Source organism: Porphyromonas circumdentaria (assembly GCF_900167105.1).
GTDB classification, from domain to species: Bacteria; Bacteroidota; Bacteroidia; order Bacteroidales; family Porphyromonadaceae; genus Porphyromonas; species Porphyromonas circumdentaria.
The window spans coordinates 1-57671 of sequence record NZ_FUXE01000010.1 but is presented as its reverse complement, the minus strand read 5'-3'; the positions used below and the strand labels follow the sequence as shown (position 1 = coordinate 57671).

The 57671-nt window shown below is 42.0% G+C and carries 44 protein-coding genes and 3 pseudogenes (1 of these 47 running past the window's edge); 28 read left to right on the top strand and 19 right to left on the bottom strand.

Going from position 1 to position 57671, the window contains the following annotated elements; all coding sequences use genetic code 11:
• The 3 genes from B5D06_RS05585 to folP all read right to left on the bottom strand — a co-directional run.
• Positions 1–368: the start of an MATE family efflux transporter gene (locus B5D06_RS05585; RefSeq protein ID WP_078737025.1), read on the bottom strand. Its footprint begins 997 nt before the window's first position; the window shows 368 of its 1365 coding nt (coding positions 1–368); it begins with the start codon at positions 366–368; its stop codon lies off the left edge, out of view.
• Between the two features lie 212 nt (positions 369–580).
• Positions 581–1363, bottom strand: coding sequence for a diadenylate cyclase CdaA (gene cdaA / locus B5D06_RS05580; RefSeq protein ID WP_394364848.1), 783 nt, complete (start codon positions 1361–1363; stop codon positions 581–583).
• Between the two features lie 4 nt (positions 1364–1367).
• Positions 1368–2225 carry a dihydropteroate synthase gene (gene folP / locus B5D06_RS05575; RefSeq protein ID WP_078737024.1) on the bottom strand — a complete coding sequence of 286 codons (858 nt, stop codon included), beginning with the start codon at positions 2223–2225 and terminating at the stop codon, positions 1368–1370.
• A 598-nt stretch (positions 2226–2823) separates the two neighbouring features.
• On the opposite strand from folP, the gene purH reads away from it, so the two are divergent.
• From purH to folK, 12 genes are all read left to right on the top strand, one after another.
• Positions 2824–4350 (top strand): bifunctional phosphoribosylaminoimidazolecarboxamide formyltransferase/IMP cyclohydrolase, encoded by a 1527-nt coding sequence (gene purH / locus B5D06_RS05570; RefSeq protein WP_078737023.1) that lies wholly within the window; start codon positions 2824–2826, stop codon positions 4348–4350.
• Positions 4351–4390: 40 nt separating this feature from the next.
• The gene (locus B5D06_RS05565; RefSeq protein WP_078737022.1) at positions 4391–5413 is read left to right on the top strand and encodes a rod shape-determining protein; all 1023 of its coding nucleotides are present in this window, start codon (positions 4391–4393) and stop codon (positions 5411–5413) included.
• Between the two features lie 39 nt (positions 5414–5452).
• Positions 5453–6322: a rod shape-determining protein MreC gene (mreC, locus tag B5D06_RS05560; protein ID WP_078737021.1), complete on the top strand. Its 870-nt coding sequence runs from the start codon at positions 5453–5455 to the stop codon at positions 6320–6322.
• Positions 6319–6843, top strand: coding sequence for a rod shape-determining protein MreD (mreD, locus tag B5D06_RS05555; protein ID WP_078737020.1), 525 nt, complete (start codon positions 6319–6321; stop codon positions 6841–6843). Before mreC ends, mreD begins: the two co-directional genes overlap by 4 nt.
• Before the next feature lie 30 nt (positions 6844–6873).
• Complete coding sequence (gene mrdA / locus B5D06_RS05550) at positions 6874–8736, top strand: penicillin-binding protein 2 (protein ID WP_078737019.1); 1863 nt, start codon at positions 6874–6876, stop codon at positions 8734–8736.
• Positions 8726–10213, top strand: a complete 1488-nt coding sequence (rodA, locus tag B5D06_RS05545; RefSeq protein ID WP_078737018.1) for a rod shape-determining protein RodA — start codon at positions 8726–8728, stop codon at positions 10211–10213. Before mrdA ends, rodA begins: the two co-directional genes overlap by 11 nt.
• Before the next feature lie 157 nt (positions 10214–10370).
• Positions 10371–11252, top strand: coding sequence for a cell division protein FtsX (locus tag B5D06_RS05540; RefSeq protein ID WP_078737017.1), 882 nt, complete (start codon positions 10371–10373; stop codon positions 11250–11252).
• A gap of 52 nt (positions 11253–11304) precedes the next feature.
• Complete coding sequence (locus B5D06_RS05535) at positions 11305–11535, top strand: DUF3098 domain-containing protein (protein WP_078737016.1); 231 nt, start codon at positions 11305–11307, stop codon at positions 11533–11535.
• Between the two features lie 23 nt (positions 11536–11558).
• A complete protein-coding gene (gene uppP / locus B5D06_RS05530) occupies positions 11559–12410 on the top strand; it encodes an undecaprenyl-diphosphatase UppP (protein ID WP_078737015.1) in 852 nt (283 codons plus the stop codon).
• Positions 12411–12421: 11 nt separating this feature from the next.
• Positions 12422–13189 carry a tRNA pseudouridine(55) synthase TruB gene (gene truB / locus B5D06_RS05525; protein ID WP_078737014.1) on the top strand — a complete coding sequence of 256 codons (768 nt, stop codon included), beginning with the start codon at positions 12422–12424 and terminating at the stop codon, positions 13187–13189.
• Between the two features lie 65 nt (positions 13190–13254).
• Positions 13255–14304 (top strand): tRNA preQ1(34) S-adenosylmethionine ribosyltransferase-isomerase QueA, encoded by a 1050-nt coding sequence (queA, locus tag B5D06_RS05520; protein ID WP_078737013.1) that lies wholly within the window; start codon positions 13255–13257, stop codon positions 14302–14304.
• A gap of 26 nt (positions 14305–14330) precedes the next feature.
• Positions 14331–14825: a 2-amino-4-hydroxy-6-hydroxymethyldihydropteridine diphosphokinase gene (folK, locus tag B5D06_RS05515; RefSeq protein WP_078737012.1), complete on the top strand. Its 495-nt coding sequence runs from the start codon at positions 14331–14333 to the stop codon at positions 14823–14825.
• 830 nt (positions 14826–15655) lie between these two features.
• Here folK and B5D06_RS05510 read toward each other — a convergent pair.
• The 10 genes from B5D06_RS05510 to uvrA (B5D06_RS05465) all read right to left on the bottom strand — a co-directional run bounded on the left by B5D06_RS05510 (position 15656) and on the right by uvrA (B5D06_RS05465) (position 28985).
• The gene (locus B5D06_RS05510; RefSeq protein WP_078737011.1) at positions 15656–16960 is read right to left on the bottom strand and encodes an MFS transporter; all 1305 of its coding nucleotides are present in this window, start codon (positions 16958–16960) and stop codon (positions 15656–15658) included.
• 24 nt (positions 16961–16984) lie between these two features.
• Positions 16985–18568, bottom strand: a complete 1584-nt coding sequence (locus tag B5D06_RS05505; protein WP_078737010.1) for a bifunctional ADP-dependent NAD(P)H-hydrate dehydratase/NAD(P)H-hydrate epimerase — start codon at positions 18566–18568, stop codon at positions 16985–16987.
• A gap of 32 nt (positions 18569–18600) precedes the next feature.
• Positions 18601–19395: an acyl-ACP--UDP-N-acetylglucosamine O-acyltransferase gene (lpxA, locus tag B5D06_RS05500; protein ID WP_078737009.1), complete on the bottom strand. Its 795-nt coding sequence runs from the start codon at positions 19393–19395 to the stop codon at positions 18601–18603.
• A gap of 9 nt (positions 19396–19404) precedes the next feature.
• Positions 19405–20784, bottom strand: a complete 1380-nt coding sequence (locus tag B5D06_RS05495; protein WP_078737008.1) for a bifunctional UDP-3-O-[3-hydroxymyristoyl] N-acetylglucosamine deacetylase/3-hydroxyacyl-ACP dehydratase — start codon at positions 20782–20784, stop codon at positions 19405–19407.
• Complete coding sequence (gene lpxD, locus B5D06_RS05490) at positions 20766–21818, bottom strand: UDP-3-O-(3-hydroxymyristoyl)glucosamine N-acyltransferase (protein WP_078737007.1); 1053 nt, start codon at positions 21816–21818, stop codon at positions 20766–20768. Before lpxD ends, B5D06_RS05495 begins: the two co-directional genes overlap by 19 nt.
• Before the next feature lie 12 nt (positions 21819–21830).
• Complete coding sequence (gene pyrF, locus B5D06_RS05485; protein ID WP_078737006.1) at positions 21831–22661, bottom strand: orotidine-5'-phosphate decarboxylase; 831 nt, start codon at positions 22659–22661, stop codon at positions 21831–21833.
• Between the two features lie 17 nt (positions 22662–22678).
• The gene (gene prfA / locus B5D06_RS05480; RefSeq protein ID WP_078737005.1) at positions 22679–23767 is read right to left on the bottom strand and encodes a peptide chain release factor 1; all 1089 of its coding nucleotides are present in this window, start codon (positions 23765–23767) and stop codon (positions 22679–22681) included.
• On the bottom strand, positions 23767–24936 hold the full coding sequence (locus tag B5D06_RS05475; RefSeq protein ID WP_078737004.1) for an AIR synthase related protein: 1170 nt from the start codon (positions 24934–24936) through the stop codon (positions 23767–23769). The genes prfA and B5D06_RS05475 overlap by 1 nt, the downstream gene beginning before the upstream one ends.
• 25 nt (positions 24937–24961) lie before the next feature.
• Complete coding sequence (locus tag B5D06_RS05470) at positions 24962–25942, bottom strand: glucosaminidase domain-containing protein (protein ID WP_078737003.1); 981 nt, start codon at positions 25940–25942, stop codon at positions 24962–24964.
• A gap of 202 nt (positions 25943–26144) precedes the next feature.
• The gene (gene uvrA / locus B5D06_RS05465) at positions 26145–28985 is read right to left on the bottom strand and encodes an excinuclease ABC subunit UvrA (protein WP_078737002.1); all 2841 of its coding nucleotides are present in this window, start codon (positions 28983–28985) and stop codon (positions 26145–26147) included.
• A gap of 515 nt (positions 28986–29500) precedes the next feature.
• Between uvrA (B5D06_RS05465) and B5D06_RS05460 the strand changes: the two genes are divergently transcribed.
• The gene (locus B5D06_RS05460) at positions 29501–30112 is read left to right on the top strand and encodes an HU family DNA-binding protein (RefSeq protein WP_078737001.1); all 612 of its coding nucleotides are present in this window, start codon (positions 29501–29503) and stop codon (positions 30110–30112) included.
• 119 nt (positions 30113–30231) lie between these two features.
• On the opposite strand, the gene nifJ is transcribed toward B5D06_RS05460, so the two are convergent.
• Together nifJ and B5D06_RS05450 are read right to left on the bottom strand one after the other, a co-directional pair.
• Positions 30232–33798 (bottom strand): pyruvate:ferredoxin (flavodoxin) oxidoreductase, encoded by a 3567-nt coding sequence (gene nifJ / locus B5D06_RS05455; protein WP_078737000.1) that lies wholly within the window; start codon positions 33796–33798, stop codon positions 30232–30234.
• A gap of 59 nt (positions 33799–33857) precedes the next feature.
• Positions 33858–35036, bottom strand: a complete 1179-nt coding sequence (locus tag B5D06_RS05450; RefSeq protein ID WP_234989562.1) for an AAA family ATPase — start codon at positions 35034–35036, stop codon at positions 33858–33860.
• 503 nt (positions 35037–35539) lie between these two features.
• On the opposite strand from B5D06_RS05450, the gene B5D06_RS05440 reads away from it, so the two are divergent.
• The 5 genes from B5D06_RS05440 to B5D06_RS05420 all read left to right on the top strand — a co-directional run bounded on the left by B5D06_RS05440 (position 35540) and on the right by B5D06_RS05420 (position 42152).
• Entirely contained in the window at positions 35540–37096 is a 1557-nt protein-coding gene (locus tag B5D06_RS05440) for a sensor histidine kinase (protein WP_078736998.1), read from the top strand.
• A 105-nt stretch (positions 37097–37201) separates the two neighbouring features.
• Positions 37202–37927, top strand: coding sequence for a response regulator transcription factor RprY (rprY, locus tag B5D06_RS05435; protein ID WP_078736997.1), 726 nt, complete (start codon positions 37202–37204; stop codon positions 37925–37927).
• A 453-nt stretch (positions 37928–38380) separates the two neighbouring features.
• Positions 38381–38815: a ribose 5-phosphate isomerase B gene (gene rpiB / locus B5D06_RS05430; protein WP_143742623.1), complete on the top strand. Its 435-nt coding sequence runs from the start codon at positions 38381–38383 to the stop codon at positions 38813–38815.
• 142 nt (positions 38816–38957) lie between these two features.
• Positions 38958–41783 carry an excinuclease ABC subunit UvrA gene (gene uvrA, locus B5D06_RS05425; protein ID WP_078736996.1) on the top strand — a complete coding sequence of 942 codons (2826 nt, stop codon included), beginning with the start codon at positions 38958–38960 and terminating at the stop codon, positions 41781–41783.
• A 9-nt stretch (positions 41784–41792) separates the two neighbouring features.
• Positions 41793–42152, top strand: coding sequence for a MerR family transcriptional regulator (locus B5D06_RS05420; protein WP_078736995.1), 360 nt, complete (start codon positions 41793–41795; stop codon positions 42150–42152).
• An 82-nt stretch (positions 42153–42234) separates the two neighbouring features.
• Here B5D06_RS05420 and B5D06_RS05415 read toward each other — a convergent pair whose 3' ends face one another.
• A complete protein-coding gene (locus tag B5D06_RS05415; protein ID WP_078736994.1) occupies positions 42235–42738 on the bottom strand; it encodes a regulatory protein RecX in 504 nt (167 codons plus the stop codon).
• Positions 42731–43630 carry a peptide chain release factor N(5)-glutamine methyltransferase gene (gene prmC, locus B5D06_RS05410; RefSeq protein ID WP_078736993.1) on the bottom strand — a complete coding sequence of 300 codons (900 nt, stop codon included), beginning with the start codon at positions 43628–43630 and terminating at the stop codon, positions 42731–42733. The genes B5D06_RS05415 and prmC overlap by 8 nt, the downstream gene beginning before the upstream one ends.
• A gap of 337 nt (positions 43631–43967) precedes the next feature.
• Here prmC and B5D06_RS05405 point away from each other — a divergent pair.
• The 5 genes and pseudogenes from B5D06_RS05405 to B5D06_RS05385 all read left to right on the top strand — a co-directional run bounded on the left by B5D06_RS05405 (position 43968) and on the right by B5D06_RS05385 (position 45876).
• Positions 43968–44189: pseudogene (locus tag B5D06_RS05405) on the top strand (helix-turn-helix domain-containing protein).
• Between the two features lie 90 nt (positions 44190–44279).
• Complete coding sequence (locus B5D06_RS05400; protein WP_078736992.1) at positions 44280–44699, top strand: VOC family protein; 420 nt, start codon at positions 44280–44282, stop codon at positions 44697–44699.
• Positions 44700–44752: 53 nt separating this feature from the next.
• Positions 44753–45097, top strand: coding sequence for a DUF4180 domain-containing protein (locus B5D06_RS05395; protein WP_078736991.1), 345 nt, complete (start codon positions 44753–44755; stop codon positions 45095–45097).
• Positions 45098–45153: 56 nt separating this feature from the next.
• Positions 45154–45240 (top strand): annotated as a pseudogene (locus B5D06_RS09185) (ClbS/DfsB family four-helix bundle protein); the annotation flags it as partial.
• A gap of 96 nt (positions 45241–45336) precedes the next feature.
• Complete coding sequence (locus tag B5D06_RS05385; RefSeq protein WP_078736990.1) at positions 45337–45876, top strand: ClbS/DfsB family four-helix bundle protein; 540 nt, start codon at positions 45337–45339, stop codon at positions 45874–45876.
• A gap of 90 nt (positions 45877–45966) precedes the next feature.
• Here the strand turns inward: B5D06_RS05385 and B5D06_RS05380 are convergent.
• Positions 45967–46207, bottom strand: a pseudogene (locus B5D06_RS05380) (tyrosine-type recombinase/integrase); the annotation flags it as partial.
• Between the two features lie 273 nt (positions 46208–46480).
• Here B5D06_RS05380 and ruvA point away from each other — a divergent pair.
• The 5 genes from ruvA (at position 46481) to B5D06_RS05355 (ending at position 56888) form a co-directional block, all read left to right on the top strand.
• Positions 46481–47083 (top strand): Holliday junction branch migration protein RuvA, encoded by a 603-nt coding sequence (gene ruvA, locus B5D06_RS05375; protein ID WP_078736989.1) that lies wholly within the window; start codon positions 46481–46483, stop codon positions 47081–47083.
• Between the two features lie 36 nt (positions 47084–47119).
• On the top strand, positions 47120–54637 hold the full coding sequence (gene sov / locus B5D06_RS05370; protein WP_234989561.1) for a T9SS outer membrane translocon Sov/SprA: 7518 nt from the start codon (positions 47120–47122) through the stop codon (positions 54635–54637).
• A gap of 148 nt (positions 54638–54785) precedes the next feature.
• The gene (locus B5D06_RS05365) at positions 54786–55442 is read left to right on the top strand and encodes a TetR/AcrR family transcriptional regulator (protein ID WP_159442696.1); all 657 of its coding nucleotides are present in this window, start codon (positions 54786–54788) and stop codon (positions 55440–55442) included.
• Between the two features lie 13 nt (positions 55443–55455).
• The gene (gene fabG / locus B5D06_RS05360) at positions 55456–56202 is read left to right on the top strand and encodes a 3-oxoacyl-[acyl-carrier-protein] reductase (RefSeq protein ID WP_078736987.1); all 747 of its coding nucleotides are present in this window, start codon (positions 55456–55458) and stop codon (positions 56200–56202) included.
• Positions 56202–56888, top strand: a complete 687-nt coding sequence (locus B5D06_RS05355) for an RluA family pseudouridine synthase (protein ID WP_078736986.1) — start codon at positions 56202–56204, stop codon at positions 56886–56888. The genes fabG and B5D06_RS05355 overlap by 1 nt, the downstream gene beginning before the upstream one ends.
• A gap of 402 nt (positions 56889–57290) precedes the next feature.
• Here the strand turns inward: B5D06_RS05355 and B5D06_RS05350 are convergent.
• A partial coding sequence (locus B5D06_RS05350) for a transposase (protein WP_394364847.1) occupies positions 57291–57671 on the bottom strand: 381 nt, incomplete at its 5' end.

Sequence of the window (57671 nt, the reverse complement as noted above, 5' to 3'; positions counted from 1 at the left end):
ATGATTTTGTGGGCAAAAAGCTGACACAAAACCATGATTCCAAGAGAGAAATAGAAAGCCAGTGTGCTATTGTGTTTGGCATAGCTTCTTGCCAACTCCTCGTTATGCGCACCCAATCCTTGTGCCACACAGACTTCAGAGCCGACTTTTACAATAGAACCGATAGAACTGGTAAGCCATACCAAGACAGCTACAACGCCTACTGCGGCAATTTCTCTACTGCCGAGCCGTCCTATCCAAGCCATATCTGTAAAAGAATAAACCACATGGATAAAAGATGTACCTATAATGGGAGCTGCCAAGGTTATGATCTGTTTGCTGATTTTTCCTTGTGTCAGGTCTTTTATCTTGTTCTTTTCTTTTATCATCTTTATAGGGCAAAACTGACTTTGGGTCGATCTATATTAAGGATGGCTCTGTTCTACAACCATATTTCCATTCGTATGGGGGGAGCGAGCTTGTGTCTCTATTCATAGCCTCGTTCTCCCACTCTTAATCAAGGAGATGGCATCGCTTTATTTACCGTAATTATCGCGGAAAATATATTCCTAAGAGCTTTTGAGGGAAGTAACGGAAAGGTTTATTCCTCAAGAGCTTTGCGCAATTCATCTACGGATATATTCTCGTGAATCTCTCCTCTATGAGCATAGGATATAAAACCTCTCTCCTCACTTACGATAACCACTTTTGCATCTGTTTCCTGAGATATCCCCAGTGCAGAGCGGTGTCGTAGACCGAGATCTTTATTTAAGTCTTCCGAAGAGGATACGGGAAGTATACAACCTGCTGCACAGATTTTGCCATCCATTATAATCATAGCACCATCGTGTAGCGGACTATTTTTGAAGAAGATATTTTCGATAAGTCGAGCATTGACCTCAGAGCGGAACATTTCGCCCGTATGGATATAGTTCGATAAGTCCATGGATTGGCTTATTACTATTATCGCTCCTGTTCGTTTTTTTGAGAGGTTCATCGCTGCCAATATAACAGGAGCGATATATTTTCTCTCCTCGATCTCTCCCTTGCGGTTGTCTCTTGAGAACCACTGGCGTACAAATCTCCACTTGCGAGTGGAGCCTAAGCCGACCAAGAACTTGCGGATTTCGTCCTGAAATATAATAATAATGAGCAGGGTACCTACATTGACAAACTTGTCTAATATCGCCCCCATCAGCTTCATTTCGAGTAGTTGAGAGACTAATACCCATAGAATTAAAAAGGTGAATATACCCAAGAAGATGGCTTTAGAGCCAGAACTTTTTAGAATCTGATAGGTATAGAAGAGAAAGAGTGCAACCAATACGATGTCGATTACATCCTTAAACGAGAAAGACATCCAGAGAGGAAACATATTGATCATGGGATTAGCAGTTGTATTGGGCTATTTGTTGGGTTATCAATACTGCCTCTACGGCAGCCCTTACGTCATGCACTCTTAGTATGCTTACCCCTCCCATCATTAGGGCTATTGTGTGCAGTACAGTTGTCCCATTCAACGCCCCTTCGGGAGTAGTATCAACTGTTTTCCAAACCATCCTTTTACGAGATACCCCTACGAGAATGGGTAGCTGCAACGAGGCTAAGGCTTGAGAGGCTTTAGCAAAAAGTCGATAGTTGTCCGACATTGTTTTGGAGAAACCATAACCAGGGTCAAGGATGATATCTTTTACCCCTAAATCTCTTAGTAGTGCTACTTTGTGAATGAAGTAATCGAGTACTTCGGTTTCTACATCTGGAGTGTAGGAATGGGTTGCATGCATGTGCTCTATCCCCCCCCTTAGGTGCATAAGGACATAGGGAACTTCCAATTGGGAGACGGTAGAGAACATCTTTGGGTCTCCCTCGCCACCGCTTATATCATTAATAATGGAGGCTCCATACTCTTCCACGGCCATTTGGGCAATCGAGCTGTGAAAAGTGTCTACCGATACGATAACGTCGGGGTACTCATTGCATAACAATCGAAGGGCTGGCACGATACGCTCTTTTTCTTCCTGCATAGAGGGCTGTATGCTCCCTGGTCGGGTAGAGCAGCCTCCTATATCCACCATCGTTCCTCCCTCGGAGATGATTTGTTCTATACGTTGGCGTATAGCTTGCTCTTCTTGTACTCGGCTACTGGAATAGAAAGAGTCGGGGGTTAGGTTTATAATCCCCATAACTTGAGGTGTAGATAGAGAGCAAATCCTCCCTCTCATGTTGATGGTTTGTTGTTGCCTCATAAGAAGTTATTATCCCTTTTTTGTGAGGTTCTTGCGTACCTACTTTTTTTATTCCCCAAAAGTACTTATTTCGTACGATATTATTTTGATTTCGAGGGCTTGTGTCCAAGCTACTTGGTAAGCCCGTTGTTACTGTAGTAGATGTGGAATACCCTGTTGGCTCTTTTATATCCTTGTTTTATAGGCTATAACAACAGGGAAAGAGGAACAGAATTCAAACGGTTTTGTTAGGACTTGTGCAAACTTTAGTTTATTCCTGTGCAAACTTTAGTTTCCATATATGCAAACTTTCGTTATGACCTGTTATAGCTTCAGAGGCTATATTACCTAAATTTTAAAAGGGGGGTGGAAGTTCCAAAAACAATAGGTTCTCTCCAAAAAGAGGAGCCTCCGATTTTTTTCCTTAAAATAGGGCTAATATATTTTCTCTGTAACTCCTTGCTTTATTACGCAAAGCTCTCAAGAGAGATGGCTCTTTTTCCTTATCCCTCTTTTCGTTCATTCTTTTTGTTTTTCGATTATACAAAACCGTATAAAATCTACTATCTTTGTTCCACTTAAGTATAACGAAAACTACGTTGCGCTTTCTCAGCGATTTATGGAAAAGATAGAAAGAAAAATAGAGCGAGCACTTATCTCGGTGTATCATAAAGAGGGATTGGAAGAGATTATTCGTGCACTCCATGCCCTGAATGTGGAGCTTGTATCTACTGGAGGTACCAAAGATTACATAGAGTCTCTGGGTATTCCAGCGATAGCTGTAGAGGATTTAACGAAATACCCTTCAATGTTGGGGGGGAGGGTAAAGACCCTGCATCCTGGTGTCTTTGGAGGTATTTTGGCTCGCCGAGAGCATGAACAGGATCGCAAAGAGGTCGCAGAGTTTGATATTCGCCTGTTTGACCTCGTAGTGGTAGACCTCTATCCTTTTGCCGATACTGTAGCTTCAGGGGCGAGTGAAGAGGATATTATTGAGAAAATAGACATAGGAGGGATCTCTCTCATTAGAGGGGCTGCGAAAAACTTTCGTGATGTGTTGATAATCTCTTCGGTGCACCAGTATTTTTCTCTCTTGGATATTCTTAAAGAGCAGAAAGGAATTACCTCTTTAGAGGAGCGTAAGCATTTTGCGAAGCTCGCTTTTGCAGTCTCTTCGGGCTATGATACAGCTATTTTCCGCTATTTCGATGGAGAGCATCTCTCTGCATTTCGTGTGGCAGAGGATCATCTCAATGTTTTGCGCTATGGAGAAAATCCGCATCAGAAAGGCTATTTCTTTGGAAACTTAGAGACCTATTTCGATAAATTGCAGGGAAAGGAAATCTCTTACAATAACCTCCAAGATATAGCAGCTGCGTGCGATTTAATAGCAGAGTATAAAGCACCTACTTTCGCTGTTTTGAAGCATAATAACCCTTGTGGTATAGCGACCAGAGAAACGATACAAGAGGCTTGGATGGCAGCTTTAGCTTGTGATCCAGAGTCGGCTTTCGGTGGAATTCTTGTAGCCAATCGCCCTATTGACGTCGCTACAGCAAGAGCTATTGGAGATCTTTTCTTTGAAGTCTTAATTGCTCCCGACTACGATAGTGAAGCGTTGGCTGTTTTAACGCAGAAAACGAAGCGAATACTGCTTTTGCAAAAGACAAAAATACCCTCCAATTTCTCTTTTAGATCGCTTTTAGGGGGTGTGCTGGTACAAGAGAACGACAATTACAGTGATGAGCCTAAAGCTTTTGAAGTGGTAACCCAAAAGGCTCCTTCTGAAGATGAAGTAGACGACTTTGTTTTTGCTCAAAGAGTGGTAAAGCACTGTAAAAGCAATGCAATAGCCTTGGTGAAAGATAGTTGTCTCTTGGCAGTAGGTATAGGTCAGACTTCTCGAGTTTCTGCCCTTAAACAGGCTATAGAAAAAGCGCGCAATTTCGGGTTCGATTTACAAGGAGCTATTTTGGCAAGTGATGCTTTCTTCCCATTCGACGATTGTGTTACGCTTGCGGCAGAGGCGGGTATAACGGCGGTGATACAGCCTGGAGGTTCACTTCGAGACAAGGATAGTATAAAGAAAGCAGACGAACTCGGTATAGCCATGGTTATGACAGGTGTTCGTCATTTTAAGCATTGATTAATTAAGTATAAGCATTGATATAGAACATAATTATCATATGGGACTCTTTTCTTTCAAACAGGAATTGGCTATAGACCTCGGTACTGCCAATACCGTCATTACTAAAGACGGAAAGATTGTGCTCGACGAGCCATCGGTAGTGGCTTTCGACCTCCGAACAAATGAAGTTTTGGCCATAGGGCATGAGGCACGAGAGATGTATGAGAAAGGGCATGCTTATATACGCACAGTACGACCCCTAAGGGATGGCGTTATCGCCGACTTTAGTGCAGCCGAACAGATGATAAGAGGTATGATTAAGAGCCTCAACAAGAAATCTCGTCGACTATTTAATCCTTCTCTTCGCATGGTAGTTTGCATCCCCTCTGGAAGTACGCAGGTAGAGATAAGAGCAGTACATGACTCTTGCGAACATGCTGGCGGTAGGGAAGTGTACATGCTTTTTGAGCCGATGGCTGCCGCGATAGGAATCGGCATAGATGTTTTGGCTCCTCAAGGAAACATGATTGTAGACATAGGTGGAGGGACGACTGAAATAGCTGTTATCTCCTATGGAGGTATTGCCACGAAGCAATCTATTCGCACCGCAGGAGATGAGTTTACCAATGATATTATGAACCATATGCGCCAAAAACACAATGTGCGCATTGGAGAGCGTACGGCCGAACAGATAAAAATAAACGTGGGTGCTGCCATCAAGGAGTTGGAAGAAACCCCTGCAGACTTTGAGGTTTGTGGTGCAGACCAGATGGATACCTTGCCTCGTAAGATATCTGTTTCTTCGGCAGAAATAGCAGCTTGTTTAGATGCTTCTATCGCAAAGATTGAGGCTGCTATACTTAAGACTTTGGAAGAAACTCCACCAGAACTCTATGGAGATATTATCAATAACGGAATTAACCTGACGGGTGGAGGTGCGCTCCTGAGAGGCTTGGATAAACGTCTTACTAATCGCTTTGGTATTAAGTTCATTGTTCCAGAAGAGCCCCTTCATGCAGTGGCTAAAGGTACGGGGATAGCTCTCAAGAATATAGATACATTTAACTTCTTGATTCAGTAACGGCTTTTGAAACTCTTTTTCGAGAGGGCTTGATGCAAAGTGCAGAAAATTATTGAGTTTGTAACGAAAAAAGGGCATTGGCTACTCCTCATATTTTTTGAGGTGGTAGCTTTTGCTTTGTTATTCAATGGCAATATCTATCATCGATTTATTAATCTGACCTATTCCAACTATATAGTAGGTTCTTTCTTACGAGTCTCTGGAGATCTTACAAGCTATATAAAGCTAAGACAGAAAAATGAGGCTTTGTTGGAGCAGAATGCACGTTTGGAGTCGAAATATCTATCGCTCAAACAGCAAGTAGAGTATGTTACGGCAGATACGGTAGTACCTTTTTCGTTTGTAACAGACTCGCTGACTTCTTTCTCTTCTTTGGAGTATATTACGGCTCGAGTCATAAGTTCCTCTATCAATAAAACGAATAACTTGATTGTTATAGACAAGGGAGAGAGAGCTGGTGTTCAAAAAGATATGGGGGTTATGTCTGCGCATGGTGTTGTGGGGATTGTTTCGTCCGTTTCGCAAGATTATTCTGTCATTGTACCCCTGATAAACCCTACCATAAAATTGAGCTGTAAACTCCAAAACACAGGGCACTTTGGTTATTTATCATGGAATGAACCAGGAAAAAGTATTACACGCTTGACAGATTTACCCAACCACGTTGCTTATAAGAGTGGAGATACTATTGTAACGAGTGGATACTCTTCGGTTTTTCCTCCCAATCTTTTTGTCGGTACAGTGGGTCGTATAGGTCAGCCGACCGATGGGGTTCCCTTGAGTACTTCTTTTATACCTGTTGTTTTGGGTACAGACTTTGCCACTTTAGATTTTGTATATGTGATTAGCGGAGGGGTCGGATTGCCCCAAAGAGAGCTAGACTCCTTACTAAGACCGAGAGATTTATGACCCTTAGAGCTATAGCAATCTTTTTTCAGGCTTTAGTTATCCTGTTCTTGCAAGTATGGGTATTTAATCCTCTCTACATATTCAGGCTTGCTACGCCCTTTCCTTATCTTTTATTTCTATTCCTCTTGCCGATAGGTCTCTCTAAGGCTTGGGTTACTTTTTATAGTGCTTTATTCGGTTTGGTGTTAGACATTTTCTCTGGCACTCCTGGATTGCATTTAGCCGCTTTTACGGCTACTGGATTTCTACGTAATTATCTAATCAAGATTTTTATAGATACAGAGACAGATCTATTTCTCTCTCCCGTTAAAGGGATAAGGGGTGGAAGTATGGCTCTACTACTACTCTTATTGGTGTTGGTGCATCATATTATTCTTTTCGGACTGGATGCTTTTTCGGCTTTTCACATAGGTTATTTCTTACGTCGGTTGGGTAGTAGCGTTCTTGCCTCCTATTTGTTGGTTCTGGTTGCCATATTGTTAATGGGGCAGCAGTCCAAAAAGTATTCGTCTAACTTCTAACAAGATGCTCTGTTTACTTTCTTTTCGGTCATGAAAAAGGAGAAGAGTAGCGACTTGCAGCGTATAATGTTTCTGTATCTCATTGCTATACTCATTGTCGTGGGGTATATAGCAAGGCTTTTTTATCTACAGATACTAAGTCCAGAGTACAAGGCAAAGGCTGAGCGGAATGCTTTCTATTACAGAGCTGTTTATCCAGAACGAGGTGTCATGTTCGACAGGGCTGGACGCCTGTTGGTTTATAATGAACCCGCTTACGACATATTGGTTGTCAATAAGGAGGTTAGAGAGTTAGATACGTTAGAGTTCTGTCGTTTTCTCGGCGTAGATATAGATTTGGTGCGTAGCCGATTTGAGATAATTAAGAATAGAAATCTCAATCCAGGCTATTCGCCTTACACGCCCCAAACATTGCTTACCCAGATAAATGTACAGAATGCAGGTCGCTTTCAGGAACACCTCTATAAGTTCCCTGGCTTTCTGGTACAGCATAGATCGGTACGTAAGTACGATACTTCGGTCGCTGCGCACGTACTGGGCTATATGTCGGAGTGTAATCAGAACGAGATTGCCAAGGATAGTACTTTGGCTCTGGGGGATTATATCGGGAAGTCAGGAGTAGAGCGTTTTTATGATCAGCAACTTCGAGGGGAAAAAGGGTATCGGATTATGCTTCGCGATGCTCGTGGTCGTATCAAGGGGCGGTATAACAACGGAATGAGTGATATACAGGAGAAAAGAGGAAGTAATATTACCCTTTCTTTGGATATTGAACTTCAAAAATTGGGTGAGTCCTTAATGCGGGGTAAACGTGGTGCTATCGTTATGATTGAACCGCAAACAGGGGAGGTACTATGCCTTGTAACAAGTCCCAACTTTGAACCCTCTCTTCTTTCGGGACGTGATTTCGGGAAAAACCATATTATTCTTGAGAGAGAAGAGGGAAAGCCTCTTTTTAATAGAGCAATACAGGGGGCTTATCCTCCAGGGTCTACTTTCAAAACTGCGCAGGCTGCTATTTTCTTAAACGAAGGGGTAATCTCCTCTTCCACACAGTTCACTTGCTATCATGGTTATCCTCGTTTGCGAGGGAAACCTGCCTGTCACCCCCATTCCTCTCCTCTTTCGGTAGAATACGCTTTGACCACTTCATGCAACGCTTTCTTCTGCTGGGGTCTTCATTATATGCTTGACGACCGATCTCGTTATCCTTCGGTGCAGGCTGCTTTTACAAAATGGAAAGATTATATGATATCTTTCGGTTGTGGGTATCCAGTCGGAATAGATTTGCCAGGGGAGAAAAGAGGATTTATACCGAATAGTGATTACTACGATAAGTGGTATCAAAAGCGTTGGAGTTCCTCAAGTATTATTTCTAACTCTATCGGTCAGGGAGAAGTGCTAATGACTCCTCTACAGTTGGCTAATATGGCGGCGATTATTGCCAATAGAGGGTATTACTATCTCCCTCACGTGGTGCGCGATATTGCTGGTAAGGAGTTGGATACTACCTATACTCAAAAGCATATTACCGATGTAAAAGAAGAGTATTGGGAGCTTATCGTACGGGGGATGGCTGGGGCTGTGACAGCAGGAACTTGTCGTGCCGCGAACTTTGCTCCTGGAGAGATAGAGGTATGTGGTAAAACAGGAACCGCAGAGAATAGGCATGGAAAAGACCACTCCGCATTTATCGGATTTGCTCCCCGTAATAATCCTCAGGTAGCTATAGCCGTATATGTAGAAAATGGAGGTTTTGGTGCTACCTTTGGAGTGCCTATCGGTAGAGTGATGATGGAATACTATTTAAGAGAGGGTAATCTCTCTGCTACCTCGGCAGCTATTGTAGAACAAATGAAATATCGCTCATTAGTTTACACAAATGATCGCTAACTCGACAGTACCTTTTTTCAGGCGTTTAGATTGGTTTTCTATAATCCTTTACATCCTGTTAGTTATTGCAGGGTGGGCTATGGTCTGTGCCGCAAGTTACAGTTATGATACCGAGCAACTGGTTACTCCTGGTAGCAGACCGATGATGCAATTGGTCTGGATAGGATTAAGTGTTATACTGATCTTACTCCTGCTTACAGTTGATGTGGGGTGGCTTGAGAGTCTCACTCCCGTTTTTTACATAGCTATGTTGGGCCTGCTCTTTGTTACAATATTTGTTGCACCAGAAATAAAAGGCTCTCGCTCTTGGCTGGTTTTGGGTCCCTTAAGATTGCAACCTGCCGAGTTTGCCAAGATAACGACCGCTTTGATGCTTGCTGTAACGATGAATCGTTATGGCTTTAAGCTCTCTTCATGGCGTTCTTATGCCGAGGTATTTGGCATTATCCTTCTCCCCGTATTGCTCATTTTTCTCGAAAAAGAGACTGGTTCAGCCCTCGTTTATACAGCTTTGTTTTTGGCTCTTTATAGAGAGGGGCTTTCGGGTATAATATTGGGCAGTGCTTTTCTTGCAGTTGTACTATTTGTAACCTCTCTCTCTTTGAACGATATTCTTTGGGGGGACACCCGTGCCGAGATTTGGAGTCTCGCAACAATTATAATGATTGCCGTTTTTGTGTTGTTGATGTTGCGCCCTGCAAAAAACAAAAAACTCTTTCACTGGCTAATAGTTACAGAACTTTCCCTCTATGTATTGGCTTGGGTGGCAGATTTTTTTCTGCCCATGGATTATAGTTACGTGGCAATCTTACAACTTCTTTTACTCCTTTCCTACTGTTTCTTTCAGGCCTTTCGTTACTATCTTCGTCGCTATTTTCTGATATTTTTCTTTGCTATTGCCTGTATATTTTATACTCTATCGGTCTCCTTTGTTTTTGAGAAAGTATTACAACCTCATCAACAGGTGCGCATCTCCGTAGCTTTGGGCTTAAAGGAAGATCCAAAGGGAGTTGGGTACAATGTTAATCAAGCTAAGATTGCCGTTGGATCGGGAGGCCTTACAGGTAAGGGTTTTTTGCAGGGAACGCAAACAAAGCTAAACTATGTACCCGAGCAAGATACGGACTTTATTTTCTGTACCGTTGGGGAGGAAATGGGGTTTGTAGGTTCTGCATCGTTGCTTATAGTCTATTTAATGCTCATTTTGCGAGTTTATTATCTGTCTGAGAGGCAGACCACTCCTTTTGGTAGAGTGTATGGTTACTGTGTAGCTTCTATATTCTTGTTTCACTTGGCTATAAATGTCGGGATGGTGATTGGTTTAGTTCCCGTGATTGGTATTCCTCTTCCTTTCTTTAGCTATGGGGGATCTTCACTTTGGGGATTTACCATTCTTTTATTTCTTTTTCTAAGGATAGATGCTTCTCGTAAGATGGAAAGCACGGCTTCTTCGCCTGCTTTAAGGGGGCTTGTCTAATTCTCAAGATAGACTGGAGGCTCTCAAGTTTTTGCTCTTTCTTTAGTTATTCTTCTGCCAGATAGGAGCCTTATTAAGAAAATAGAGGCTATTTCATTGCTCTGGCATAATATTTTCGTACCTTTGTCCAACTCTTTTATACAGTTCTTTATTAAAGATGCGACGACAGGATATTCCCAAGAAGAAAAAAGCGTTTCATACTCGCTTTATTGCCATCATAAGTATAGCTCTTCCTTTGTTTACACTCGCTTGGATTGGTATTGTAGAAGCTTTTCAGAGAGGTGTAGATCAAGAGAGTCGAGAAAACTTAACTTTTTCCATAACTCTCAATAAAGAACTTACCGATGATGAGGGTAGAGAGTTCTTAGAGTCTTTAAAGCAATATCCTTTTTTGAAGGATGCACGCTATATCTCTCCAGAGCAATCGGCAAAGGAATTAGAGGAAGAGTTAGGGGAAAATCCAGAAAAGGTCTTAGGCTATAATCCCTTGTTGCCATTGGTAGAGTTGCATCTTCGCTCTGAATATACACATGCAGACAGTCTCCCTAAGATAGATGCTATAGTAACGCAGTTGAAGGGGGTGGAGAAGTTTACCTATCGCTCCGATATGTTTGATATTGTCTATGATAGAATGCAAAAGTCTTCATATATTCTTTGGGCTCTTTCTGTGCTACTTCTTATCATGGCAATCATTCAAATAAATAATACTACCCACTTAATGATCTATTCCAAAAGATTTTTGATTCGTTCGATGACTCTTTTAGGGGCAGATAGAGGATTTGTATGCCGCCCTTTTATTATTTATAGTATGGGGAATGGTTTTTGGGGAGGTTTTCTTTCTGTTATTCTTTTTGCCGCTTCTGTGGCGGGTTTGAATTATTACTTGCACTTGCCTGTTTTCAAATACATATCTTTTGTAGAATTGGGGATAATTGCAGGTATTATGATTGTTTTAGGTGTTTTGCTTTCTACAGTATTCTCTTTCTTTTCAACCTACCATTATATTCGCATGGATAGGGGGCGTATTACCCTTAGTTGATTAGAGTTGTTATCACTAAAAGAGAGTAGAACTAATCTCAATATTGAATACTATGATTTTTGGAAAGAAGAATTACATCCTTATAATAGCTTCGTTACTGTTGATAATATTCGGTATTATCCTTATGTCTGGAGGAGGATCGGTAGATGGGGTTTCTTTTAATCCCGATATCTTTAGCGTAAGAAGAATTGTTATTGCTCCTATAATTTCTCTGTTGGGTTTTTTGCTGATGATTGTGGCAATTATGCTTCCTGATAAGAATAGAAAAGGCGATCAAGAATAACTTAAGAACTGATTGCCAGGAAAATGACGTTATTAGAAACGATAATACTCGCTATTGTAGAGGGATTAACCGAGTTTTTGCCTATCTCCTCTACGGGACATCTTATGCTTACTCAGGCGGTTCTGGGTATTGAATCAACAGAGTATGTAAGATCTTTTATTGTATTCATCCAGTTGGGAGCAATTCTTTCGGTAGTAACACTCTATTGGAAAAAATTTTTTCGTTTGCCTAAAGATGAAATCTCTCTTGGAAGGGATTTAAACTCGCGAAAGAGCCGTTGGCAGGGGCTATTGTTCTTTTATCTAAAGCTTGTTGTAGCTTGTCTGCCTGCGGCTGTGGCAGGATTTTTTTTGGAAGAGTACATAGACTCTCTACTCTCAAATGTTTATGTCTTCGCAGCAATGCTACTTTTAGGCGGTGTATTAATGCTTTTTGTGGACAAGCTATTTGCCTCCTCAAATAAGAAGAATGTTTCTTTCTCAAATGCTTTTATCATAGGATTGTATCAGTGTATAGCGATGATTCCTGGGGTTTCTCGCTCCATGGCAACTATTGTAGGCGGACAACAGCAGGGACTGTCTCGTAAAATGGCTGCGGAGTTTTCTTTTTTTTTGGCGGTTCCCATTATGTTTGGGGCTACTCTCCTCAAAGCTTATAAACTCTACCAGTCTAATGGAGTAGAAGTTTTTGTAAGTAATGCCACATCTTTAATCGTTGGCAATATTGTAGCTTTCGTCGTAGCTATTTTTGCCATGCGGTTTTTCATCAATTTTTTGACCAAATTTGGTTTTAAGTACTTTGGTTACTATCGTATTGTAGTGGGAGTTTTAATCTTGCTTCTTCTTTCTTGTGGAGTTCCCTTAGAGCTTAAATAACTTTGGGAGATATGATACAATCTAAGAAAGAAGGGGGAATTCCCCTTTTATTGCGGACGGGGGCTATTATTCCCATTGATAAACCTTTGGATTGGACATCTTTTGATGCCGTAAATCGTTTCCGTATTCTTGTAAAACACACGATAGGCCTTAAAAAATTAAAGGTTGGACATACGGGAACCTTGGATCCGAAGGCAACAGGGTTATTATTACTCTGTACAGGACGTGCCACGAAGCGAATAGAAGAGCTCATGCTCGATACAAAAGAGTATGTTGCAACGATAAAATTGGGTGCAACTACTCCTTCTTTTGACACAGAGCATCCCGAAGATGCTACTTATCCTTATGAGCACATAACCCGAGAACAAATTGAGACTATCTTGTCGAATTTTCGGGGAGAGATACAGCAAGTGCCTCCTATTTTCTCTGCCGTATCCATTAATGGTAAGAGAGCGTACGATTTGGCACGCAAGGGAAAGGAGGCAGATTTGCCTGCAAAGACGATAACTATCCACGAACTTGAAATAGAAGATTTCAGTTTGCCTTATGTGAAGTTGCGTATTGTTTGTGGCAAGGGTACTTATATCCGTTCATTGGCAAGGGATTTAGGAGAGGCCTTAGATAGCGGAGCTTATTTAACAGCCTTAAAGCGTACTCGTTTGGGTAGTGTCTCGGTAGAAGATGCTTATACCTTAGAAGAGCTTCCAACCCTGCTCGCTACAGCAGCTTTACAAGAGGAAGGATTTCCTGATATTATACTCCCAGAGAAGAGAAAGTGAACGTTCTTCTCTTTTGGTTTGTTTTTTATACACGTGCATATTTATAAATAAGAAGAAACTGCTTAATGAAACTTTCTGAGTTCGATTTCAATTTGCCAGAGCATCTGATAGCTTCGCATCCGACACAGCATCGAGATGAATCGCGTTTAATGGTCCTTAATCGAAAAGATGGCTCTATTGAGCATCGGATTTTTAAGGATATTCTTAATTACTTTGGAAAAGGGGATACATTCGTCTTTAATAATACCAAAGTTATTCCTGCCCGTCTTTACGGAAAGAAGGAGAAGACCATGGCTCGTATTGAAGTTTTTTTGCTTCGAGAATTAAACAAAGATATTAAGCTGTGGGATGTGTTGGTAGATCCAGCTCGTAAGATTAGAATCGGAAATAAACTCTATTTCGGTCCCGACGATGCGCTTGTTGCAGAGGTAATAGATAACACCATAAATGGTGGTCGCACATTGCGTTTTCTTTATGATGGCACGCATGAGGAGTTCAAATCTTATCTCTATGCTCTGGGGGCTGCTCCTCTTCCTAAGTATATGAACCGAGAGGCAGAACCAGAAGATTTAGAGCGATTTCAGACGATTTATGCTTCGGAAGAAGGAGCTGTTATTGCTCCCGCTGCAGGGCTTCACTTTAGCAGAGAGTTGCTCAAAAGATTGCAGATAGCAGATTGTAACTTTGCTTATCTTACGCTTCATAATGGATTAGGGAATTTTGAAAATCAGGATATAGAAGACCTATCCAAGCATCGTAAGAATAATGAGCAGATGATTATCACCAAGGAGTGTTGTGATATAACGAACAAGGGAAAGGAAGAGGGCGGACAGATTGTAGCCGTAGGAACTTCCGTGCTAAGAGCTTTAGAAACAGCTGTAAGTACTGATGGCCGCATAAAAGAGTTCGATGGATGGACCAATAAGTATATTTATCCTCCTTACAACATTGCTTTTGCAACCTCTTTGATTACTAATTTTCATATGCCTTTGTCGCTACTTTTGATGATGGCAGCTTCAATGGGAGGCTACGAACATGTAATGAATGCCTACGAGGTAGCCATAAAGGAGGAATATCGTTTTGGTGCCTATGGAGACGCGATGCTAATTATCTAAGTCATGAAAACAGCTTAGATGTAGCAATGAAAGAAAAAAAACATTCTACTGTTGTATACCTTGCTTTGGGAAGTAATCTCGGGGCAAGGTATATTTTATTGTCCCAAGCTATAACACGGCTTGACGAGGAGGTGGGGAGTATAATGGACATTGCTCCCTACTATGAAACGGCTCCTTGGGGGTTTACTTCTGAACACCATTTTCTCAATACTGTTGTCGCCCTACGCACACATCTATCGGCAGAAGAGCTATTGACAGAGACGCAGAGGATAGAGCGTTCTTTGGGGCGTACTTCTAAACATCTCAGGGATGAGAATTATACCGATAGAACGATAGATATAGATATCCTTTTTTATGGGGAGGAGGTTATTTGCTCAAATCACCTTGTTGTTCCTCATCCTCTCTTACACGAACGCCTTTTTGTGTTAGAGCCCTTAGCACAAATTGCTCCTAACTTGATGCACCCCGAAAAGCGGCAAACTATTCTTGCTCTTCTCGAGGCCAAAAAAGCTAAGGAATAGAAGCATAGCTTATTTCTTCTTCTAAGTAAAATCAACCTGTAATACTTCTTCCCTAAGGGAGAGAGTCAATGGGTAGGTTCTTATTTTAGAGTTAGAAAAGCAGAAAATAGGAACTTACTACGCTGTACTTTTCTGGATATATAGGTACTCTTTGATACTTTTACAACGCTAACTTTTTCCTTTTATTCTGAGAATTTCTCTATATCTAGACTTAATATACATATATGCAATCTTAATATACATATATGCAACTTGCAAATATATAAATGTAATCTACGAATAGAGAATTCTTCTTGAAGCAGACAACTTTTGCTCTTATGGATTTCACTTTCTAAAAGGATCAATAGGGCCATTTTTTTCTATTCAAAGAGATAAAGAGGCAAAAGTAGAGATATTAAAGAAGGTGATTTTTTGCCGAGAACAACTCTCTTTGATAGTGATGAGATGGTAGTGTCTGAAATAAATGCCGACTTTTGTGATGCTGTAAGCTCCATTGTTCTTAATTTGTTTTTTTGTTGTTACCACAAAGTTAAGAGCTACGGGGCTTACACACTTTTGTAGGACAGTATCATACAAGGCTTCGATAGAAGTTCCGAGTGTATATGTTTTTAAGTCGAGCCTCAAAAGAGATGCAGCGGTGAGGTATAATACAAAGATCTTAGTGATGGCAAACTCTAAAAAGAGAAGCTTAGCTTACACGCTTTTTCAGACACTACCTTAAGAAAGTACTCTGCATAAAAAGAACCCTAAAAGTTTTTATCCAACCTTTAGGGTTCAATTTGATATTTAGAAGAAGGATATACTCTTTTTAATAGGAATCCTTTTCCCTTTTATTGACGGATAGGTTGAGGCTTATAGCCCTCGAGGGCGTAGTACAGCATATAAACTTCGCCAATGATAACCAAAGTCCAAGTCCAATTCCAGTTGCCACCAAAATCGGCCAATGCTCCTTGTAAGAAAGGCATAATAGCTCCGCCGATTACCCCCATGAGAAGAGCTCCTGAAGCTTGTGCCGTATATTTGCCCAACTTATCAATAGCCAAAGAGAAAATGGCTCCCCACATGAGCGAGTGTAGTAGTCCTACTGCAATTAAAATTCTTGGTTCTTTCAGCAACATAGAAAGAGCAACCAATACAGCAGCACATAAAGAAGTTACGAGTAACTGCACATTAGCTCTAATCATTGTTAAGAAACTACTTAGAAAACGCCCTATAAGCATGGAGAGCCAATACAAACTACTCCAAGTAACCACTTGTGTGTAGGATAATCCAAGATCTTGTTGAGCATAGTGAATAATATTGCTCCCGATAGAAACTTCGCAGCCAACGTACATAAATATGGCAATTACTCCCAAACGAAGATGTCTAAATTTGTAGACAGAGTGTTCTAAAGAACTTGTTGTACTGTCTGAATCTGGTGCCAATTCGGGAAGTCGAACATATTTTATACCTACAAACAAAACTCCAACAAATAGAATGAAAAAGAGTAGAGGTAAAAGAATGGAAGTAACCTCTACATCGGCTCCTTCCTTTCCTTTGAATAGTACATACCCCACGAATACAGGGCCTAATGTATTCATTAAAGAATTGGCTGTACCCGCAATATTTTGGCGAGTAACCCCTGTTGTTCTGGGGACTGAGCAGACGATGATGTAAGGATTAACAGAGGCTTGTAGATAGGTTAATCCCGTCCCTGATACAAAGCATCCAATCAAAAATAAAAAGTACCCGATAGGCAGATGTACCTCTTTTCCGCAAGGAATGGTATTCCACCCTTGGAGTGTAGGATGGGTGGCAAACCACTGATGGGAGAATGCAGAGAGTTCGAAAATAACTAAAGAGCAGATTACAATAGCGGTTCCCAGAAGCAAAGTCTTTTTATAGCCATTCTTTTGGAGGAACTTGGCACTCGTAGGTCCCATGACAAGGTAGGCCAGAAAGAATGCAAATGTCAGTAGCGTTGTTAATGTGTTTTCAAAAGAACCAGCTTGGGCTAAAAACGCAGCTTTTAGGGGTGCTTGAAACTGTTGATTGATGCTTGTGATAAGACCTATCAAGGCCATAAACACCACCATAAAGACGAATGCAGGAAGATCGTTTCTTCTTCCCTTAAGAGTTTGATTTTGTGAAGTCATATGATCTTCTAAGTCAATAGAGAATTACTTGATTTGTCTGAAAACCTCTGGAAGCATATTTATAATATCCGACGCAGTCAAGGAAAAATAAGAGTATTTGCCGATATACAAATCACAGGCTAAACCATAGAGATGGGTTGCTATAATAGAGGCTGTTCCTGGGGAGTAATTTTGAGCTAATAGTGATACGACAATACCCATTAAGGTGTAGTTGCCCCCCTGAATAACTTTTTCGCTCGTTCCTCCCGTGTTAAATATTACACTTCCGTTGGGCAGACAGATAGCTGTCTTATAGCCTTGCAGGATAAGGTATATATTCTTTCTTTTTGCAAAAGAACTAGCCTGTTCTATGCGTTGTTCTTCTGTGTTGCTTACTACCTTAAGTAGTTTGTCAAAAGCATTTCTCGATAGGATTAAAATGGACTTTTCTGGAAGGATTTCGAAAAGGTCTTCATCGTTGGCAAGGAGAGCAACAGCATCTTCATCAAAGACAAATTGTTTGTCTGAAAGAGAGAAAAAAAGATGCTCTAGATATTGTTTTACAAAGGACGAGTAAGTTAAACCGCACCCCAAGCCGATTGCCGTGTAGGGCAGAAGAGCAGAGATTCTTGTTGGAATAGAGTTTTTATCTGCAGAAGTAGTCTCCGAGATTCCTAATGTCTCGAGAGGAATAGAATCAATTATAGTAACCTCTGGGACTTTTAATTGTAAAAAAAGCTCTTCTTGTGAGGAGGTTTGTACTGCTACGTGAGAGACCCCGCTATGTAGTGCTCCTTTTGTTGCTAAAATTAATGATCCAATGTTCTTAGGGGTACCTCCGATGAGAAGGACTCCATCTCTTGTTCTCGGAGCAAGGGATTGATGATTTCTTTTTAAGGAGAGTTCTATGTCATGATCTGTAGTCTCAAAGTAGCGCGTCGTTAAAGTCTCTTCGACAGTTTCGCTGAGATTAAACTCTAAAAGCCTTAAGTCTCCATAGAATTTCCTATTTTCTTCAAAAAAAGAGGATAGCTTGGGAAAATCTAAACTAAATGTGTAGGTGGCTTGTATTACACACTCAGGTAGCGTCTCGTGATTGATGTCGGGAGACAAACCCGAGGGAATGTCGACAGAAATGATATTGCTCTCTTGGTTGCCGTTGATATACTTAATAAGTCTACCAAAACCACTATCAGGCCTTAGGGGAACTTGTAAATCTGTTCCAAAAAGAGCATCAATGACTATATGCCTATAATCTATCTGAGGAGGAGTAAATTGATTGTCTATCTCATGTAAAAGAACATTTCTAACAGTAAGAAGCTGTTCTTTAAGAAGGGTAGACTCCTCTCTCAGACCCAAAGGAGGCTTAAATAGAAATATCTCTATTTGACGGCTAGGGTCAATTTTTTCCGATAGTATGAGGGCTATGTTTAGACCTACAGAGCCATTATGCCCTGGACCACAGAAGATGATGAAAGGGCGAGAAAGGTGATCTTCATAACACATTTTCAACTCGGTTACGAATTGAGAAGCGTGAAGATGTATAAGCTCTCGAGAGGAGCATACCCCCTCTTCTAAAGACTGCGAATATATGTTTTTTATGTTCGCTTCTGTGAAAATCTTTCTCATCTTTCAACAAAAACTATGATCCTGTACTCATTCTACTCGAGATTACTGCGCACAATACCTCTCTGAGAGTTTTTTATGAAATTCAATATTAAATCTCTTTCGTCAGAGGAGGGGTATTCCAGTGCTATTGTATTTAAAGCATCTGTGTTATTAAGCCCTTTTAGGTAGAGGGTGCGGTAAATATCTCCAATCAAGAATATCTGTTTGTCCGTAAAGCCCCTGCGTCGAAGTCCTACAATGTTGATACCGCAGTAGGCAATAGGATCTCTTCCGATAATTATATAGGGGGGGATGTCTTTTGTAACCTTAGATCCTCCCTGTATCATTACGTGTTGAGAAATATTGACGAATTGATGCACTAAAACTCCGCCACTTAAGATTGCAAAATCGTCAATCAGTACTTCGCCTGCTATTTGGGTAGCATTTCCTATTATTATATTATTGTTGAGTACACAGTCGTGTGCCACGTGGCTGTATGCCATAAGTAGACACTCATCTCCAACCTTGGTAAAGCCCCTCGAAGCGGTACCTCGGTTTACTGTAGCATACTCTCGTACCGTCGTTTTATCGCCGATAATGGCGAGAGTCTCCTCGTTCTTAAATTTCAGATCTTGAGGTATTCCACCTATTACGGCTCCAGGGTGTATATTACAGTGGTTACCAATGCGACTACCACTACGTACAATAGAGTGAGGGTGTAATATTGTATTGTCTCCTATTTCTGTATTTTCTTCTACTATAGAGAAAGCATCAATATATGCCCCCTGTCCTATTTGGGCTTTAGAGTGGACTAAAGCCTGAGGATGGATAAATGTTTCCTGTGTCATGTAAGTGTGTTATTTAGGATTGTTTTTTATGATTTGTGCCATGAATTCAGCCTCGCAGACAAGTTTATTGCCGACGAAAGCCAATCCTCTCATATTGGCAACACCCCTGCTAATCTCAGATGTCATGCGTAATTTGAAGAGCAAGGTATCTCCAGGTACTACCTTTTGTCTGAACTTCACATTGTTTATTTTGAGGAAGTAGGTAGAGCACTTCTCATTGCCCATGGAGTTCAATACTAATAATCCTCCAGTTTGTGCCATAGCCTCTACAATTAAAACCCCTGGCATAACGGGTTCTTCGGGGAAGTGTCCTGGGAAAAAAGGTTCGTTACAAGAGACACTCTTCACTCCTACGATAGAGTCCTTTTTAATATCAATTACTTTATCTACCAATAGGAATGGGAATCGATGGGGAAGAAGCTCCTTGATACGATTTATATCCAACAAAGGTGGTAGATTTGGGTTGTATTGCGGTGCTTGCTCTTCCATTTGTTTGAGGTCTTTTCTAATCAAACGAGCCATTTGATTGTTTATGCCGTGTCCAGGACAGTAAGCAATTATATGACCTTTGATAAAGCGACCTGATAAAGCCAAATCTCCTATAACATCCAATAATTTATGGCGTGCAGGTTCATTGACCATCAGAGGATTGGGGTTGATACTCCCCAAATGCTCTGGGATGGAGTATCCCTCGCCTAAGTGAGTTTGTAGAGCTTTTTTGCGCTCCTCATCGAGCACTTGATCATAAATAACATGAGCATTGCTTAGATCGCCTCCTTTTATTAGTCCTTTCTCTAAGAGGGGAAGAATTTCTCTAACAAAAACAAAGCTACGTGCGGGTGCTATTTCTGTTGCAAAATCTGTATTAGCATCGAAAGTTGCAAACTGATTAGAAAGGGCAGGAGAGGGGTAAGCGATGTGAACATCAATAGAGAACTGATCGTCTGGTAAAGCTATAAGTTTGGAGCCTGTCTCTGGGTCAGTTACTTCCATGCGTTGTTTTACATAGTAATACTCTCGTTCTGCCTCCTGCTCGGTTAAGCCTGTCCTTTGTATTGCTTGAATGTAGGGGAGAGCACTCCCGTCCAAAATAGGACATTCGGGGGCGTCAACTTCTATAACACAGTTGTCTACACCCATAGCATACAGAGCACTTAACACATGCTCTACGGTACTAATACTGAGTTCCCCTTTTTTTATAACTGTACTACGCTCTGTAGAGTTTACCAAATCTGCCAGTAAAGAAAAGGTTTGTCCCTCTTTGTCAGTTCTACGCACTACATACCCCGTGTTAATAGGAGCTGGTAGCAGAGACATCGATATATCTAATCCAGTATGTAACCCTTTTCCACTAAAATGTAATGGAGAACTTAATGTTTGTTGTTGCATAACTTCGATTCTATTTGATTGAGTTTTTTTTCTAAATCGCTAAGACGAGAGCTTAACTCGGGTAGCTTGGGGATGATTGTATAGGCACGTAGAGCTTTTGAGAGATCCATAGCTGGAGAACCTAATAGCGTTCTGTCAGATTTTATATTGCCGAGTACCCCTGTTTGTCCTCCCATATTTACTCTGTCTCCAACGGTAATGTGGCCAGCAATGCCTGCTTGCCCTCCAATCTTGCACCAAGAGCCTAGGTGAGATGAGCCTGCCATACCTGATTGAGAGGCCACTACCGTATGCTCTCCGATAGTACAATTATGGGCAACCTGAATCAGGTTGTCAAGTTTGGTCCCTTTTCCTATAACCGTAGCTCCCATAACGGCGCGGTCTATACAGGTGTTGGCTCCAATCTCAACATCGTCTTCTATCTTAACGGTGCCCAACTGGGGGATTTTGTCGTACCCATCCTCTGTGGGCGCAAAGCCGAATCCATCAGATCCAATAACAGAACCCGCATGGACTATGCAGCGAGACCCTATCGTACAATTATAATAAATCGAAACATGAGGGTAAATGATGGTATTAGCCCCGATTGTTACATCCTTTCCAATATAGGAGTGGGGATATATGGAACAACCCTCTCCTAAAACAACCCCCTCTTCGATGTAAGCAAATGGAGCGATATAACAGTTTGCGGGAATCTGTACAGATGGGTGTATAAAAGCTTCCTGTGCTATACCGTTGCGCTCGGGATTTAATTCTTTCGCAACAAATTGCATAAGTTTTGCCAAAGAGGCATAGGGATTTTCTACCCTTATGAGAGCAGGCTTATAGGCGTGTGTAGGGCAAAAGTCTTTGCTTACTAACACTGCTGTTGCTTCGGAGGTATAGAGAAAGGATGCGTACTTGGAATTGGCAATAAAGGAGAGCTCTCCCTCTTTTGCCTCTTCTATCTTTCCGAAAGCAGACACCGTTGCATCTGCATCCCCTTCTACCGTACCTTCTATTAGAGAGGCAATTTCTTTTAAAGTGTACCTCATGCGTTATACGTTTTAAATAATCCCTTTGTTAATAAGGGCTATTTCCATTTTTCTTTTCAAATTTTCTGCTTCGTGAGCGGCTGCAGAGGCAAAATGTTCTGACGAGTCTGCGTATATAATACCACGAGACGAATTTACCAGTAGACCGCACTGATTATTCATAGCATCATGTACCAACTGATCAAAATCTCCTCCCTGTGCTCCAATACCAGGAACGAGAAGGAAGTGGTTGGGAACAATAGAGCGTACGCATTTGAGATACTCTGTTTGTGTTGCTCCAACTACATACATTAATTGCTCGTCATCTGCCCAATTTGTACTTTCCAAGAGTACCTTTTCAAAGAGATACTTGCCATCTTCCATTCTTTGTAATTGAAAGTCTTTGGCTCCAGCGTTGGAGGTTAAGGCGAGTAGTACTACCCACTTGTCGGAGTACTCTAAGAATGGTTTTACACTGTCGACTCCCATGTAGGGGGCCAGCGTAATGGCATCTGCTTTGAAATAATCAAAAAACGCTCGCGCATACTGGGTGCCAGTGTTGCCAATGTCTCCACGTTTGGCATCTGCAATGATGAGTTGGTCTGGATATTTTTCTTTAATGTACGTAATGGTACTACTAAGAGCCTGAATGCCAAAAGCTCCCATTGATTCATAAAAAGCAACATTGGGCTTGTAGGCAACGCAATACTCTGCTGTAGCATCTATTATGGCTTGGTTAAAGGCAAGAATAGGATTTTCCTCTTGCATCAGACACTCGGGTATTTTTCGAACGTCTGTGTCAAGACCAATACATAAAAATGAACGCTTACGTTTAATATTATCAATGAGTTCTTGTTTTGTCATATTGTTTCTTATTTGCTTTAAAGCAGTGATGCTTCACTTAATCTTTCACTATTTTCCGCCATAGCAAGAGCCTCTAATACGGGTTCTATATCTCCATCCATAATGGAACTTAAATTGTATAGGGTAAGCCCGATCCTATGGTCTGTCAATCTTCCTTGGGGAAAGTTGTAGGTACGTATTTTAGCCGATCGGTCTCCCGTAGAGACCATCGTTTTACGACGAGAGGCCACTTCGTCGATGTATTTTTGGTGCTCTTGATTGTATATTCTACTGCGGAGTTCTACAAGGGCTTTGGCTTTGTTCTTTAATTGTGATTTTTGATCTTGACATTGCACCATGATACCTGTAGGAATGTGCACCAAGCGAACGGCTGAGTAGGTGGTATTAACCGACTGTCCTCCCGCTCCACTTGAGCAGTAGGTATCTACTCTTATGTCAGATTCTTTAATCTCCACGTCAAATTCGTCTGCTTCGGGCAAAACCGCCACGGTAGCGGCAGAAGTATGCACGCGTCCCTGTGTTTCTGTTTCTGGTACTCTTTGTACTCGGTGTACACCAGACTCATATTTCAGTGTGCCATATACAGCCTCTCCCGAAACGGTAAAAATAATTTCTTTGTACCCTCCTAAACTTCCCTCGGTAAAGGAACTGATTTCTACTCGCCACTTGCGGCGTTCACAATAACGAGAGTACATTTTGAATAAATCTCTGGCAAAAAGAGCGGCCTCATCACCTCCCGTTCCTGCGCGGATTTCGACGATTGCATTCTTTGCATCTTCGGGGTCGTCGGGAAGTAACAAAAGCGCGATGCTGCGCTGTGTATCGGGCAATATCTCTTCGATATGCGTTAGTTCCTCTTTTGCCAAGGCCTTCAGCTCATCGTCTTCCGAAGCGTGTAGTACTTCCATCGCTTCCTTTCTGTTTTCACATAGAGCATTATATTTTTTGTGAGCTTCGTGAAGTTCTTCCAATCTGCGATATTCCTTGCTGAGGCGGATAAACCTCTTATCATCGGCTATGACAGAAGGGTCCGTTATTAATAAACGCACCTCTTCGAAGCGATCTTCTAAACTATTTAAATGTTGTAATAGTTTCTCTTCGTTCATTAGTAGTAAAGTTGTCCGTAAGGAGTATCCAACATAAGGCTGTTTTTCCCTTTTCCCTCTTCTACATGACCTATCACTTGGGCTTCTACGTCGAAACTTTTACTTATCTCTATAATACGAGAGGCACTTTCTTCGGGTACGTAGAATTCTATCCGATGTCCCATATTGAAGACCTTATAAAGCTCTTTGGGATCGGCTCCACTTTCAGAGGCAATCATCTTGAATAGGGGAGGAATCGGCAAGAAATTATCCTTTACGATATGTTTATTTTCTACAAAATGGAGCACTTTGGTCTGAGCTCCTCCTGTACAGTGTACCATACCATGTATAGAGGGGCGCATCTCTCTGAGTATACTTGCAACGATAGGCGCATAGGTGCGAGTAGGAGAGAGAATCAACTCTCCCGTATTAAGAGGAGTACCCTCCACGGGTTCTAACAGTCTGCGAGAACCACTGTATACTAAATCGGATGGGATGGCATGGTCAAAGCTCTCGGGATATAGTTGAGCAAGATAGTTATTCAAAACATCATGCCTTGCAGAGGTTAAACCGTTGCTGCCCATACCTCCATTATAACGATTTTCATAGGAGGCTTGACCATAAGAGGCAAGGCCAACGATAACGTCTCCAGCTTGGATGCGAGCATTGTCAATTATGTCGCTTCGTTTCATACGGCAAGCCACTGTACTATCTACAACAATGGTGCGTACGAGATCTCCTAAGTCGGCTGTTTCTCCGCCTGTGGATGTAATGCCAACCCCTAAGCTACGTAACTCTTCGAGCAATTCTTCTGTTCCATTGATGATGGCTGCAATAACTTCGCCAGGGATTAAAGCTTTATTGCGCCCAATGGTAGAGGAAACCAAGATATTGTCGGTTGCTCCTACACAGAGCAAATCGTCTAAGTTCATCACGAGGGCATCTTGAGCAATGCCTTTCCACACGGAAATATCACCCGTCTCTCTCCAATATATATAAGCCAGCGAAGACTTGGTACCCGCCCCATCGGCATGCATCAGGTTGCAATAGTCTTCATCTCCCCCTAACAGGTCGGGTAGTACTTTGCAGAAAGCCTTAGGGTATAATCCCTTATCTACATGCTTGATTGCATTATGTACATCTTCTTTAGCAGCCGAAACACCTCGCTGCATATAACGCTCTTGGGTCATATTATATATACGTGTCTTTTGTTTTTTATTGAGAGTTGCGTAGCATGAGCACATCTCCCTCCTCTGGCACATAGGTCTCGGGGTCTAATTGGTTAAGTCTATACAAATACTCTACTCGTATGCCATACCGTTGAGAGATACTGTGCATGGACTCTCCTATACTTACCACGTGGTCGGGATATTGCTCTGTAGCCTGTTTATTTTTCTTTTGTAGGTAAACTATGTCTCCTTCGCGCAAAGGGAAGTCTAAGGGGACATCGTTGTACTCTGCTAAAGTGTTGGGCTTGATATTCATCTCATAAGCTATGGAGGAGTAAGAGTCTCCCTCTTGAGCAATCACATACAGAAGTCCATAGCTAATAAAACCTTCGTGTTTAAGAGTAGAGGCAAGGTCTCTCCCTCTGTTTTGGCTCTTTTCGGGTCTGTATTTAGGGCTACTTTCACTCATCCAGTAGGGGTATCTACCTTTATCCAACTCATATAGACCGTATAGTTCTATAAGAGAGATAAGTTTGTTGGCATACCCTTTGTCGGTAGCATAACCTGCTGTTTGCAATCCCTTTGCCCATCCTATATAGTCTGTCTTTTTCAACTTGTATAACCTCTGATAGCGAGGTTGCTTGAGAAAGAAGGAATGATCTCTGAAAGAATCTAAATCTTCATCGTAACTGCGAAAGCATTCGTCGGCAAGGTCGTCGTCTTTGTAGGTGCGAGCACCTTGCCACGTGCGATGGCATTTTATACCGAAGTGATTGTTGTGATCCGAGGCCAAAGAACTTCTTCCCGCATTGGATTCCAGTAGACCTTGTGCCATGGTAATACTAGCGGGAATGTCGTGCGACTGCATTTGTTGGATACACTCAAGAGCATACTTGCGAATGTACTCCTGATAGGCTACGTTCATCTTCTGAGCGTGAGCGGAAACTGCGATAAAAAGCAGGGCGACTATGCTGACCCACTGCTTGGGTATGGAGATGCTCCGTTTTCTGTTGTTTATCTCTTTCATCGCCTTTTTACTTTATTCAAAAAGAAGGATTCCCTAAGTTAAGGTAAAACTGCCCCCTCATTGTACAGTGTATATTCTTTGCAAATATACAACTATTATTGTGCTTAATTTCGAAGTCTTTGATTTCTCCGAGCCTTTGAGACCTCATTAGCTGTGAGTAAAAGGGTGGTATTTCTGATACTTTTTGTGTGCTTTTTTATTTTTATTTCATTCTTTTCTTGAGAAATAGACCTGTGCTACCCAGTTCTTGCTGTTGGATCATCTTTTCGGGAGTACCTGCAAAAAGGATTCTCCCCCCATTGCGTCCTCCCTCGGGTCCCATGTCTATAAGATAATCAGCACTTTTAATTACATCCAAATCGTGCTCTATGATAAGCACAGTGTTCCCTTTATTGACCAATTGCTGTACCAGAGAAAGGAGTACCCTTATATCCTCAAAGTGTAGTCCTGTTGTAGGTTCGTCCAGAACATAAAGAGTACGCCCCGTATCTTTTTTAGATAACTCTTCTGCCAACTTTACACGCTGACTTTCCCCGCCCGATAGAGTTGTAGATGGTTGTCCCAATTTGATATAGCCTAAGCCTACCTTGCGTATCATCTCCAGGCGGTTGTGAAGCTTAGGCATATTCTCAAAGAATTCGGCGGCTTGATTGAAGGTCATATCCAGTACATCGGCAATAGATTTACCTCGATAGCGCACCTCGAGAGTTTCTCGAGAGTAACGTTTCCCGTGGCAGATGTCACAAGGGATTGTAACGTCGGGTAGAAAGTTCATAGCCAAAGTCTTATATCCATTGCCCTTGCACTCTTCGCATCTTCCTCCTGCTACGTTGAAAGAGAAACGCCCAGGTTTGTAACCTCTTGCTTTGCTTTCTGGCAACGAAACGAAAAGCTGACGAATTTCTGTAAAAAGCCCCGTATAAGTTGCTGGATTGCTACGTGGAGTACGTCCCAAGGGTGATTGGTCTACCACGGCAAGTTTGTCGATATGCTCCAGCCCTTCGAGTTTTTTGTAAGGTAGCGGGGTGTCTAATGACCTGTATAAAGACTGTGCTATGGCAGGTACGAGCGTACTATTGATTAGGGAAGATTTGCCACTCCCAGAGACGCCTGTAACACAAATGAACGTACCTAAAGGAAGAGAGAGCTTAACGTTTTTGAGGTTGTTACCTGTTGCTCCCGACAGAGTGAGAAAATTGCCATTGCCTTTACGTCTTTCATTGGGTACGACAATGCTTCTTATACCATTGAGATAATCTGCCGTTATGGTGTGAGCAGATGGTAATTCTTTGGGAGTACCCGAAAAGACTACTTTTCCACCCAGACGACCTGCCCCAGGCCCCATATCTATTATATAGTCGGCCGATAGCATCATATCTTGGTCATGCTCTACAACGACTACGGTATTCTCTCCGTCTCTCAATGTTTGTAGGGAGGCGATTAATTTGTTATTGTCACTCGGGTGAAGCCCTATACCTGGTTCGTCGAGCAGGTAGAGTACTTCTACGAGCCCCGTTCCTATTTGAGTTGCTAAACGTATTCTTTGACTTTCTCCACCCGAAAGCGTTGCAGAGGCTCGCGAGAGACTTAGATAATAGAGTCCTACATCGAGAAGAAACTTAAGACGAGTTCTGATCTCTTTGATAATCTCGGCTCCCACTGGGCGAAGATGTTGCGAAAGAGCCGATTCTATTTGGGGCAGGGTAGCATAAAGCTCCTCTAAATCAAGGGCTGCTAACTCGTGGATACGCCACTTGTCAATGAGATAGTTCTGTGCTATTTTGTTCAGTCTTATGCCCTTACATTCGGGACAGGTTTGTTCGGAGTGAAGATCTTGTAGCCACTCTTTGGTCTCTTCATCCAGAAAACTCATTGTCTCTTCGATGTTTAGATAAAACATCAATCCTTTGAAATCGTTGTCTCCATCACCATTGGTAGAGCCATAAAGGATAGCATTCAAGACCTCGGGAGGAAGTGACCCTACGGGAGTCTCTGGAGTGTAGTTATACTCTTGGAGTAGCTCTTCTATTTGGTCGTATATGTCTCCTTTTCTCCATTTGCCCAAAAGTTTCAGTCCCCCCTTTTTTAGGGACAGTGTGGGTTGTGTAATCAGTTTATCCAAATCAATTCTATTCACAAACCCCATTCCACGGCATACGGGGCAATATCCCTGCGGAGAGTTGAAAGAGAAAGTAGAGGGCGAGACTTCTGGGTAAGCAAGACCGTTCTCGGCATCCATAATCTTGGAGGAGAGGTGGCGTAGTGTCGATTCGTTACGTTTGCGTACATCCAGCATACCGTCTCCGTGCCTTAACGCCAGCGTGATACTCTTTTGGAGGCGTTCTTGCATTTCCTCCTTGACTATTAACTTGTCTATTACGACGGCAATATAGTGTTTGACATACCTATCTACCATTAACCCAGGGCGAAGCTCCTCGATAGTGCCATCAATATAGACGGAGGTAAATCCCTTTTTTCGTAATGTCTCAAACAGCTCTCGATAGTGTCCTTTTCGGTCGCGAACTACTGGAGCCAAGAGCTCAATCCCTTGATTACTATAATCCCTTTCTATCAGTTCGTATAGTTCTTGCTCGGTGTACTTACGCATCTCTTTTCCCGTGATATAGGAGTGCGGTACTCCTACTCGGGCATAAAGTAGGCGGAGAAAGTCGTAAATCTCGGTAACGGTTCCTACGGTAGAGCGGGTGTTGTTAGAGGCAGTTTTCTGTTCGATGGCGACTACGGGGCTAAGTCCCTCTATCGACTCTACATCGGGACGGGTATTATTGCCTATAAAGCTTCTTGCATAAGCAGAGAAAGTTTCTATGTATCGTCTCTGCCCCTCGGCTAAGAGGACGTCGAATACCAAGGAAGATTTGCCGCTACCACTCAATCCTGTGACAACGGTCAGCTTGTGTCTCGGGATAGATACGTCGATATTTTTGAGGTTATGTACCTTGGCTCCGCGGATTTCTATCGCTCCCGAAGCGAATACCTCCTCCTCTTCCTTACCCTTTTCTTGTGCTATTTCTTTCTTTCTCATGAGCTGTATGGACCATTCAAAGCTGAGTAAAAGTACTACATTTTATCCTCTTCTTTTTAATACGGAGAGGAACTTCCAAGAAATATTCTACGAACGAAGATAGAGCAGGTCGTGTGTACTTCCTAAAGTAGTAGTCTGAGCCTCCAAATGTACGTAACAGAGGGGGGAGGGGATTATAAGAGTAAGTTGTCGCTTTTGTAAGAATAAATTCAAAAGTCCATAGTAATAAATTGAATAGTTCCTGACAAAGAATATTTTTATTATATGTTTTTCTTTATTTGTAGGTTATGTATGTCCATACATAGGTTGCGTATGCCCATACATAGGTTGCGTATGCCCATACATAGGTTGCGTATGTCCATACATAGGCTATGTATGAAACTTTTTGCGTAAATATTAGATTCTTTAGAAATTAATAAACTACTTTTGATACAAGTATAAAGGAGTTTATTCTCATTCTCCATAACTCCTTAACCTAAGAAGAGTAGAATGATTATTATCTGAAAAGAGAGATTATGGCAAAGTATGTTATGCAAGAATTGCCCGATATGAGTGGGGCGGGTGAGCGTCTCAAATACCCCCGTATGCTTATAGAACGTCAAACCGATTTGGAAGCAATTGCTGCGACCTTGTCTTCCAATACAACCTTTGGGCGCGAGGAGATTACCGCCGTTGTGCAGATGGTGGCAGAAGAGGTCGGGCGGCTTATTGCGCAGGGAACCTCCGTTCGAGTAGATGGATTAGGAATTTTCTCCGCTAAATTGGGATTGAAAAAGGGGGTAGAACCCGAGCGAGAAGGAGGCACAAAACGCATTGCCAACAGTATAGAGATAGCCAACGTACACTTTCGCCCCGATAAGAATTTGCTCTGGGTAGCCAATAAAAACTGCCATTTGAAGCGTGCCCACGCCAAGAAGTATAATAAACCAAATACCAATTTAGAGCAACGAATGAAGCTCGTTCAGGAGTTTTTGAGAGAACATTTCGTACTGACACTACAAGATTATGTAGCGTTGATTGGTGTTTCGCGTACGACGGCTTCTTCGGAGTTACGCAAATTTGCCTCTCAAGGCTTGTTACGTGTACAAGGTAGAGGTTCACATCTCATTTACAAGCTTCCCGAATAATAGAATTTATATAGCGAGACAACGCAATGATCGAATAAATCGCCTCCCCCTTTCTATTGGGAAAGGCATAAAAAAAGAGTCCCAAGATGATATTGGGACTCTTTTTGCAAGTGAGTATATTATTTCGTTTCTTCTGCAACAACTTCTTCTTCAGACCAAGCTGTGCGAACAAGACGTTGATACGATTGATAACGATACTGTGCCGCATCTAAAGAAGCATTTGCCAATTCTTCTGCCTCTTCGGGGAACTGCTTGTACAGTGATGAGTAACGAACCTCATTCTTCAAGAAGTCTTTGAACTTATCCCACTCGGGCTCTTTACTGTCGAAGACGAAAGGATTCTTACCCTCTTCTGCTAATGTCGGATCGTAGTGCCACAAGTGCCAGTAACCGCATTCAACAGCTCTCTTCTCTTCCATTTGAGAGTTACCCATACCTCCCTTAAGTCCGTGAGAAATACAAGGTGAGTAGGCAATTACCAAAGATGGTCCATCGTAAGCTTCTGCCTCTCTCAACACTTTGAGCGTTTGAGCTTGGTTAGCTCCCATTGCGATTTGGGCTACATATACGTAACCGTAAGTTGTTGCTATAAGACCAAGATCTTTTTTGCGTACACGCTTACCGCCAGCAGCAAACTTTGCAATAGCCCCTACAGGAGTACTCTTAGAAGATTGACCGCCCGTATTGGAGTAAACTTCGGTATCGAGGACAAGGATATTGACATTCTTACCCGATGCCAACACGTGATCAAGACCGCCGAAGCCGATATCGTATGCCCAACCGTCACCCCCGATAATCCATTGTGAGTGCTTGAGGAAGTAATCCTTAAGTTCACGAAGAGGTGCCAAAACATCAGACGAATCTTTTTCCAAAACAGGAACGATAGCATCGGTCAGACGACGAGTTTCTACGCCGTCGTGGAATTTTTCAATCCACTCCTCAAGTAGAGGACGAAGTTCTGCATTGGCATTATTGGAGTCAAGCACTCGCTCTACTTCGTGTAACAAGCGTTCGCGAAGTGTGGTTGCTGCTATCTGCATTCCAAGACCAAACTCTGCATTGTCTTCGAATAGAGAGTTTGCCCAAGCAGGTCCATGGCCTTTGGCGTTTGTAGTATAAGGTGTAGATGGTGCAGAACCAGAGTAAATAGAAGAACATCCTGTTGCGTTAGCAACCATCTGACGATCTCCAAAGAGCTGGGTAATGAGTTTTACGTAAGGAGTTTCTCCACATCCTGCACATGCTCCAGAGAATTCAAAGAGAGGTTGTGCAAACTGAGAGTTCTTTACGTTTGCCAAAATATCTACGAGATGCGCCTTATTGGTTACTTGTTTTACCATTTTATCCCAATTCTTCTGTTCGTCGTATTGGGTTTCGAGAGGTAACATCTCGAGAGCTTTTCCATTCTTGTTGCCAGGACATACGTTAGCGCAGTTGCCACAACCCAAACAGTCAAGAACATCTACTTGAATGCGGAAGGTAATACCTGCTTCCTTCATGCCCTTACCGATAGCTGGGAGAGAGTGTACACCTGTTGTGTTACGTTCTGCTTCGTCAAGAAGGAATGGACGGATAGTTGCGTGAGGGCATACATAAGCACATTGGTTACACTGGATACAGTTGTCTGCCTTCCATTGAGGAACAAATGTTGCCACACCTCGTTTTTCGCTTGCCGCTGTTCCATTATCCCAAGTACCATCTTCGCGTCCGATGAAAGCAGAAACGGGCAGATCGTCTCCAGCTTGAGCATTGACTTTACGTACTACATTGTAGATAAAGTCCGTGTCATCTTCATGGCGAACTACAGGTTCATCTCCAAGTGAAGCCCACTCTGGCTTGACAGGGATTTCAATAACGTCTGCTCCACGATCCACAGCAGCGTAGTTCATATTTACGATGCTATCTCCTTTCTTTGCATAGCTCTTAACGATGAACTTCTTCATCTGCTCAACAGCAAGTTCGTAAGGAATTACGTTGGCAATCTTGAAGAAAGCCGACTGCAAGATGGTGTTAGTTCTATTACCCAATCCTATTTCTTGTGCGATGCTTGTTGCATTGATTGTGAAGAAACGGATGTTGTTTTTGGCGAGGTATCTCTTAATCTTGTTAGGGAGATGACGTTCGATATCTTCGGGTTCCCAGATGGAGTTCAGAAGAAATGTACCATTCTTTTTAAGACCTTTAAGCACATCGTACATATGCAGGTAAGCAGGTACGTGGCATGCCACAAAGTCTGGAGTTACCACAAGGTAAGTAGAACGAATTGGTTTATCCCCAAAACGAAGGTGAGAAGCTGTAAAACCACCAGACTTCTTAGAGTCGTAGGCAAAGTAGGCTTGACAATACTTATCTGTATTATCTCCGATAATCTTAACAGAGTTTTTGTTGGCTCCTACTGTTCCATCTGCTCCAAGTCCGTAGAATTTAGCTTCAAAAGTTCCGTCATTGAAAATCAAGTCTTCGTGTTGTGGCAGAGAAGTGAAGGTCACGTCGTCCACAATACCTATGGTGAAGTGATTCTTGGGTAAGGCTTGGCTAAGGTTGTCGTACACAGAAGCAATTTGAGCTGGAGTTGTGTCTTTAGAAGAGAGACCGTAGCGACCTCCTACAATGAGAGGTGCGTTTTCTACTCCAAAGAAGGCTGTACGAACATCCATATATAGAGGCTCTCCAGCAGAACCAGGCTCCTTGGTACGATCCAAAACAGCAATTCTTTTTACGGTCTTAGGTAGAGCACCGAGGAAATGCTTAACACTGAAAGGACGGTAGAGGTGTACCGATAGAAGACCTACCTTCTCCCCTTGTGCTTGTTTGTAGTCAATTACCTCACGGATAGCTTCTGTAACAGAACCCATTGCGATGATAACGTGCTCGGCATCGGGAGCTCCGTAGTAATCAAAGAGATGATATTGGCGTCCCGTTAGTTGGGCCATCTTATCCATATACTCTTGAACCATATCTGGAACTGCCAGATAGAATGGGTTTGCAGCTTCGCGGCTTTGGAAGTAGATATCTCCATTTTGTGCTGTACCACGGGTTACAGGAGCATTAGGTGTAAGTGCTCTCTTGCGGAACTCTAAAAGAGCTTGTTGGTCAATTAAAGGCAGAAGGTCTTCTGTCTCCAATGATTCGATTTTTTGAATTTCGTGAGATGTACGGAATCCATCGAAGAAATGGATAAAAGGAACACGTGTCTTTAGTGCTGTTAAGTGAGCTACAGCAGCCAAATCCATAACTTCCTGTACAGACCCTGTACACAACTGAGCAAAACCAGTCATACGGGCTGCCATTACATCTTGGTGGTCTCCGAAGATAGAGAGAGCTTGGGCTGCGATAGCACGAGCTGAAACATGGAATACACCAGGAAGCAATTCCCCAGCTATCTTATACATATTAGGAAGCATCAAAAGAAGTCCCTGAGAAGCGGTAAAGGTTGTTGCCAACGCCCCTGCCTGAAGTGCTCCGTGCATTGCCGCTACTGCACCTCCTTCACTTTGCATTTCTTCTACTTTGACAATCTCTCCAAATATGTTTTTACGCTTCTGAGCAGCCCACTCATCCACGAACTCTGCCATAGTTGAAGATGGAGTGATGGGGTAGATTGCAGCAACCTCGCTAAACATATAAGCGATATGAGCAGCAGCCTGATTACCATCACAAGTCATCATTTTCTTCTGTTTTGCCATAATGATATATTCTTTAATCTTTCAATTTTTATAAGTCGTTCTTGTTCCTGTAGTCTGGATTAATATAGAAATCCAAATAACCACAAGGGAATTATATTCTTTGCCCCTGTATTAATATTGTTTACTGCATACAATCTATCCAAACGATAGCGGGCATTTGTTTCCTTATCGATTCTAAACTGATGTTTTGAGTCAACGATGAAGTTCACATGGGCTCGTACCGTAGCCTCTACTTTCAAGCATTTACTCACTTGATTTAAGAAGAATGTACGACAGATCTCTGTTTCGGAAAGAGATTCTGGAGCCAATACATAGCCTAAGTTCGTATTATCTAAGTAACTGATGAGAGAGGACTTTGCCTCTGTCGCTTCGGAGCGATGAACCAAGGCTATCAATTCGGCCTCTTTAAGGAAGTTCACATAGTTTGTAACCGTTGCTCGAGAAGTTGATATCCCTTTTGCCAATTGAGATACATTTAATAAGGTAGGAGAGGATAGGGAAATCAAATACAAAAGAGTACGTAGTTTGGGTAATAACCGTTGGTCTATATTCCTAATGTACATGACATCTACTTCGAGAGTCATATTTATATTTTTCAGCAGACTTTCCGAATAAGTGCTTTCTGCTAAAAAAAAGGGGTAGTAACCATGGTGGATGTAATCATTAAACCAACTATTAGGATTGGTTTGTTCCAAAATAGTCTTGCTAATCTTCACATGATTATTAATAATATCCTCCCATTTAAATACGGGTAAATCAAGTCCCGTTTGGGAATTGATGTACTCGCGAAGAGAAAATCCTGGAAGTCTGTAAATCTTGCCTTTATAGGTTTCCCAATCCAAGGTCTCCTCTATCAGAGGGGAGCCTGTATACATAATACTTAAGGTGGGGTATTTTGAGTGGCACTCATTTAACTCTGACTGCCAATTAGGATATTTGAATATCTGATCCAAGAGCAGCATTTCTCCTCCTTGAGCAACAAAAGAGCTGGCAAAATCTACCAATTTTATTGTTGAGAAGAGAAAATGATTGAGATTCACATACAAACACTTCCTGTTCAGAACGCCATACTTTTCGACAGCCCAGTCCAGTAGAAATGTTGTTTTTCCTATGCCACGCGAACCAATGATACCGATCAAACGTTCTTGAGAATCTATTTCATCCATCAAAAATCTTCTCACAGAACTGGGACGATGCCTAAGTAAATGGTCGTGTGTCCTAAAAAGACTTTCTATCATAATTTACCAACTATTTGCGAGCAAAGGTAATATTTCTTTTCGTTTTTGCAAACAGCTTGTGGCAAAAATGGGAGGTATTTGTTCAAATATAAAAAGAGTTTCATCATTTATTGCTACTTGTCTCTGTTGGAATATCAATATCTGTCCAAGAGAGGAGCATATTATTTCGTTCGTAGAAGTCATGCCTTTTGCAACGGTCGAATTAAACTTTTCTTTTGATTAATTATATCTCAAGAGTAAATGTGCTTTTACAAAATCATAAAAATACTATCTTTGCAGAATGATGTGTACAGTGGTATCATAAGGAGATGGACAGATGGATAAGAATATGGATTTTAGAGAAACGAATACTTCGGCAAAATCTTTAAAAATGTAGATTCTTATAAGATTCTTTCTCCTGATCCTTTACGGGATTTTGGTGTTTAACTGTTTAACGAAAAGTAGAGTTAGTGTAAAAGCCTTGTCCTTATCTTAAGGAGTAGTGAGTTAAATCGGGTAATACAATGAAGAAAAAGAGATTATATAACTTCTTGATTGTTTTGGCTTCGTTTGCCTTATCATCAGCCTTGTTATTACAGATCAAGTACATGCTTGAGATGAAGGATAGCTATAATGATCAGTTTTTTAAGTTGGCTCAGTCGGCAATATCTAAGGCAAAGGACATCGTTGAAAAGGAGGCAATTTCTTCCTTCGTTCTAGAGAATTTGGAAGGACACTCTCCTCTGTTGCAAAAAAGTCAATATGCATCTCCCTACTTAAATGATCCTAAATTAGACGAGATTGAAAAGTTTACCAAGTGGGGAGCTCTAATAAGTTCTTCTCCTTTCTCTTCTTGCCCTCCTTGGATGCAAAACTATACGTCTGAGAGTTATGCACATACGTCTATTTCTCTGGATGTACAGAAAAGACTTACAGAGGCTTATTTTTTCCAGCATGAGGCCATTAGTGACATTATACTATCGTCCATAATTAATTTGGATAATGACATGCGTCCAATGTGTGATAAAATTTCACATATGACGCTTTTGCAGTCTTTGAAGCGCAATCTCGCTTCTGTAGGAATAGAAGAGCCTTTTGTATATAAAATTTATGATCGTAAGGAGAAGATAATATATGAGATGGGACCTCCTTATGGAATTTCGGGATCCGATAAAAATTCTATTTGTTTACCTCTTTTTGATAAGATTACTATCGGGAGCGTTTCTTCTGGTTTTATTCAGGTGATTTTTTATGATCACAATAATTATCAAAACATATATACTTATGCAATTCCTTCGGTTGTATCTATACTTACAGTTTTTCTTTTGTTTGTGATAGCAGTAGTACTTTATTCTCGTCAGCAGAGATTTGAGAAGGATAGACACAACTTTGTGCATAACATGACTCACGAGCTTAAAACACCTGTGACTTCTATAAAGTTGGCTTCGAGCATGCTGAGCCAAGATTCAATAATCAGTAATAAGGAAAGAAGCAAAAAGATTTTAGAAGCAATGCAAAGTGAAGCTGAACGGCTTTTCTTTTTGGCAGATAAGATTCTACAGTTTACTTTGATTAATGAGGGTAAGGTGTGCTATCACTTTTCTTGGTTTGATTGTACCAGCTTGATTGAGCATGCTCTTACATTGTATCGTTTGCAGTGTGAGCGTTTGGGCGGTTCTATGGAGGGGCATTTTTCTGCAACAGAGACCTATGTTCATGTAGACAAGATACACTTGCAGAATGTTATATTCAATCTTTTGGAGAATGCTATTAAGTATAGAAAGACCGATGTTCCTCCTATTCTTTCTATCTCAATGACCAATCCTGCACCGAATATTTTACGCATTGCTATAAAGGATAATGGTATAGGTATTGCCAAAGCGGACCAAAAAAGTATCTTTCGCCAATACTTTCGAGTAGACACTGGAAATGTGCACGACACAAAAGGTTTTGGATTAGGACTTGCTTATGTAGCAAAGACCGTAAAAGATATGGGCGGGAAAGTCGGTGTTGAAAGTAAATTGAATGCGGGAACCACCATGATAGTTGATTTACCCGCAGAAGAACGCGTACAAAGATAGGGAAAACGAAAATAAACCTTTTACACTTTTATTTGTTATAATATATATATCAACGGGAGGATATAGTGATAAAAAGAACGAGATAAAACATTATTATAGATAGCTATGGACGAAAAATTGAAAATCTTTTTCTGTGAAGACGACGAAAATTTGGGGATGCTTCTCAAGGAATTCTTAGATACTAAAGGGTTCGACACAGATCTTTTCCGTGATGGGGAAGAGGGGATACGTAACTTTGAAAAAACGCAATATGATCTCTGTATTTTGGATGTGATGATGCCTCTTAAGGATGGTTTTTCTGTGGCACAGGAGATACGCTCTGTAAATAGTACAGTGCCTATTATCTTCTTGACAGCAAAAACGATGAAAGAGGATGTTCTTCACGGGTTTACAGTAGGAGGCGACGACTATGTTACTAAGCCCTTTAGCTTGGATGAGCTTTTGGCTCGTATCGAGGCTATAATGCGTCGGGTTAGAGGAGTAGACTCTCGCATTAGACCCTACTATCAGTTAGGAAAGTTTGTTTTCGATACACAAAAACAAACACTGACTCTCGGCACACAAGTTACTAAGTTAACGACTAAAGAGAGCCAGCTTTTGGCCTTGTTATGCAGCTTTGCTAATGAAACTTTGGAGCGTAATTATGCCCTCAAAACTATTTGGGAAAATGATAACTACTTCAACGCCCGCAGTATGGATGTTTACATCACAAAGTTGCGTAAGATATTGAAGGCAGATCCTTCTCTTGAAATAAAGAACGTACATGGACGAGGCTATCGTTTGAATACAACAGGGGTGAACATCCCTGAAGATAAGATTACGATAATCTAAAGCCTTGGTCCTATAACCTAACTATAGGAGGGATACCTAAGATTTCCTTATTCTTAAGGATTTTCTTGGTATCCTTTTTTTATGCCTCCCTTTGTGTCTAAAGGGAGGCTTCTGTATGGGGGCTTCTGTATATTTTCTAAGATTGCAACTTTATCTCAAAAATCTTCTCAACCTAATTCAAGATACTTTCAGATACCCTTCGATATTGTAAGAGCTCTTGAGAGGGAGAGAGTGGTTTGACGTAGAGGTATAATCGGATCAAATATCAACAAAGATGTTGTAAGAATTTTGGGGAGCAGCTCCATAAGCAGAAGAATAATGTAGTTTCAACCCGTATTTATATATAGTTTTGTAGCTACTTAACTAATAGGATATAAAATAGAAAAGTATACTCCTATGGAATTTTTGCGTTGAAAGATAGAGAAAAGGGGTGTGCTTAAAGAAAAAGAGAAAATTATGAAGTGTGGATTGTGTTGTGATCATGCAGGCTACCTGTTGAAAGAGGAGATTAAAAGGCTATTAACAGCGAAAGGGTATGAATGTGTAGATTTTGGAACTCATTCGGAAGAGAGAGCTGATTACCCTGATTTTGCTCATTTGCTTGGTCGTGCAATTGATGCGGGAGAGTTATCTATGGGCATTGCTGTGTGTGGTTCGGGCAATGGAATCTCTATGGCACTGAATAAACATCAAAAAGTGCGTGCGGCTTTGTGTTGGAGTGAAGAGTTAGCTGCATTGGCAAAAGCCCATAATAATGCGAATGTATTATCCCTTCCTGCTCGTTTTATTTCGTTTGAGGAAGCAGAGAGAATAGTAAATACTTTTTTATCGACTCCTTTTGAAGGTGGACGTCATGAGGCGAGAGTAAAAAAGATTGCTCTCGATTGATTTTGTCTTTTGTCGCGTTAAGTGTGGAGATGCTTTTGGGCTTACAATTGATGCTTGATAAACCATACAGATAGACATCTTGTGCACCTGTGTAAGAGCCTGTCAAAACCTTTTGAAAACTGAATAAAAGTAGTATAAGAAGATGTCAAAAACAAGAAAAGGAATAGACATTGGGGACATAGAAATTCGGGGAAACAGGGTCAATAACCTGAAGAATATAGATGTTTCTATTCCCCGTGGTAAACTTACCGTGGTTACAGGGGTTAGTGGCTCGGGCAAGAGTTCCTTGGCTTTTGATACCCTTTATGCAGAGGGGCAACGCCGGTATGTAGAGAGTTTGTCGAGTTATGCTCGGCAGTTTTTGAATCGTATGCCCAAGCCCGATTGTGATTTTATACGCTATATTCCTCCAGCTGTGGCTATACAGCAACGTGTTATAAGTCGTAATCCTCGCAGTACGGTGGGCACAATTACCGAGATTTACGATTATCTCAAAATGCTCTTTGCCCGCTTCGGGCGTACTTACTCGCCTATTTCTGGGGATGAAGTTAAAAAGCACACGGTGCACGACGTTGTTGCTTTTTCAAAAACATTGGAAGAGGGGACACGCTTTTTACTTTTGGCTCCAGTGCATCTGTCAGGAACAAATACTTTACAGACACAATTACAGCTTTATCAGAGCTCGGGTTTTAGCCGAATAGCGATAGGTAACAAGGTCTACTATATTGATGAAGTCGATAACACGCTATTAGAGTCTGGAGATTTCTATCTATTGGTCGATCGCCTGAGTGTTCGTAGGGAAGATGCCACCTATGACTCCCGCTTGGCAGACTCTGCTGAGATTGCTTTCTACGAGGGGCACGGAGAGTGTTACATAGCGATAGCCACCAAAGAGGGGTATGGAGAGACTTTTGCTTTTAGTAATAGGTTTGAAGCGGATAGGCGGTTGTTTGTAGAGCCTACACCCGAACTTTTTGATTTCAATAGCCCTACAGGTGCTTGCCCCAGATGCGAGGGGTATGGAAAAACTATAGGAATTGCTCCAGAGTTGGTGATTCCTCAGGAGGGGCTTTCTGTTTATGAAGGAGCTGTTGCCTGTTGGAGTGGTCCTAAAAGTTCTGGATGGAGAGACGATTTCTTTCGGGCGGCTAAAGCCTACGGTTTCCCCATACACACCCCCTATAATCAATTGACCGAGGCCGAAAAAAGCATCTTGTGGAAAGGGATAACGGACCCCGAGGAGGGAATGCCTGCAGTGTATGGTATTGATGCCTTTTTTGCAATGCTTCATAAGGATCGTTATAAGGTACAAAATCGGGTGCGTATAGCTCATTTCAGTGGTAAAACAACCTGTCCTTTGTGTCAGGGTAGACGGCTGAAAGAAGATGCTTTTTTCGTGCTTTTTGAGGGAAAAAAACTGTACGAGATAACCTCTATGTCAATAGCCGATGCAAGAGTTTTTTTTGAAAAGGTAGATTTACCTACACCAATTGCCGAGGCTGCACAGCGACTGTTGTTTGAGATTCGTTCTCGCCTCTCGGTACTCTGTGACGTGGGTTTAGAGTATCTCACTTTAGATAGACCCTCAAATACTTTGTCGGGTGGAGAGAGCCAGCGCGTTACACTGGCTACACGTTTGGGAAGTAATCTCTATGGGGCTATGTATGTATTGGATGAACCGAGTATTGGCCTCCATGAAAGGGATACAAAGCGTTTGATTTCCGTAATAGAGCGATTAAGGGACGCTGGGAATACTCTCGTTGTTGTTGAGCATGATGAAAATATGATGCAGGCGGCAGATTATCTCATTGATATTGGTCCAGATGCGGGCAGTTTGGGCGGAGAAATAGTTTTTGCGGGTGCTCCTTCTGAAATTACTGCGCAAACACCTGGCTATACAGCGGCTTTCCTTTCACAGAAGGCAACAATACCTTTGCCTCTTCAACGTCGAAGGTGGCATAAGTATATAGAGGTGCGCAATGCGGCGAAGAATAACCTGAAGAACTTAACGGTACGAATCCCCTTGGAGGTTATGACTGTCGTTACTGGGGTGAGTGGTTCAGGTAAGAGTACTTTGGTCCGAGATACCCTTTTTGAGGAGTTGTCGCGTCTATTAGACGAACCTACCGCATTACATGGGCAAATAATATCGGGAGATATATCGTGTATTAAAGATGTAGAGTATGTAGATCAAAATAGTGCTGGTAGAAATGCTCGTTCCAATCCTGTCACTTACATTGGGGCTTATGATGCTATTCGTTCGCTTTACAGTGAGCTACCCCTATCTAAACAGATGGGATATGCAGCCTCTATGTTTAGTTTTAACCGAGAGGGGGGCCGATGTGAAGAGTGTAAGGGCGAGGGGGTAGTTACTATCGAGATGCAGTTCATGGCAGATCTTACCCTTACTTGCGAAGCGTGCGAAGGCAAGAGGTTTCGTCGAGAGATTTTAGATGTTTGCTACCATGATAAGAATATTTATGATCTGCTCAATATGACAATAAACGAAGCGGTTGCTTTCTTTCAGGAGTTTCCCTCAAAAGGGCATACGGAGAGCATAATTTCTTTACTTTCCGTTCTTCAAAAGGTAGGGCTTGGATACTTGAAAATGGGGCAGAACAGCTCTTCTCTATCGGGTGGAGAGAATCAACGCCTTAAGTTGGCTTACTATCTAAGCAAGACCAAGAAGGAACCCTCTCTGTTTATTTTCGACGAGCCTACCACAGGGTTGCACTTTCAGGATATATCTGTTTTGATGAAAGCCCTTAATGCGCTTATAGATCAAGGGCACTCGGTTTTGGTGATAGAGCATAATTTGGACGTTGTTAAGTGCGCAGATTATGTAATCGATATGGGACCAGAGGGAGGCGTTAACGGGGGAACCATCGTCGCACAGGGTACACCTGAAGAGATTGCAGAGGTTGAGGCATCCTATACGGGAGCCTATTTAAGAAAAAAACTAAAATGACAGGAGAAGATGGCTAAGTCTCTGAAAAAGTACTATTCCTCATCGGAGGTGGCAACGCTCTTAGGTATCGATATAGGTACCTTGTATTATTGGGAGAGGAGTTACAATATACTTCCCGAGCGTTCCTCTACACAAAGGCGGCGTTATACCCCTCGTCAAGTAGAGCAGTTGCGCACGGTATATTATTTGGTTAAGGAGAAAGGACTTAAGGGAGAAGCTGTAAAAAGAGTTCTCTCCGACAATGCTGTAGTTCCTGCCGAAGAGCGTAAGGCTGAGGTACTTGCAGCGTTGAAAAGAGCCGACAAAACCGTGGGAGAATTGATGCAGCAGCTGAAAAGATTCTACCGTGCTAAGATGGTCAAGGAATAGTATATCAGTAGACCGATTGATACAACGCGTCGCGCTCTTCTCTGCCTAATGCTTTTCTTTTTATCTGTAAAGAAGGTTTTATCTATTTCCCCCTTAGCTCTCCTTCGATTTCCTTAAGGATAGACTTTCCAAGCTCTATAACCCTTCTTTTTCGGAAGCCTTTGTTGGCAAAATAGTCAAATACTTTCCAAATTTCTTCTTCGAAGTCTTTCTCTGTTTTCTCTAATTCTTGAAGTCTAAGGCGGATTTTCTTTTCTAAGAGTTGTCGTAGTATCTCCTCTTCGCCCTCGTCTTCCATTACTTGTTGGGTTATTTGTTCTACCCTATGTTCTGGAAGGTTGCGCATCAAGAGTTCCATTCTTATTTTGTAGTAGCCCCAATGGGAGAAGCGTAACTTGTCGGAAGCAAAGGCGCGAATAAAACGATTTTCATCGATTAGACCCTCCTCCTGCAATTTTTCTATAAAAGGAGTGGCATCACTCCCCTCAATCTCCTTTTTTCGCAACCACTGAATAACATCCATGGGACACCTTTCGGCACGATTGCAGTAGCTACAGAGTTGTTTGTATATTTTGTCTTTATCCATTTTGGGGTATCATTGTTGCGGTGATAAAGCGATCTCTTCCGCTTAAGTCCTTTAGTAGTTTTACCTCCCGAAATAGGGGATTCATCTCGAATAGCTGTTGTGTTTTCCCTCCTAACAGAGCATTGATTTCTACATACAATCGGGCTTTTGGTGCCAAAGGAAGTGCATGACAGAGGTGAATGATGCCTTCGTAGTAGTACAATGGATTATCCTCTGGAGCGAATAAAGCTTGTGAAGGCTCACTTTTGAGTACGTGCGGAGCCATATCTTTGGCTTCCTGCACCTGTACATAAGGGGGATTGCTCACTACCAAGTCGATGGGAATCTCTATTCTATGCAACCATTCCTCGGGGGCGAATAGGTCTCCCGCTATCAGTTGTAAGGGGGCGATTTTGTTTTCTTGTTGGTAGTATTGGATATTCTTATCGGCTATCTCTCTTGCTTCGGGTGATTTTTCCAAGGCAAAGCCTCTACTTCCCCTTAAACCATAAGCCAGAGATAGGGCTATACATCCGCTGCCAGTTCCTATATCGAGGTAGCGGATGCCTGTTTTATTTCTCATCTCTTGGAGGATAAGAGCTACCATCTCTTCTGTTTCGGGACGGGGAATCAGTACGCCTCTACCTACCGAAAGGCGGAGGGCTCCGAATTCAACGCTCCCTTGTATGTACTGTATTGGCTCGCCCGATTGTAGGCGATGTACCATAGCTTTAAGCTGTTGTTCCTTTTCGTCAGAGAGGGTAAAGTGCGCCTCGGCCAGTAAAACTTGACTTCTTGACCATGAGCATAGTACCCCCAATAGGTCTAAGGCGATAAAACGACACTCTTCGGGAGGGTAAAGGTGCTCGATGGAGTTTTGTATATAGGTGCGTGCCTGCTCGATACTTAACATATGTGCAAAAGTAAATCTTTTGTCTCCAAGAAATTGTCTCTCGAGGTGCTACACGAGGGCGATAGAGGAGTTTCTTCTACTCCTATTATTGGTAATATCAAAGAGTATCAGAGAGGAACAGTTAGGATATAGTGCAAGAGGTGCAAAGGAAACCTTCAAAAGTTATAGATATAAATAGCAAAGCGTATGGGACAAAAGTCAAAAACGTATAGGATTTTCTTTATATGCAATCTACGTATATATATATTTAAGTTGAAAATATGTATATTCAATCTGAATATAAAGAAAAAGGCAGGTGTTTTTGACTTTTATCCTGTAGGTTTATGACTTTTATCTTATACGATTTTTTTGCTTGCAAACTATCGCCCAAACGCTCCGTCCGCACTTCGGGGAGAATCTTCCTCACGGGGCGAGAGGTTTGCAAACGCCTTTTCATCAGCCCTCGCACCTTGCAAGACCATCGGGACAAGGGAGTTATTCCCTACCCCAAATAGCAGGGAAAATCCTCTACAAGCTCTCCCACATCGGCCGACTACTGCAAAAGAATTACCGAAGATAAAATATTTGCAAGAAGCGTTTTCTTGTCATTTTATTCTTCTTCCTCGCTATGAATAAGTAAATTTGTGGCAAATCCTACAATGTATAATTTATGAGACAAAAATTCACTTTAATCACATTAGGAGTAAAAGACTTTCAAAAAGCATTGGCTTTCTATGAGGGATTGGGTTGGAAGAAGTCGGAACAAAGTCAGGACCAATACGCATTGTTTCCTTTGGGAGGGATAGTCTTGGGATTATACCCATTGCAAGAATTGGAAAAAGACAGTACGTTATGTTATCAGCAGTCAGCCTTTTCAGGCATGACAATCAGTTATAATGCCACATCGAAGGAAGAAGTCGATGCCGTAATGCAGGAAGCCAAACGGCTTGGAGCAACCCTCGTGAAACCCGCTCAGAAAGTATTTTGGGGCGGTTACAGCGGCTATTTTAAGGATTTGGACGGTTATGTATTTGAGGTAGCTTACAATCCATTTTGGAAGATTGACAGAGAAGGAAATCTTGTTTTATAGTTCGTCAACAATAACCAAAGACAGACAATTAAAGAGCTAACAATAAGTACTGCATGAAAATTAAAACTCACAATATAGACAATAGAAAAGTGGCTGAAGTTATAACTGACAAAATAATCTTAAGATCTACTGAGGATGGATTAGATTTGTTGGGGAACTTATATTATCAGGGCTTCGATAAGATTATTATTCACAAAAAGAATATTACACCTGATTTTTTTGACTTAAAAACTAAAATAGCAGGAGATATACTTCAAAAATTCGTACAATATCAAATGCCTTTGATTATTGTTGGCGATTTTTCCGAATGTAACAGCAAGAGTCTTAGTGACTTCATTTTTGAATGTAACAAAGGTAAACAAATCAACTTTATCAGTGACCTAAGTGACATCGTGTAGTCTTATTCTATTTTCTCCCAATAAGTAATGGTATCGGATGGCAAAAGAAGCACATTTGGAGTCTGGATAAAAAACTGCGTGATGTTTTTGTACATCTGTATGAATGGCATCAGTTGTTACTAAATTGGGTAAAAAACAACAGCTACGATGGACTTTAATCAAACTTGTGGAGCGATTGCCCACAAAAGGTGTTTATTCCACTTTCTTTTATAATCGAATAACAACTAAAATAAAAAGATATGGCACGAGCAACAACAAAAATTGATTTACTTGCATCCGCCAATGGACAATTTGACAAGATGTGGAAACTCATTGAAAGTATGAGTGAGGGACAGCAGACGGCAACTTTTGCCGATGAAATGGCTACAGCGGGTAAGGAAGCTCATTGGGGTCGAGACAAGAACTTGCGAGATGTGCTTGTACATTTATACGAGTGGCATCAACTGCTATTGGATTGGGTACGAGCCAATACTAACGGTGAGCATAAACCCTTTCTTCCCGAACCATATAATTGGAAAACCTACCCGACAATGAATGTTGAGTTTTGGAAGAAGCACCAAAATACGCCATTAGAGGAAGCTAAAGCAAAGTTAAGAGAGAGCCACAAAGAGGTAATGGCACTGATAGAGCAATTCTCCAACGATGAACTCTTTGCCAAAGGAGTACTCGCTTGGACTGGAACTTCCCCACTCGGAGCTTACTGCGTTTCGGCAACTGCCAGCCATTACGACTGGGCTATGAAGAAAATAAAATTGCATATCAAAACATCTAAGAAATAATGCAAAAGAAATCATTATAGATTATTTGCTATAAAAAGAGCTTGTTTCAGTTAATAAAGCAAGCTCTTTTTATATTTAGGTTATCTACTCTCATTGTTGTATCAACCTGTCCATATCCTTTGCAATCTTTTGGTCAGTGATTTGAGCATAGATTGGCGTGCTGGAGATGGAGGCGTGTCCCATCATCTTAGCAATGCTCTCCATCGGAATACCTGCCTCTAACAGTTAGCGTACCGAAACTATGCCTCTTAACGTGGTAGGTCATCCGAGTACGAAAACCACATGCCAAGCCCACGGCTTTGAGATGGGTAAGCAGTTTGCCCTTGCTCAGCTTTAATCCTCACCCTAATACCCTTTCTTCTAATTGTTCCTTGTGCCTCACGGGATTTATCCCTAATACGTTTCAGGTTGGTTCTCTAAGTAATCGTTTTGCTCTCTCAAGAGGAAGATTTATGAGGCTTTGATGCATCTGCATTTTCCCTCCTGTTTGCAAATAGAAACCCTTATTGCAACGCTCTTCTTTGGAATATTTACCTTTGCAGAGAGCTTTTGTGCAATATGTCGAGCTTATTAGCGTTGTTATAAGTAACTATTAAGAATCATTATGATTGCTTACCTCGAGGGAAAAATAGACAGACTAACACCCACCAACGCCCTAATAGATTGTTTAGGGGTGGGATATGATGTGCAGATAACTTTGACAGACTATACTTTTTTGCAGGGACGGGAGAAAGTACGCCTCTGGATAACAGAAATTATCCGAGAGGATGCACATATACTCTTCGGTTTCGTGCGTGAGGAGGCTCGCTCTTTCTTTGAAAAATTGTGCTCTGTATCGGGGGTAGGTCCCTCTACGGCAAGGCTTATTCTGTCGGCCTATACCCCCTTAGATTTGGCAACCATTATTCAAAATGGCTCTGTAGATTTATTGAAGAACGTAAAAGGAATAGGTCTCAAAACGGCACAGCGTATTGTGGTAGATCTGAAAGGTAAAATAGATCTTTCCTCTTTAGGAGAGGAGGCTACTAGCACCCTCCCTCAAAAGGAAAGTCGTGTCAATGCTCAAGTGGTAGATGAGGCACAAAGAGCCTTGAAAATGCTCGGTTTTCAGGATGTGTCGGTACGTAAGGTGGTAAAGACATTGATAGATGCAGAGCCGACTCTTTCGGTAGAGGAGATTGTTAAACGGGCGTTGAAAATGCTCTAAAAGGCTTAAGCACAGTATAGAAAGCCCCGTTATAGTATGTCGTATCGTACCCATTTCCGCTTTTTCTATTTATTACTCCTCTTGCTTATCTGTTCCATAGGGGTGGCCATGGCAAGTCGCCTGCTATTTGGTGCTCCTTATCGACCTTCTACTTTTTTTCCTAAGGAAAAAATCAAATCGCAACCCGTAGTACAAGATTCTTTGCGCTATCCTGTTCGTAAGACAATACCTGCAAGTTATCTCGATTTAGAGCAAAAACATCCTGCCGACTTGCGTAATCCCTCGTTGCTCAAAGAGGAGTTTATATATGATGTCGCTACGGGCAATTACCTCTATATAACTACGTTCAACGGTCAGCGTATAGGTACCCCTATCGCCTACACTCCACAGCAGTATTGGGAGTATGTGAGACGAAAAAAAGGGAATAATTATTTTATACAAAAGGACGAGAACGAGGCTAAAGAGAGCGGGAAAAAACAGTTTAACCCTTTTGATTTCGGGTTTGAATTAGGGCCTGCAGAGAAGATTTTCGGTCCTGGTGGAGTTAAGTTGCGTACGCAGGGTTCGGCAGAGGTGCTTATGGGGGTTAAGAGTAGTGCCACAGAAAATCCCTCTTTGCCACAGAATGCCCGTCGGCATACTTTCTTTGACTTTGACCAAAAGATACAAGCCAATGTACAAGCTTCTGTCGGGAGCAAACTCAATTTCAATCTGAACTACAACACGGAGACGACTTTTGATTTCGATTCCAAGAAGTTAAAGTTATCCTATGAGGGTGAAGAGGATGACATCATAAAACTCATAGAAGCGGGTAATGTATCGCTACAGCCCAAGAACTCTTTGATACAGGGAGGAGCCTCCCTTTTTGGTCTACACACCAAAATGCAGTTTGGTAAGTTGGATCTTAGCTTGGTAGTAAGTCAGCAGGAAGCAGAGACAAAAAGAATCTCATCGGAGGGAGGGGCGCAGACTACTCCGTTTGAGTTCTCTGCCAATAACTACGATGAAAACCGTCACTTCTTTTTAGGACACTACTTCCGTGAGCATTACGATCAGGCATTGTCGACCTTACCTTTTATTTCCTCTGGTATTGTTATCAATCGTGTCGAGCTTTGGGTAACGAATAAGCGTACTCGTTTTGAAGATGCGCGTAATATAGTAGCCTTTAGTGACTTGGGAGAACCTCATAGGGTCTCTGCCAGTGGGGTAATTCCTTCTGGCTTTGAGGTACCCGACAATAAAGCCAACTCTCTTTATAACACCATACTCGCTTTGGCAGATTTGAGAAAGATAGACCGTGTATCACAGGTTTTGCAGGGAGTGTATGAGGGAGGACGAGATTATGAAAAGTTGGAAAGTGCGCGTAGACTGACCGAGAGCGAGTATACCCTCAATAATAGTTTGGGCTATATCTCTCTTAATGTACGCCTCAGTACTGACGAGGTGCTTGCTATAGCCTATGAATACACTTATAAGGGACAAGTCTATCAGGTCGGAGAGTTCAGTACCGATAGAAGCGACAGTAGTACCGACAACCTCTATGTCAAGCTCCTTAAGGGCTCGGCTATGACCACTTCTTCTCCCTACTGGTACTTTATGATGCGCAACATATATTCCTTAGGAACTAATGTTTCAGATCTGCAGGAAGATCGCTTCCGTTTAGATATTCTCTACAAAGATGATAAACTGGGTACGGCTATACCTTATCTCAATGAAGGACCCACCAAGGGACAGCTTCTGATAAGAACCTTAGATATGGATCGATTGGATAGACGCAACGAAGCGCACCCCGATGGCGTTTTTGACTTTGTGCGTGGCTATACCGTAAATCCCCAGCGTGGTTGGATTATTTTCTCCACGGTTGAGCCCTTCGGTGCGACTTTGCGAAGAAAAATAGGCGACCCCGTGATTGCAGACAAATATGTCTATCAAGAGATCTACGACACCACCGCGGTTGCAGCACGTCAGGTAACAGAGAAAGATAAATTCATCTTGCGTGGAGAGTATAAAGCCTCCTCAAGTGGACAAATCAGTCTCGGGGCAGGCATTGCTAATGTTACCCCTGGGTCGGTACGAGTTACCGCGGGAGGTGTTACCCTCACAGAGAACGTTGATTATACGGTCAACTACGCCATGGGTACGGTAACCATCCTCAACGAATCTATCCTCAACAGCGGAACACGTGTAGATGTATCTCTCGAGAATAGAGGGCTGATGAATATGCAGCGTAAAACAATGGTGGGGTTGGATATGAACTATCACTTTACCAAAGATTTGGTCTTTGGGGGGACTTTTATGCATTTGAGCGAGATGCCTCTGACGACGAAAACTCCTATAGGGAGCGAGTCTATGCGCAACACGCTCTGGGGAATGAATTTGAGCTATAGAACAGATTGGCAAGGTTTAACCAATTGGGTCGATAAGTTGCCTTTTCTCAATCTGACCCAGCCAAGTGAACTGCGATTCAATGCAGAGTTTGCCCACTTAATACCAGGGCACTATGAGGGGCGTTATGCCAAAGGGTATAGTTATATCGATGATTTTGAAACTTCGCAAAACTCAATCGACTTGATGAATCCTTACTCTTGGATGCTTTCTTCTACACCCTATCAAGATGGGGCTAACGTTTTGTTCCCAGAAGCAACCCTTTCTAACGATGTGCGTTACGGAGAGCATAGAGCTCGATTAGCATGGTTTTACATAGATCCGATGTTTAATAGGGCCAATTCCTCCTTAACGCCTTCTTACATTCGTAATAATCTTGACCTGCAGAGCAACCATTTTGTACGGGAGATTAATATACAGGAACTTTTTCCTTACAGAGATTTTTCGCAGTCTCACTACAGTTATCTGCAGACTTTCAACCTATCTTATTACCCTAAAGAGCGAGGTCCTTACAATTTGAATGACCAAGCTTTACTCCCCGATGGCACCTTAGCTAATCCAGAAAAGAACTGGGGGGGGATTATGAGAAAGATAGACCAGAGTGATTTTGAGGCTGCTAATATCGAGTATTTGGAGTTTTGGCTTTTGGATCCCTTTGTATACACTAAGGGTACTACCCAAGGGGGAGATTTTTATATAAATCTTGGGGAAATCAATGAGGAGGTATTAAGAGACGAGAAAAAGTTCTTTGAAAATGGTATGCCTCTCAATGACGACGCACAGGCTACGGTAGAAACCGTTTGGGGTAAGGTGCCCATTCGTCAAGGTACAGGATATGCATTTGATAACTCCCCTGGGGCAAGAGCTAAGCAAGATGTCGGCTTTAATGGATTGACCGATGAGGAAGAACGCGTTTGGGCTTCCTATGTGAGCTATTTGAATGGGGTCAAGAATAAAGTATCTCCAGAGGTCCTCCAGCGTTGGGCTGCGGACGATATGAGCCCTCTTAATGACCCTGCAGGGGATAATTTCTTACACTATCGTAATGGGCGTTTCGACGAAAGGCAAGCCCCCATCTTGGAGCGATACAAATACTACAACGGGGTACAGGGTAATAGTGCCGAAGCTACGGATACAAATGATGTATATAGTATAGCAAGTCGTATTGTACCTGATGTAGAGGATATCAATCAGGACAATACCCTTAATGAGAACGAAAAGTACTTTCAATATAAAATTGCCTTACGTCCCGATCAGATGGTTATAGGCAAAAACTATATTGTAGATGTTCGTCCTGCTACGGTTACCTTGCCCAATGGTAAACAGGAAACAGTCAGTTGGTACCAATTCAAAGTCCCCGTCAGAGATTTCAATCAAAAGGTTGGGGGTATAGCCGATTTTAAGAGTATTCGTTTTATTCGTCTTTTCCTTACAGACTTTAAGGAGGAGGTTTTCTTGCGCTTCGGTACTTTTAAACTTGTGAGAGGAGATTGGAGGCAATACGAGAGAGAGTTGCACGATCCCTTGCTACAGCCTATTTCTAAGGGAGTTTTGGAGGTTAGTGCCGTTAATATTGAAGAAAATGGCGATCGTCAGCCCGTTAACTATGTACTTCCTCCTGGTGTATTACGTAGTTTAGACCCTTCAGCTTCTCAAACTACCCAACAGAATGAACAGTCTTTGAGCCTCAAAATAACGAAGTTGGCACCTGGAGATGCCCGAGCAGTTTACCGTAATACAGGTTTAGACCTCCGTCGCTACAAACGCTTGGAACTTTTTACCCATGCCGAGCGATTGGTAAGTGACGAAACAAATACTTCCAACGGAGATATGTCTGTTTTTATTCGTTTGGGAAGTGATTACAGAAATAACTACTACGAGTATTCTGTTCCTCTGAATATTACTCCTTTTGGTATATATAGTACCGATATAGCCCAAGATAGACGTACCGTTTGGCCAGAAGAGAACAAGATGGATATCATGCTCTCTGTCCTTACTGAACTCAAGAGAGAGCGAAACAGAGCTAAGAGCGAAGGGCAGGCCGAAGCAGACTTTTTCAAACGATACAGTAAACCTGATCCTAAGAACCCGAGAAACAGTATCACAGTAATGGGTAATCCCTCTCTGTCGAGTGTTAAGACCATAATGATTGGAGTACGTAATAATGCTCACGACATTAAAAGCGTAGAGATTTGGGTAAATGAAATGAGGCTTAGTGATTACTTAGAGCAGGGGGGATGGGCTGCCAATGCAGACATGCAACTTAAGGTTAGTGACTGGGGTACTTTGGCTGTGCGTGGACAGATGCAAACAGCAGGTTTTGGTGCTTTGGATCAAACATTGTCACAGCGTAGATTGGAAGATCTGCGTCAAGTGAACCTCTCTGCCAATTTTGAGATGGGTCGATTCTTTTCCGAAAAAGCACAGGTTACTCTTCCTCTCTACTATACTTTCTCCGATGAGGTCATAACGCCACGCTACAATCCGTTAGATCAGGATATACTCCTTTCAGATGCAATTAAAGCTGTGGTTACAAAAGAGGAGCGAGACTCCATAACAAGTCATGCTGTAACGCAGACTCGTTCTCATGCTTTTTCTTTGAGCAATATGCGAGTAGGTATAAAGAGCAAAACGCCCATGCCATACGATCCTATAAACTTCTCGGCAAGCTATTCGTACAGTCAAACAGATCACAATACACCAGACTATGTTTATGATCGTAAAAGGGATTGGCAAGCTGCTCTAACCTATGATTATTCGCCTGTACTACCTCCGTTGAAGCCTTTTGCGGGGTTAAAGAGTCGCAACTCGGCAGTTCAGGTTTTGAAGTCTTATCAGATAAACTATTTGCCCTCTAAGATAAGTTTCTCTACCTCCATGTTGCGCAATTATTCCGAGCAGCAGATACGTAACTTTATCCCTGGAGTAGGAGATGCTACCCCTTTACCTGCCACTTTCCTCCAAAACTTCCTTTGGGATAGGGCTGTCGCACTGAATTGGAACTTGACTACCAACCTGCAATTCTCTTTCAAATCGGGTACAAATGCCCGTATTGAAGAACCTTATTTACAAGTTAATAGAGAGTTGGAACCGGATAAATACAAAGTTTGGAGAGACTCTGTGAATAGGAGTATTGCCGAGTTTGGTACTCCTATGAAGTACGATCAAACGGCCAATTTAACGTGGAAGTTGCCTTTTTCTCTTATTCCTTATATGAACTGGATTAACGGATCAGTCACTTATACTGGTACTTATAATTGGGATCTTGGAGCACGTATGCCGAATGGGGAGTTTATTGGTAATATAATACGCAATGAAAGGCGTATAGAGGGCTCTTTTTCGATGAATTTCACCCAACTCTATAAGTTAATTCCATTCTTGGCCAATATAGAAAAGGCGATGGGAAAGAGTTCTTTTGACTCTTCCCCTCGACAGAGAATGGCGGAACAACGTACCGAGAAAAAATCTCTACAACCCAAGAAGTATACACAGGATATAAAGTTAAAAGGTGATAGTATCACTGTTGTAAAGCATAATTTAGGAACGAAAAAAATAGATCTTAAAGCTACTACGACAGAGGGAAAGACTTATAAACTGAAGACACGTATAATTGATGCTAACTCGGTGGAAATACGCAATCAGGATACTCTTGCTCTTAAGTTGACGATTGTTTCCAGAGATGAGAAATCTTCCAGAAAAGCAAAAGAGGGTAGTGCTTTTGGTAATTATATGCTCTACTCACTTATGATGCTGAAAGATATTAATGTCACTTATAATAGGACGAACAATCTTAACCTCCCAGGATTTATGCCCTCCATTCAGGCAGCAGGAGGGCAGAGCCGTACAGCGGCAGGATTAGCTCCTGGTTGGGACTTTGCTTTTGGTTTTACAGATAATAGTTATGTCGAAAAGGCTGCCAGCTATGGTTGGCTGACCACAGCACAGGAAAATGTAAATCCCTCTGCCTACTCGCAGACAGAGAATTTAGCCATCCGCGTTACCTTGGAGCCTCTCAAAGATTTGCGTATAACTCTTACAGCCAACAGGGTCGATACCAAAAGAGAGGAAACGCAGTTCGTCTTTGATGGAATGCCTCGTACATATGGAGGGAACTTTACCATGACAACAATAGGACTTAAAGGGTTTTTCTTTACTCCTGTTGGTGCAAACGGCTATGCCTCTCCTGCTTTTTCTGACTTTTTAGCCTCACGGGGTATAATTGCAAGTCGCTTTAGAGATCTGTATAAACAGTACCCGTCGGCAGATAATGTGCTCGTAAGAGAAAATAGTACTGATGTACTTATCCCCGCCTTTTTGGCTGCTTACAGTCAGAGAGATGTAAACTCAATCGAATTAAATCCTTTCCCTGCCCCCACAGCTTTATTGCCCAACTGGAATCTGACTTACACGGGACTTTCTAAACTTCCGATTTTCAAAAATCTATTTCGCAATATTGCCCTTTCTCACGGCTATACTTCTACTTATACGGTCGGAGGCTATCAATCTTTGTTAGGGTGGAAAGAACTTTCTAAAGACTCCTCTCTGCCTCTTGGATTCTTGAGGGAGGTACCAGCAAGTAATCTTGCTAATCCTACGGGTGTAGTCGAGTCTTCGGGTCAACGAGTTGCTTCTTTGCCTTTTAATATCCCAGGGGTTACTTTGCAGGAAGGGTTTAATCCGCTCATTGGTTTGGAAGTCACCATAAAGAATGGTATGTCTTTATCTTCTCGATGGAATAAACGTCGTACCCTAAATCTCAACATTACTGCTTTTCAGTTGGTCGAGTCTGCCTCTGATGAGTTTACAGCAGGGATAAGCTATAAGGTAGATAACTTCCTTACGATGATTGGGCTCAAGAAAAAGAGGCGTGCTTCGACAAAGGCCAAAGATGCTCTCTTTACTTCTGGAGGAGCAATGACCTTGCGACTGGATTATTCTTACAATAAGTCTTCTATGTTGATCCGAAAGATTCAGGAAGACTTCACTCAAGCAACTAATGGGAATATAGCACATAGCTTAAAGTTTAGTGCAGATTATGCCCTCAGTAAGATGCTTACCCTTAGAGCTTACTACGATTGGAATATGAACCATCCGTTGGTGAGTACGGCTTCCTTCCCAACTCGTAATAGTAATTTTGGGGTGAGCCTTCGTATCAACCTAACGCAGTAATCCCTCGAAGTATTTTTTTCTGTAAAAGCAATTTTGAGAACCCTTTCATTCGTCTGGGAACGAGCGAATGAGAGGGTTTTTCATATATGCTACTGCTATCTTTACGAATCTTTGCCATACATTGCAAAAATGCACTATTTTTGTGCATATGGAGGAAATAGAGGTTCAAAAAAGAAAAAGTACTACAACGCGAACGAAAGATCTGCTTATAGAAGTGGCTCGTCAGCTCTTTGCCCGTTTTGGAGTCGAAAAGACGACGATGAATGATATTGCAGAGGCTTCTAAGCGTGGTCGCCGTACGGTTTACATGTATTTTAAGAATAAAATGGATGTATTCTACGCTGTGGTAAGCAGGGAACTGGACCATTTGTACGAGCGATTAAAGGCAGTTGCTCTTTCCGATTTGCCTTCAGAAGAGAAACTATTGAAACTTATTGCCACCCATATGAAGAGCATCTACCAATTAGTTATGCGCAATGGGTCTCTCAAAGCAGACTTCTTTAACGATATCCGTCGGGTAGAGCGAGTACGTTATAAGTTTGATGTAGAAGAGCGTAAAATTATAGCACATATATTACAAGAGGGTTGTGCTAAAGGGAACTTCTCCATCGCAGACATTGAGCCGATGGCTCTTTTGATACAAGGCTCTATAAAAGGCTTGGAGGTTCCTTATATTAACCGCCAAACACATCGTATGGAAGAAGAGGAGTTTGAAAGGCTTTTCAAAGCAATCAAACAATTACTTTTCTCTGGTTTACAGAGAGATAGAACTTCTGGACAAAAGAATATATTAGACATAAAATAAACAGGATAGTATTATGAAATTATTGACAGGAAAAACCGCTCTTATTACAGGAGCAGGGCGTGGAATTGGTCGTGCTATTGCTGAAAAGTTTGCTAAAGAAGGGGCAGATGTAGCAATTACCGATATAAAAATAGGTACAGATATAGAGGCTTTTATTGCGGAGCTTACTGCAATGGGTGTAAGAGCCAAAGCCTACGTTTCTAATGCGGCAGATTTTTCCGATGCTCACAAAGTTGTAGAAGAGATTGTGGCAGACTTTGGTTCGATAGATGTATTGGTAAATAATGCTGGAATTACCAGAGACGGCTTATTGCTCCGTATGACGGAAGAGCAGTGGGATATGGTTATTAATGTCAATTTGAAGTCGGCATTTAACTTGACCCATGCCGTAGCTCCTATTATGATGAAGCAACGTTCAGGTAGCATTATCAATATGGCTTCTGTGGTTGGAGTAAGTGGTAATGCAGGACAAGCAAACTATTCAGCTTCTAAAGCAGGTATGATTGGTTTGTCTAAGAGTACAGCTAAAGAGTTAGGTTCTAGGGGTATCCGTGCCAATGCTATCGCTCCTGGATTTATTATTACAGACATGACGGGTGCACTCTCTGAAGAGGTTAAGAAGCAGTGGGCAGCACAAATTCCCCTCCGCAGAGGTGGATTGCCTGAAGATGTAGCAGGAGTAGCCGTTTTCTTGGCGAGTGATTTGTCTGCATACGTTTCGGGTCAAGTAATCCACTGTTGCGGTGGTATGAATTGTTGATGAAGATTCTTTACGAGGATAATCATCTCATCATTGTAAGTAAGTTGCCGGGCGAAATCGTTCATAGCGATAAGACCGGCGACATTTCTTTAGAAGAGATGGTAGGTCAATATATAAAAGAGACCTACCACAAGCCAGGTAATGTATTTGTTGGGGTGGTGCACCGTTTAGATCGCCCCGTAGGAGGGTTGGTGATTTTTGCCAAAACGAGCAAGGCTTTGGCACGTATGAATAAACTCTTTGCCGAGGGTAAAGTGCACAAAACCTACCGAGCCATCGTGCCACAGATAGCCTCAAAAGAGCAGCAAGGGGAGTGTGTAGATTGGCTTTTACGTAACCCCAAACAGAACAAAACCTATCGAGTGGCTCCCAACACCCCGGGGGCTAAACAAGCTCACCTTCGTTGGCGTTTGATAGCTACGGCAGAGCGTTATCAGCTCTTGGAGATAGAGTTGCTTACGGGTAGGCATCACCAAATCAGAGCACAGCTATCGGGTATGAATAGACCCATAAAGGGCGATTTGAAGTATGGTGCTCCTCGGAGCAATCCCGATGGTAGTATCTCTTTGCTCAGCTATTCAGTACGCTTTGAGCATCCTGTGAGTCATCAAGAGATTTATCTTGAAGCCCCAGTGCCGAAAGATAAGCTCTGGCAACTTCTTATGTCTCGAGCCAAAGAGAGTTGAGAAATAAAACTTTATTTGTTTGTAGATTTTACAAGGGTAGTATTGGTTATTACTGTCGATAAGGCTTTACCTTGTGCGGATAGGGGCATTACGATCCATACCGAACAGCTCTCTGTTTTACAAAAGACTGGACAAACTCCACACGAGTCTCAAAAAACTCTCTTTAACGGTAGAAAAGATATAGCCAAAGGCTCTAAAATTACTTTACACACAACTAATTCTCTATATTCAATCTTAGTATACATATATTCAAGCTGAAAATATATATATTCAATCTTAGTATACATATCTTCAGTTTAAATATAGAGAATTGTGTGTGCCTTAATACGTTTATACTTCTGTGAAGAATAGTTTTTTTACACGTGTGATTGAATAAAGGCTCGGCAACTAAATAGTCGCCCCTTAAAAAGCATTGATAAGCGAGAAGTCATCCATCCATGGCTTCTCGCTTATTATTTTGAGCAGGTGTAAAAGAGCTTTCATGGCTCTTTTGAAGTTATAAGCCGCTGCTGCCAGCAGGATGTTTATAGCATCCCCTATCAATCCCTTGTAAAAGTTGCAACCTAAACGATGATCTGATTTCAAGTGTCCAATCGTGGCTTCTATGCCTGCTCGCTTGCAGAATAGTTTGTGTTTCTTGCGCTTCTGATACCTACTATCTGAGGGTTTGGGGGTATCTGGAATTAAAACCTGAGTCCCGTTAATCTCTTTCTTGCCCCGATAACCTCTGTCGCCCGCAAGTATTTTGATCTTTCTTCGTGTAAGACGTTCCACTTGTGCTAA

What these genes read in the sequence shown, in the direction of transcription:
- B5D06_RS05495 (WP_078737008.1), bottom strand. Translation starts at nt 20,784, where the DNA reads ATGCAACAACAAACATTAAGTTCTCCATTACATTTTAGTGGAAAAGGG.
- prfA (WP_078737005.1), bottom strand. Translation starts at nt 23,767, where the DNA reads ATGAACGAAGAGAAACTATTACAACATTTAAATAGTTTAGAAGATCGC.
- mreD (WP_078737020.1), top strand. Translation starts at nt 6,319, where the DNA reads ATGACCCTTAGAGCTATAGCAATCTTTTTTCAGGCTTTAGTTATCCTG.
- rodA (WP_078737018.1), top strand. Translation starts at nt 8,726, where the DNA reads ATGATCGCTAACTCGACAGTACCTTTTTTCAGGCGTTTAGATTGGTTT.
- folK (WP_078737012.1), top strand. Translation starts at nt 14,331, where the DNA reads ATGAAAGAAAAAAAACATTCTACTGTTGTATACCTTGCTTTGGGAAGT.
- B5D06_RS05535 (WP_078737016.1), top strand. Translation starts at nt 11,305, where the DNA reads ATGATTTTTGGAAAGAAGAATTACATCCTTATAATAGCTTCGTTACTG.
- B5D06_RS05470 (WP_078737003.1), bottom strand. Translation starts at nt 25,942, where the DNA reads ATGAAAGAGATAAACAACAGAAAACGGAGCATCTCCATACCCAAGCAG.
- B5D06_RS05540 (WP_078737017.1), top strand. Translation starts at nt 10,371, where the DNA reads ATGCGACGACAGGATATTCCCAAGAAGAAAAAAGCGTTTCATACTCGC.
- folP (WP_078737024.1), bottom strand. Translation starts at nt 2,225, where the DNA reads ATGAGGCAACAACAAACCATCAACATGAGAGGGAGGATTTGCTCTCTA.
- prmC (WP_078736993.1), bottom strand. Translation starts at nt 43,630, where the DNA reads ATGTTAAGTATCGAGCAGGCACGCACCTATATACAAAACTCCATCGAG.
- lpxA (WP_078737009.1), bottom strand. Translation starts at nt 19,395, where the DNA reads ATGACACAGGAAACATTTATCCATCCTCAGGCTTTAGTCCACTCTAAA.
- cdaA (WP_394364848.1), bottom strand. Translation starts at nt 1,363, where the DNA reads ATGATCAATATGTTTCCTCTCTGGATGTCTTTCTCGTTTAAGGATGTA.
- uvrA (WP_078736996.1), top strand. Translation starts at nt 38,958, where the DNA reads ATGTCAAAAACAAGAAAAGGAATAGACATTGGGGACATAGAAATTCGG.
- ruvA (WP_078736989.1), top strand. Translation starts at nt 46,481, where the DNA reads ATGATTGCTTACCTCGAGGGAAAAATAGACAGACTAACACCCACCAAC.
- purH (WP_078737023.1), top strand. Translation starts at nt 2,824, where the DNA reads ATGGAAAAGATAGAAAGAAAAATAGAGCGAGCACTTATCTCGGTGTAT.
- B5D06_RS05460 (WP_078737001.1), top strand. Translation starts at nt 29,501, where the DNA reads ATGGCAAAGTATGTTATGCAAGAATTGCCCGATATGAGTGGGGCGGGT.
- B5D06_RS05400 (WP_078736992.1), top strand. Translation starts at nt 44,280, where the DNA reads ATGAGACAAAAATTCACTTTAATCACATTAGGAGTAAAAGACTTTCAA.
- B5D06_RS05355 (WP_078736986.1), top strand. Translation starts at nt 56,202, where the DNA reads ATGAAGATTCTTTACGAGGATAATCATCTCATCATTGTAAGTAAGTTG.
- B5D06_RS05440 (WP_078736998.1), top strand. Translation starts at nt 35,540, where the DNA reads ATGAAGAAAAAGAGATTATATAACTTCTTGATTGTTTTGGCTTCGTTT.
- rprY (WP_078736997.1), top strand. Translation starts at nt 37,202, where the DNA reads ATGGACGAAAAATTGAAAATCTTTTTCTGTGAAGACGACGAAAATTTG.
- B5D06_RS05565 (WP_078737022.1), top strand. Translation starts at nt 4,391, where the DNA reads ATGGGACTCTTTTCTTTCAAACAGGAATTGGCTATAGACCTCGGTACT.
- B5D06_RS05415 (WP_078736994.1), bottom strand. Translation starts at nt 42,738, where the DNA reads ATGGATAAAGACAAAATATACAAACAACTCTGTAGCTACTGCAATCGT.
- B5D06_RS05385 (WP_078736990.1), top strand. Translation starts at nt 45,337, where the DNA reads ATGGCACGAGCAACAACAAAAATTGATTTACTTGCATCCGCCAATGGA.
- B5D06_RS05475 (WP_078737004.1), bottom strand. Translation starts at nt 24,936, where the DNA reads ATGACCCAAGAGCGTTATATGCAGCGAGGTGTTTCGGCTGCTAAAGAA.
- B5D06_RS05510 (WP_078737011.1), bottom strand. Translation starts at nt 16,960, where the DNA reads ATGACTTCACAAAATCAAACTCTTAAGGGAAGAAGAAACGATCTTCCT.
- nifJ (WP_078737000.1), bottom strand. Translation starts at nt 33,798, where the DNA reads ATGGCAAAACAGAAGAAAATGATGACTTGTGATGGTAATCAGGCTGCT.
- truB (WP_078737014.1), top strand. Translation starts at nt 12,422, where the DNA reads ATGATACAATCTAAGAAAGAAGGGGGAATTCCCCTTTTATTGCGGACG.
- lpxD (WP_078737007.1), bottom strand. Translation starts at nt 21,818, where the DNA reads ATGAGGTACACTTTAAAAGAAATTGCCTCTCTAATAGAAGGTACGGTA.
- B5D06_RS05365 (WP_159442696.1), top strand. Translation starts at nt 54,786, where the DNA reads ATGGAGGAAATAGAGGTTCAAAAAAGAAAAAGTACTACAACGCGAACG.
- uppP (WP_078737015.1), top strand. Translation starts at nt 11,559, where the DNA reads ATGACGTTATTAGAAACGATAATACTCGCTATTGTAGAGGGATTAACC.
- queA (WP_078737013.1), top strand. Translation starts at nt 13,255, where the DNA reads ATGAAACTTTCTGAGTTCGATTTCAATTTGCCAGAGCATCTGATAGCT.
- mrdA (WP_078737019.1), top strand. Translation starts at nt 6,874, where the DNA reads ATGAAAAAGGAGAAGAGTAGCGACTTGCAGCGTATAATGTTTCTGTAT.
- fabG (WP_078736987.1), top strand. Translation starts at nt 55,456, where the DNA reads ATGAAATTATTGACAGGAAAAACCGCTCTTATTACAGGAGCAGGGCGT.
- sov (WP_234989561.1), top strand. Translation starts at nt 47,120, where the DNA reads ATGTCGTATCGTACCCATTTCCGCTTTTTCTATTTATTACTCCTCTTG.
- B5D06_RS05395 (WP_078736991.1), top strand. Translation starts at nt 44,753, where the DNA reads ATGAAAATTAAAACTCACAATATAGACAATAGAAAAGTGGCTGAAGTT.
- pyrF (WP_078737006.1), bottom strand. Translation starts at nt 22,661, where the DNA reads ATGACAAAACAAGAACTCATTGATAATATTAAACGTAAGCGTTCATTT.
- B5D06_RS05420 (WP_078736995.1), top strand. Translation starts at nt 41,793, where the DNA reads ATGGCTAAGTCTCTGAAAAAGTACTATTCCTCATCGGAGGTGGCAACG.
- B5D06_RS05505 (WP_078737010.1), bottom strand. Translation starts at nt 18,568, where the DNA reads ATGAGAAAGATTTTCACAGAAGCGAACATAAAAAACATATATTCGCAG.
- B5D06_RS05450 (WP_234989562.1), bottom strand. Translation starts at nt 35,036, where the DNA reads ATGATAGAAAGTCTTTTTAGGACACACGACCATTTACTTAGGCATCGT.
- uvrA (WP_078737002.1), bottom strand. Translation starts at nt 28,985, where the DNA reads ATGAGAAAGAAAGAAATAGCACAAGAAAAGGGTAAGGAAGAGGAGGAG.